This is a genomic window from Streptomyces sp. NPDC093568 (assembly GCF_044764945.1).
Taxonomy (GTDB): Bacteria; Actinomycetota; Actinomycetes; order Streptomycetales; family Streptomycetaceae; genus Streptomyces.
In genome coordinates, this window is sequence record NZ_JBIWJD010000009.1 from 56,045 (window position 1) to 112,190 (window position 56,146).

Below are 56,146 nucleotides of genomic sequence, written 5' to 3' on the forward strand. Positions count from 1 at the left end.
GGCGGTGGGGCCGCGCTGGCCGAGCACCACGTAGTAGTCGACGAAGGCGTGGATCTCCGACCACTGCTGGTACGGCCGGAAGAACATGACCTGCCAGTCCAGCCGGACCAGCCAGGAGGTGATCACGACGGCCCACACGATCGCCACGTAGAAGGCCAGGGTCGCGCCGAGGAGCACGATCCGGTGCCGGCTCATCTCCGGCACGCTGATGTGGGCCGGTCGTTCCGGCTCACGATCCAGCCTGGCGAACACCCGGTCCAGACGGGTGGGTTTCCGTTCGGTACGCACCCAATCGACGTTACAGCGAGTGAGCTCAGATCCCAGTCGATTCACCGGGTTTGTGATGACGATGTGATGTGGGATTCCTCTCAACGGGCGGTTTATTTCCCACGAATCCCTAATCTTCGACGGCTGTCGCCTTCAATTCTTTTGATCATTCCGGAGGGGCGGTTTATTGTGCTTTTGAGTTTGTTCACCGGGGCATAATCCGGAATTCTCCCGGAGCACACCGGCGCTCACCCGGGGTCAGGGCGGACCGCTCCCGTTCAGCCAGAACGCTCCGTACAGCGCCGACGCCACCGCCACGGACGCCACCACCAGCGCCGATCTGCGCGTGCGCGGCCGGGCGAGGGACCGGGCGAGCGGCAGGAGCAGCGGGAAGGCGGGCAGCAGCAGGCGCGGCTTCGAGCCGAAGTAGCTCGACGCGCACAGGGCCAATGCGGTGACGACACCGGCGTACACCAGCAGTGGCAGTGGCTGGCGTTGCCGCACACAGACGACATACAGCCAGATCACCAGGCCGACACCGACGATCAGCCCGGCGCCCGCCAGGGCCGACGGAAACGACGTGAACTTTTCGGCGACGAAGCGGGCGAAGGCGTATCCGCCGTCGAACCCGTTGCGCCAGCCCGCCTGGACGTCGAGGTAGCCCAGCGGACCCTTGCCCGTGCGATGGCCGACCCACAGGACGTACCCGGCGGCCCCGAGCGGGGCGAGGAGCATGGCGAGGACCTGGCGGGCCGGTACGCCCGAGGCGTGTTTCGCGTCCTCCGCGCCCAGCGGCGCGCCCGCACGCCGGTTCCGCACGAACGACACGAACGAGGCGATGCCCGCCGCCCACACCGCCGCGACCACGGCCAGCCCCACCGGGCGGGTCAGCCCGGCCAGCAGCGCCAGGGTCCCCGCCGTGATCCAGCGGCCGGTCAGCACCGCGTACAGCGACCACGCGGCGAGCGCCGTGAACAGCGACTCGCTGTACGCCATCGACTGCACGATCCCGACCGGCAGGACCGCCCACAGCAGCACGGCACAGACCCCGACGCGGCGGCCGTACACATGCTCCGCCACCGCGAAGATCCCCCAGGCCGCGGCGAACGAGGCGAGCAGGCCGACGACGAAGCCGCCGTCGGCGTACGACAGCGGGGACACCTCCGCGACCAGTCGCTCCAGCCAGGGCAGCAGCGGGAAGAACGCGAGGTTCGAGTGCACGTCCCCGTTCGGCAGCCGCACCTCGTAGCCGTAGCCCAGCTCGGCGACCCGGGTGTACCAGAGCGCGTCCCAGCGGGCGGTCAGCAGGGTGTACGCGTCCTTGTCGCGAGCCGCACTCCACAGGGCCAGGGTGAGCAGGCCCAGGGCGCGCACGGCCGCGTACCCGAGGAGCGCGGGGGCGGCCCGGCGCAGCGCCTCGGAACGGGCCGGAGCCTCGTGCGTCGCAAGATCGGTCACGCGCCCGATTATCGGCCCGGCGTGAATCGGGACGTGGGCCGGAACCCGAGCTCAGGGGGCCGGAGTGGTGTACGCCACACTTGTTCCGCTGGACGGGTGAGAGGTCCGCCACTCGGCACGGACGCGGACTCGCGTACGCTGACGAGTCACTCGCCCTTCGTTGCGCGGGCCGGAGACCACCGCTCCTCTCCGGCCGAGTCGCGGGGAGTCCCCGCCCCGTGTACCCGCCGAAGGCGAGGGAACATCTGGGAGGTACGTACATGTCCGGGACGACCACGGCTGCCGCTGGGCTGCGCCGTCGGGCGGCCGGGGCCGGTGCCAACCGCTGGGTCGTCCTCGTCGTCCTCTGTGTCAGCCTGCTGCTCGTCGCAGTGGACGCGACCGTGCTCCATGTGGCGGTACCCGCCGTCACCGAGGACCTGCGGCCCGGCGCGATAGAACTGCTCTGGATCGTCGACATCTACCCGCTGGTCTGCGCCTCGCTGCTGATCCTCTTCGGCACGCTGGGCGACCGGGTGGGCCGCAGACGCGTCCTGCTCCTCGGATACGGCCTCTTCGGCGTCGCCTCCGGCCTCGCCGCCCTCGCGCACGACCCACAGGTGCTGATCCTGGCCCGCGCCCTGCTCGGGGTCGGCGGCGCGATGATCATGCCCGCGACCCTGTCGATCCTGCGCCAGGTCTTCCCCGACCGGCGCGAGCGGGCCCTCGCGATCGGCATCTGGAGCGCGGTGGCCGCGGTCGGCGCCGCCGTGGGACCGCTGCTCGGCGGCTTCCTCCTCGAGCACTTCTGGTGGGGCTCGGTCTTCCTCGTCAACATCCCGCTGATGCTGATCAGCCTTCCGGTGGGCCGGCTGCTGCTGCCCGAGTCGAAGGGCGACGGCAGGGGGCCCTGGGACGTGGTCGGCGCGCTGCTCGCGGCGGGCGGGCTGTTCGGCGTCGTCCTCGGAGTGAAGCGGCTCGGCGGCGGGGAGCCGGTGGCCAGCCTGTTCACCCTGGTGCCGCTGGTGCTCGGCGCGGTGATGCTGGTCCTGTTCGTACGGCGGCAGAAGCGGCGGACCTATCCGCTGGTGGACCTCAAGATGTTCGCGCGCCCCGCGTTCAGTACGTCCGTCGGCTGCATCGTGCTGGCGATGCTCGCGCTCGTCGGGCTCGAACTGATCGCCGCGCAGTACCTCCAGCTGGTGCTCGGCCTGTCGCCGCTGGAGACGGGGCTGCGGCTGCTGCCGCTGACGTTCGCTGCGATGGCGTCCGGGCTCGCCGGCGCGCGGATGCTGCGGCGGTTCGGGCCGAGGCGGATGGTGTGCGGCGGCTTCTGTCTGACGGCGCTCGCGGTGATCGTGCTGACCGCCATGGGCGGCCACGACAATCCGGGGCTGCTGCTGTTCGGCTTCGTGCTGCTCGGCTTCGGGCTCGAGACGACGCTCTTCGGGGCGTACGAGTCGATGCTGAGCGAGGCTCCGCAGGAGCAGGCCGGCGGGGCGGCGGCGATCGGGGAGACGTCGTACCAGCTGGGCGCGGGGATCGGCATCGCGCTGCTGGGCAGCGTGATGAACGCGGCGTACGCCCCCGGCCTGACCTCCGTGTCGGGTGTGCCGGCGTCGGCGTCCACGGCTGCCTCGCACTCGCTGGGCGAGGCGTACGAGGTGGCCGCGCAGCTCGGCGGGTCGGCGGGGCTGGCCCTGCACCATGCGGCGCGGGAGGCGTTCGTGCACGGGCTGCACGTGACCTTGCTCGTCAGTGCCGGGTTGCTGCTGCTCGGGGCGGTGATGGCGTTGCGGCTGCCGCGGACGATGCAGTGCGAGGAGCCCGCGGTGGAGCTGCCCAAGCCGAGAGAGGTCGCGGAGTCCCGCGTCTCCGCCTGACCGGGGCTGCGGCCCGCGCCGATCGGCTGCGTACTGGACGTGCGGGACGCCGGGTCGTAGCGTCGGCCGCACAGTCCTGACTAGCAGCGCTAGTTTTAGTCCTTGCCGGAGGATCTCCCATGTCCGCGTCCTCGAAGTTGCCCCCCTTCGACCCCGCCGACCCCCTCGGCATCGACGATCTCCTGGAGCCCGAGGACCTGGCCGTCCGCAGCACCGTGCGGCAGTGGGCGACGGACCGGGTCGTGCCGTACGTCGCCGAGTGGTACGAGAAGGGCGAGCTGCCGGAGATCCGTGAGCTCGCCCGGGAACTCGGAGAGATCGGCGCCCTCGGGATGTCGCTGGAGGGGTACGGGTGCGCCGGCGCCTCCGCCGTGCAGTACGGGCTCGCCTGCCTGGAGCTGGAGGCCGCCGACTCCGGCATCCGGTCCCTCGTCTCCGTGCAGGGGTCCCTCGCCATGTACGCGATTCATCGCTTCGGCAGCGAGGAGCAGAAGCAGGCGTGGCTGCCCCGGATGGCGTCCGGCGAGGTCATCGGCTGCTTCGGGCTGACCGAGCCCGACCACGGGTCCGACCCGGCGTCCATGCGGACGTACGCGAAGCGGGACGGCTCGGACTGGGTGCTCACCGGGCGCAAGATGTGGATCACCAACGGCTCCGTCTCCGGCGTCGCCGTCGTGTGGGCGCAGACCGACGAGGGGATCCGCGGGTTCGTCGTGCCGGCCGACAGCGCCGGGTTCTCCGCCCCGGAGATCAAGCACAAGCTGTCGCTGCGGGCCTCCGTCACCAGTGAGCTCGTGATGGACGACGTACGGCTGCCGGCCGATGCCGTGCTGCCGGAGGTCGTCGGGCTCAAGGGGCCGCTCAGCTGTCTCTCGCACGCCCGGTACGGGATCGTGTGGGGCGCCATGGGCGCGGCGCGGTCCTGTTTCGAGGCCGCCGTCGACTACGCGAAGACGCGGGAGCAGTTCGGCAGGCCGATCGGGGGCTTCCAGCTCACCCAGGCCAAGCTCGCCGACATGGCGCTCGAACTGCACAAGGGGATTCTGCTCGCCCACCATCTGGGGCGGCGCATGGACGCCGACCGCCTGCGTCCCGAGCAGGTCAGCTTCGGCAAGCTCAACAACGTCCGCGAGGCGATCGACATCTGCCGTACGGCGCGGACGATTCTCGGTGCCAACGGGATCTCGCTCGAATACCCGATCATGCGGCACGCGACCAACCTCGAGTCGGTGCTCACCTACGAGGGCACCGTCGAGATGCACCAGCTGGTGCTGGGCAAGGCACTCACCGGGCTCGACGCCTTCCGCTGAACCCCACCAGGGGGCAGGGCCGGGTGAGCGGCCCTGCCTCAGCTCTGGTTGTAGAAGCCGTCCTCGCGGTGAGCGGCCCGCTCGCTGCTGACGATCTCCGTGTCGGCCGGGGTCAGCAGGAACACCCGGTTGGACACGCGGTCGATCGAGCCGCGCAGACCGAAGATGAGCCCCGCCGCGAAGTCGACGACGCGCTTGGCGTCGGACGGCTCCATGGCCGTGAGGTTCATGATGACCGGGACGCCGTCCCGGAACAGCTCGCCGATGGCGCGGGCGTCCCGGAAGCTGTCCGGGGTGACCGTGCCGATCCGGCGGCCCTTCTCCTCGGCGACATCCGTGGCCACCTTGACCCGCGGGTCGGTGACCCAGGCCTCCCCGGGCTCGGTCCCTTCGGAGTAGTCGTCGTCGTAGTAACGCTCGTCATCGTTGTCGTCGACGAGGCCAAGCCAGGCACTCGCCTTGCGCACCGATCCCATGGACGCCTCCTCTCACAGCGGTCTGTTCTGCTTTCCGCATCCCTATGGTCATCCATGATGCGGACGTCACGCCAAGTGGATAGACGCCGCGCGGGGGGTTTGTGACGGTACTGGTGCACAGCGCATACGTCGAGAGCCCGTGTCCCGCAAGGGGCATGCCACGTACGGCTGCTGACTGGGAGTGAAATATGATCGTTCACGGCGTATGGGTGATGTGGGGTGCGTACGGGTGAACGAGCCGGCCATGGAGATCGGCCCGGTCATCGGTACGATGCGGCAGTTCAGCGTCGTTGAAACGTCGTAAGAACCACGGGGGAGCGTCGTGTTCGGAATCGTCAGGCCTTGTCGTCATCGCCTCGGGGAGAGCCTCGCGGGGCAGTGGATGGCGCATTTGTGCGGGCTTTGCCTCTCGCTGCGCGGGGACCACGGTCAGTTCGCGCGGATCGTCACCAACTACGACGGTCTGTTGATATCCGTCCTGACGGAGGCTCAGGCAGAGAAGGGCAGCGGACTGCGGCGTACGGCGGGACCGTGCCCGTTGCGCGGCATGCGCACCGCGTCCGTCGCGCAGGGGGAGGGCGCGCGGCTCGCCGCCGCCGTCTCGCTGGTGCTCGCCTCGGCGAAGGTGCGTGACCATGTGGCCGACGGGGACGGGCTGCTGGCCCGCAAACCGGTGGCGCTCGCCGCGCGCCGGGTGGCCGCGGGGTGGGGTGCGGCGGGTGCCCGCGGCGGCTCGGCCGTCGGGTTCGACACCGCCGTACTCGTCGACGCCGTGGACCGGCAGGTCGGCATCGAGGCGCTCGCCGGGATCGGGACTCCGATCCTCTCCGTGACCGAGCCGACCGAGACGGCGACCGCCGCGGCCTTCGCGCACACCGCGATCCTGGCCGGACGGCCGCACAACGCCGGGCCACTCGCCGAGGCCGGGCGGCTGTTCGGACGCCTGGCGCACCTCCTGGACGCCGTGGAGGACCGGGCCGCCGACGCAGAGGCGGGGGCGTGGAACCCGCTCACCGCGACCGGGACTTCGCTCGCCGAGGCGCGCCGGCTCGCCGACGACGCCGTGCACGGGGTGCGGTTGGCGCTGCGCGAGGTGGAGTTCACGGACCCGGGGCTCGCCCATCTGCTGCTGGTGCACGAGCTGCGGCGGTCGGTGGACCGGGCGTTCGGCACGGTGCCGACCTGTTCGTCCCATCAGTTCGGGGCGGGTGGGCAGGGAGGGCAGCCGGGGCAGCCCGGGCCCTATGGACAGCCCGGGCCTTATGGACAGCCGCCGCAGCAGGGGCCGTACGGGGCGCAGCCGAATCCGTATGCCGGGGGCGGGAATCCGTACGCGGGTGGGAACCCCTACGGCGGTGGTGGGGGAGTGCCCGGCGGTGGTGGTGGCGGTGGGGGTGGCTTCGGCGGGTTCGGTGGTGGGGCCGCGCCTCAGCCGCCCAAGGGGCGGCGTGGGTTCTGGGCCGGCTGCGGGATGTTCTGGCTGCTGTGCTGCACCTGCAAGCTGTGCTGTGCGAAGGAGTACGAGGGTCCTTGGTCGCGCAAGAAGCGCGAGGGCTGCTGCCGGGACTGCGACTGCGACGGCTGTGACTGCTGCTGCCCCTGCGACGGTTGCTGAGGCCGGTTTCAGAGGCGACTTCCGGACACGTCGGGGGAGCGTGCGGTCGGCGGAAACGGTGCCTGCCGCACGGCCGTCGCGACCGGTTGGCCGGAGTCGGGCGTCGTAAGGAAGCCATGGCCGGTCGTGGGGGTGGGCCGAGGGAGCGTGCAAGCTGCGCCGACCGGCTCTGACCGGGGCAGGAGCGGCCAACTCGCACAGACTGTTCAAATGTTGACGGCCGAAAGGCGCCCTTGCGCCGACCGGTCGTTCGGCCGAATACTCCCCCTCAGCGCTTGTCAGGGGCACGGCGTGTTCGGGATCCGGACATCCTCCCGTCTGACTGCGCCTCACGGGCCCCGACCCCACGCGGGCCCCCGACTTCCCTTGGAGGGAACGAAAAGTGAGGATCAAGCGCACCACTCCCCGCAGCGGCATTACGAGACGGACCCGGCTGATCGCCGTTTCCTCCGGACTCGTGGCCGCGGCCGCGATCGCGATCCCCAACGCGACCGCCGCGGAAACGCCCGACACCTTCACCGCCGCCCAGCTCAAGAGCGCCAGCGGCTCCGTACTGAAGGCCGACATCCCGGGCACCGCCTGGGCCGTCGACAGCAAGACCAACCGCGTCACGGTGACCGTCGACTCCACGGTCTCCCAGGCGGAGATAGCGAAGATCAAGGAACAGGCCGGGGCAAACGCCGACGCGCTCACCATCAAGAGCGTCCCGGGCAAGTTCAGCAAGTTCATCCAGGGCGGCGACGCCATCTATGCGAGTAGCTGGCGCTGCTCGCTGGGCTTCAACGTCCAGGACAGCAGCGGCAACCAGTACTTCCTGACGGCCGGCCACTGCACCGACGGTGCGGGCACCTGGTACTCCAACTCCGGCCGCACCCAGGTCATCGGCTCGACCGCCGGCTCCAGCTTCCCGGGCAACGACTACGGCATCGTCCGGTACTCCGGTTCCGTCAGCCGGCCCGGCACCGCGAACGGCGTGGACATCACCCGCGCGGCCACGCCGAGCGTGGGCACCACCGTCATCCGTGACGGCTCCACCACCGGCACGCACAGCGGCCGGGTCACCGCCCTCAACGCGACCGTCAACTACGGCGGCGGCGACATCGTCGGCGGCCTGATCCAGACCACCGTCTGCGCCGAGCCCGGTGACTCCGGCGGTTCGCTCTACGGCAGCAACGGCACCGCGTACGGTCTGACCTCCGGCGGCAGCGGCAACTGCAGCTCCGGCGGCACGACCTTCTTCCAGCCGGTCACCGAGGCCCTGAGCGCGTACGGCGTCAGCGTCTACTGACACCTCGGTTCGGCCTGAACGGCAGCCAGTAGTAGGTGAGCCCCCGCGCGCAACTGTGGTGCGGGGGCTCGCTATCGTCGGGTCCTTCAGTGACCACACGGGGGAGGGGCCGGCGCGGTGTCCTTCGACGACCGGCAACGGCGGGTGCGGCGCAGCCCGTTGCTGTTTCTGGCGCCACTGGTGCTGCTGATCCTGCTGACGCTGGTGCTGCTGTGGGAGATCGTGCGGTCGAACGTGACCGGCGAGGCGAGCCGGGAGTGGCCCTGGCGGCTGCGGCTGATGGACATGAACCCGCTGGGCAGCCTGCTGGCGGTCGCTCTTGCCGCGGTGTTCGGCCGTGCCCAGTACGGCCGTACGGTGCGACCCGCACTGGGCTGGAGCTCCTCCTGGACGGTCGGCGACCTGGGTCCGGACGAAACGGCCTGGACCGTGGAGATAGTGAACGGCGGCTCGCAGCAGGCCGTGGTGGAGCGGGTGGACTACTGCGTCGTGCCGCGTGGCGGGGAGCCCGGCGAATGGGTCGGACACGCCGGGCTGCTGGAGGCGCTCGCCGAGCGGGGGTTCGTGCAGGGCAAGGACTACTATCAACGGCTGACCGGTGCGGGGTTCCCCCTGGGCGGCGGTGCGATGCGGGCGGGGACGTACGGTCAGCGGTTCGTCGACGAGATCGACCAGCTGCGCCTGCGACTGCGGGTCGTCGATGCCGTGGGCGACAGCCATGAGCGGATCATGGACCTGATGCGGGGCGCCCGTCTGGCCCGGCCCGGCTTCCCTGCGCAGCGGTCCTCGTCGCGACGCGGCCGAGGCCGGTGGCCCTCCAGGCCGCGGTCATGACGCGGTGGACGCCGATGCCGGGTGGAGCCAGTCCAGTACGGCGGGCAGGGCCTGAAGCGCTCCGAAGTGGCCGACGTCCGGCTCCAGGACCGGGCGGGCGCGGGGGATGCGGCCCGCGAGCCAGGTGAAGTGGCCCACCGGCGAGAACCTGTCCAGGGCGCCGTGCCACAGCAGGACCGGCCGGATGATGTCGGCCGGGTCGAAGCCCCAGCGGCTGACCAGGGCGAGGTTGTCGTCGAGCCAGCCGTACGCCGAAGTGCGCAGCGCCTCACGGTAGTTGCGCAGCAGCATGTCGCCGATGGCCGGGGCGGAGACGATCCGCCGGTCGGAGTCGGTGAGCCCGTCGCGGATGGACACGAGGAGCTGGGCGGGATCCCGGCGAATGCCGGCGGCGCGGGCGGCGAGGCGGTCGGCGAAGCCCAGCGGGTCGGTGAGCGCCCGGGTGTACTCCTCGACGTTGGAGTCGGCCATGCCTTCGAACCAGCTCAGCCCCTGGGCGTCCGGCGGCGCGGGACACACCAGCGCCGCCGCCCGCCGTACCCGGTCGGGCAGCAGTGCGGCGCAGGCCAGTGCGTGGGGGGCGCCGCCCGAGCGGCCGAGGACGGTGAACCGGTCGAGCCCGAGGGCGTCGGCCAGTTCCGCCACGTCCTGCGCGGCGTCGGCCACCTGGCGTCCCGGCCGCCGGTCCGAACCTCCGTATCCCGGACGGTCGTAGGCGATGAACCGTACCCCTGGACGGGCGGCCATGACGTCCTCGGGCACGACTCCGAACCGGCAGCCCGGGGTGCCGTGCAGCAGCACCACCGGCGTGCCGTCCGGGTCGCCGCGCTCCTCGACCGTCAGCCATCGGCCGTCCCGCATCCGTACGCCGTCGACCACCTGTGTCCTCCGTCTCCCCAACGCGAACATCCTGGAGTTACCGTCGAAGTACACACCTTGAGTGCCTGATTCGGACCCTGGGGGGCCGGGATGGTCGAGGAGCTGGTGGCGGCGGGAGTGACGCTCGCGTCCGCCGCGGTGGTGTATGTGGCGGCGGCCGCGCGGGTCGTCAAGCAGTACGAGCGGGGGGTGGTCTTCCGTCTCGGAAAGCTCCGATCCCAGGTGCGCGGGCCCGGGTTCACGATGATCGTGCCGGGCGTCGACAAAATGCGCAAAGTGAACATGCAGATCGTGACGATGCCCATTCCCGCGCAGGAGGGCATCACGCGGGACAACGTCACCGTGCGGGTCGACGCCGTCGTCTACTTCAAGGTGACCGCGCCGGCCGAGGCGGTCGTCCGCGTGGAGGACTACCGGTTCGCGGTCTCACAGATGGCGCAGACCTCGCTGCGGTCCATCATCGGCAAGAGCGAGCTGGACGATCTGCTCTCCAGTCGCGAAAAGCTCAACCAGGGGCTGGAGTTGATGATCGACAGCCCGGCGGTCGAGTGGGGCGTGACGATCGACCGCGTGGAGATCAAGGACGTGTCCCTGCCCGAGACCATGAAGCGGTCGATGGCCCGGCAGGCGGAGGCCGACCGGGAGCGGCGGGCGCGGGTCATCAACGCCGACGCGGAGCTCCAGGCGTCGAAGAAGCTGGCCGAGGCGGCGCATCAGATGTCCGATGCGCCGGCTGCCCTTCAGTTGCGGTTGCTGCAAACGGTGATGGCGGTGGCGGCCGAGAAGAATTCCACGCTGGTTCTGCCGATTCCGGTGGAATTGCTGCGATTTCTGGAGAAAGGGGCGCAGGGTGCGCCCGCTGTGCGGGAGTCGGTGGTCGGTCCGCAGGGGGTTGAGTCGGGTGAATCCGGGGCAATGCGGGATGAACTTCTTTCGGGTGAGCCTCACTTGAATGCGGATCCTCAAGGGGCGATTTCGAGACAGGAGTAGACCTCACGCGCTGCTTATGGTTCGCTCGCTTGCGGTGTTTGCTGAGCGAAGAGGGCTAGTGTGACTGTGCACGGTCAAGGTGACGGGGGCGTGCAACCGTGTTCTACGCGCGTCTCGAAGTCGACCTTGTGTGCTCCCTTCGAATCTAGGAATAGTGAACCTTGTTCAACCGGCGTGGGCGTGGCTTTTGTTGTGTGCCGCCCCTACAGCCGTACGCCTTCCGGTTCGCCGAGGTCCCCACAACCTCTCGGGCCGACCCCCCACAGGAGGACGTAAGTTGAAGCACCGACGCATACCCAAGCGGCGTGCAGCCGTGGCAGGTGCGGGCATCGCCGCACTGGTCGCCGCGGGAGTGACCTTGCAGAGTGCGAACGCCAGTGAGACGCCCGAGGCGTCCGCGCCCAAGACCCTGTCGGTCCTGGCGGCCGGAAAGCTCGCCTCGTCGCTGGCGAAGGACCTCGGCGGTGACGCTGCGGGTACCTACTACGACACGCAGACCAAGAACCTTGTGGTGAACGTGCTCGACGAGGCCGCGGCCGACGCGGTCGAGGCCGCCGGCGCCAAGGCGCGGGTCGTCGAGAACTCGCTCGCCGAGCTGAAGAGCGCGCGGACGACGCTCAAGCAGGACGCGACCATTCCCGGCACCTCCTGGGTGACGGACCCGGCGACGAACAAGGTCGTCGTCACGGCTGACCGCACGGTGTCCGAGGCCGAGTGGACCAAGCTCGGCAAGGTCGTCGACGGGCTGGGCGCCACGGCCGAACTGAAGCGGACGAAGGGCGAGTACAAGCCCTTCGTCGCGGGTGGTGACGCCATCACCGGTGGCACCGGGCGCTGCTCGCTCGGCTTCAACGTCGTCAAGGGCGGCGAGCCGTTCTTCCTGACCGCCGGGCACTGCACCGAGGGCATCACGGACTGGTCGGACTCCAGCGGCAACCAGATCGGCACCAACGAGGTCTCCAGCTTCCCGGACAACGACTACGGGCTGGTCAAGTACACCGCCGAGGTCGACCACCCGAGCGAGGTCAACCTCTACAACGGTTCCGCGCAGGCCATCAGCGGGGCCGCCGACGCGACCGTCGGCATGGCGGTCACCCGCAGCGGTTCGACCACGCAGGTGCACGACGGCAAGGTCACCGGGCTCGACGCCACCGTGAACTACGGCAACGGTGACATCGTCAACGGCCTGATCCAGACCGACGTCTGCGCCGAGCCCGGTGACAGCGGTGGTTCGCTCTTCTCCGGCGACAAGGCGATCGGGCTCACCTCCGGGGGCAGCGGTGACTGCACCTCCGGCGGGGAGACGTTCTTCCAGCCGGTGACCGAGGCGCTGTCGGCCACGGGTACCGAGATCGGCTGACGCGTTCGTTCCTGGGATCCAGGAGGTCCCGCCCCTTCAGTGAGGGGCGGGGCCTTTCGCGTTCGGGTGCGGCTGTGTGAGGGGCGCGTTGATGCCTGCGGCGGCCTGTGGTGGTGTGTGGGGGTTCGCGTAGCGCCTATGGCCTGGTGTGAGTCGGGGCCGTGCCGGGGGGTGTCCGTCCTCGGTCGGGTGGTTGCCGTGGCTCGAAGGGTGGCCCCGCGTTGACACCCGACGCTGCGGGCGGACACCCCCCGGCACGTCCCCTTCCCGCCGTTCGCGGGTGCGGGAACGCGGTTGCCCATGGCCGGAGGGCAGGCGCTCTTCATGTCTCGGCGGGTGTGCCGGGCTTCGCTGGGTCCCTGCCGCGCAGGGCCCCCGCCAGCAGGGTGACGGCGATGCCTGCTGCTGCCCAGGCCGAGAGGACCAGGAGGGAGCCGGTCATGTCGTTGCCCCTGAAGTAGGCGATCGAGCGGGCCGCCCAGGTGCCCGCGCCCGGGGGCAGGGCCGGGCCGATGTCCCGCCAGAACGGGGGGAGGAGGGGTGGGGGGAGCGCGCCGCCGGCGCTCGGGTTGCCCAGGATCACCACGATCAGGATGACCAGGCCGATGCCGGCCAGGCCGAAGAGGGCCTGGAAGGCGAGCGTGGCCGCGCCCACCGCGAAGGTGATCAGGGCGCCGAGGCCCCACAGCGCGGCGATGCTGCCCGGCAGGGCGTTCAGGATCGGGCCTACGATCAGGGCGCCGCCGAGGCCGCCGATGACGGCGACCAGGGCCAGGGTGAGGAGACGGATCACCGAGCGTCTCACGGTGGGGCGGCGCGCGCCCGAGCTGATCGCCATGATCGACGCGGTGAGGTAGCCGCCCACGCACCAGCCCACGATCAGGTAGAAGGACGTGAGTCCGTTGGCGTCCCGCGGGTCGGCCGGGGCCACGTCGATGGTGCGGAGTGCGCGGGCCTCGGATCTCTCCAGGGTGGCGACGAGGGTCTCCAGGGTGGCGGCCAGCACCCTGCCGCCTCCGGTGGCGACCAGCAGGGTGTCGGTGGTGCGGGACGGGTCGATCACCAGGGCGCCGTCGATCTCACGGTTCAGGATCTGGCTGCGGGCTGTCGCCGCGTCGGGCAGGGCGCGTGGGTCCAGAGGGTCGCCGGGCAGGTTCTCCAGTCGGGTCACCGACTGCTCGGCGGCGACCTGGGGGGCCACGACTCCGAAGGGCACGTCCTTGGGCTTCGGGTCGTGGAGCGCGCCCACGTAGGACGCGATGAAGAGCAGGGCGAGGATCCCCGTACCGGTCACGAGCAGGATGGCTCGTGGGGTGACCGCGTCCTTCACCTCGGCCAGGAAGGAACCGCGGGGGGTGCCGGCGCCGCTGCTCTGCGTCATGCCCCCACCGTCCGGGGCGCGGGGCGTTTGTGCAGGTGGGAGGCGGCCGAACGGATGGCGTACGAGTGTTCGAGGGTGGGTGCCCCGAGCGGTGGCCGGGAAGCCAGGTGGGCCGCCTGGCGTAGCGGGCCTGCCGGATCTCGGTGCGGATGATCAACCTTGCATGCTGAGAGCCTGCATCGCGTCGCGTTCGATGCGGGAGAGGTCGTGGAGGAGGGCGCCTGCCTGCGTGAGGTGCTGGGTGTTGCCGGACTCGCCCGATGTCGCGACGAGTTCGGCCACCTGCGTCCAGAGGGTGGCGGCCTCGGCGTACAGGCGGTGGCCGGTGCGCAGGTGGCTGCTGTCGATCAGCTGGGCACACTCGGCGAGGAAGTCCCGGTAGAGATTGCGGAACAGGGCGCCGCCGGTGCCCGCCTTCTCCATGAGGACGGCGGCCCGTGGCAGGTCCTCGCGCGGATTGTCGCTGCGCCGCAGCCACTTCGGCACCTGCCCGGCGGCCTTCTCGATGCCCCGGTGGCCCAGGTTCGCGATGGGCGGGTTCAGGAAGGCGTCGGCGCAGGTCCTGATCGCGGGGATGATCCGGTCCCGCGGTGACGTCGGGGTGCTGGGCGCCGTGAGGGTGAAGGAGCGGTGCCTGGCGGTCATGGGGCCGCGCTCGGCTCTGGCCCTGGCCAGGCCGGCGAGGCTGGTGGAGACCGCTCCGCCCTGTGGGGCGGTGTCCACGAGGTAGGCGTCCTGTTCGTCGTAGCCGTACATGGCGACGACGTGCCCGCCGAAATGCACCTTGGTGCTGAAGTAGTCCAGGTGGTAGCTGTCGAGTTGCAGGCCCACCGGCCGGCCGGCGTCGATGGGTGCCGCCACGTTGTGCCATGCCTTGCGCGGGGAGGTGGTCTCCTCGACCACGAGCTCGAGCCCGAGTACGGCGGCCAGGTTCCTGGTGAGTTCGAAGGGCTTGACCCGGCCGCCCAGGAAGGGAAAGCCCATGCTCTTGCTGTCCCAGTAGATGAAGGACAGCCCGGAGCCGAGTCCGAACAGCATGGGCTCGGACAGGTCGAGTCCCTCACGCCGCAGCAGCACGCCCAGTGCCGTCGTCTCGCAGTGCTGCATGCCTCGGGCGTCGATGTCCTGCACCTGCACCATGGTCATGCCGCGGATTCTCCTCCCTCACCGGACGACGCGGCAGGGGCCCGTGAGGTGCGGACCGTCCGTGGAAGGGTCAGGCGGCGGGGGAGAGTGCCACCGGGCCGGCGGGTGCCGAGGTCGCGTACACGGGGTGGGTGGCGCCGACTGTGGTCGCGGTCCGTGAGCGGCTCCGTGTGAAGACGACGAGGCGCAGCACCGCGAATCGCCCGACACCGGAGAGTGCGGAGGCGGACAGGTGGACGGTCTGCTGGAGCATCACACCGGGGGACGACGCCCGACAGCCGGTCGAAGTGCCGCTCGTTGACGATCCGTCCGTAGGCGTCCGAGGCCTGCGGGTTCTCGCCGAACAGCTCCTTGATCGCGACGGCCAGGGCCGCCTGCAGTTCGGCTGCGGTGTCCGGGTCTGTCAGGACGTAGTCGGGGGCGACGCAGGTCTGGCCGGCGTTGGCGGACTTCGTCTGCGCCAGGCGCTGCGCGACCGTGGTGATGTCGGCGTCCCGGTCCACGAACACCGGTGACTTGCCGCCGAGTTCGAGGGCGACGGGGGTGAGGTTCTTCGCTGCGGCGGTCATCACGATGCGGTCACCCCCGGAGTCTCGACGACTCCGGGGAATGACAAAGGCACCTGGACGGGCGTAACGCTCTGTCCAGATGCCTGGTGCACCGTCGGCCTCACCCCGTCGGCGCGCTGATCTCCCTCTTCAGGATCTTGCCGCTGGGGCCGGTCGGCAGGGTGTCCACGAGCCACACCTCGCGCGGGTACTTGTACGCCGCCACCCGCTCCTTCACGAACAGTTGGAGCTCGTCGGGCGTGGCCGCGGCGCCGGGGCGCAGCACCACCGCGGCCGCGATCTCCTCGCCCAGATGCGCGTCGGCCACGCCCACCACCGCGGCCAGCGCGACGGCCGGGTGCTCGTGGAGCACCTCCTCGATCTCGCGCGGGTAGACGTTGTAGCCGCCGCGGATGATCATGTCCTTCTTGCGGTCGACGATGTACAGGTAGCCGTCCTCGTCCTGGCGCGCGAGGTCGCCGCTGCGCAGCCAGCCGTCGGGGATGGTGGCCGCCGTCTCCTCCGGGCGCTTCCAGTAACCCTTCATCACGTTCGGCCCGCGCACGGCCAGTTCGCCGATCTCGCCGGGGGCCACGTCCTGGCCCTTGTCGTCGAGGAGCCGCACCTCCACGTCCTTGATCGGGGTGCCGATGGACCCGGCCTTGCGCGGCCGGTCGGGGTGGTTGAAGGTGACCACCGGACTCGTCTCGGACATGCCGAAGCCCTCCAGCACCACGCAGCCGAAGCGGCGCTCGAAGCCGTGCAGGACCTCCACCGGCAGCGAGGCTCCGCCGGACACGCACATCCGCAGCGTCGACACGTCGGCCTCCGACGGGTGCTGGAGCAGCGCCGCGTACATGGTCGGCACGCCCTCGAAGATCGTCGCCCGGTCGCGGGCGATGGCGTCCAGCACGGTCTGCGGGTCGAAGCGGGGGACCAGGACGAGCGTGGCGCCGGCGCGGACGGTCACGCTCATCGTGCAGATCTGGCCGAAGATGTGGAACAGCGGCAGACAGCCCACGACCACGTCGTCCGCCGTCATCTGCTGCACATGCACCGCGTTGACCTCGGTGTTGTGCCGGAGCCCGGTGTGGGTGAGCGTGGCGCCCTTGGGCCGGCCGGTGGTGCCTGAGGTGTACAGCAGCACGGCCACGTCCTCGGCGTCCGGCTCGCTCACCTCCGGCAGCGGCTCGTGACCCGCCAGCAGGCCCGCGAAGGCGGCGGGCTCGACGGCCATGTGCCGCACTCCGGCGGCGGCCGCGCCCTGCGCGCCCTCACCCGGCGCCTGGTGCCACTCGAAGAGCATCTGTGCGCCCGAGTCGCGCAGGTGGTACTCGGTCTCGCGGGTCTTCAGCAGCGGGTTCATCGGCACGACGACCGCTCCCGCGCGCAGCACGCCGTAGTACAGGACGACGAACTCGGGAACGTTGGGCAGCATCAGCGCGACCCGGTCTCCCGGTCGTACGCCCTCGGCCCGCAGCAGCGCGGCCGCGCGGGCGCTGCGCTCGTCGAGCTCCGCGTAGCTGGTGACCTGGCCTCCCAGCCGCAGCGCGGGCCGTTCCGGCTGTCGCCGTGCCGTCTCCACCAGGAACTGAGCCAGATTGGCCATGACCGCCTCCACGAATGTCACCGTCGAAATCCGCTGTTCACGCAGACGACATCGTGCAGATGTCCGTGGCGACGGCCTATATGGGGCAGGACAGCGTCCGGCCTCCCGGATTGTTCCCGGGGACAAAACAGGGGCGTTACGCTGCGGGAATGAACCTCTCGGGGGTGGTCTCGGCACTTCAGGCGAGGCTGCCGGAACTGGGCGAGCGGATGGCGCAGCGCATCCGCTCGGACGTCGACGCCTACAAGGACGAGTCGCTGATCCCCTTCGAGTCGCTGCGCCGCTCGTGCACCGCCAACGCGGACCTGCTCCTGGACCAGCTCGGCCGCGCGGGTGCGCAGGACCCGAGCCCGGCCCGGGAGACCGGCCGCATCCGCGCCGAGCAGGGCGTGCCGCTGGCGGACACCCTGCACGCGTACCGGGTCGGCTTCGAGCTCGTGTGGACGGACATCCTCGCCGAGGCACGCAACCGTCCCGAGGTCACCGACGCCCAGCTGGTGTCCCAGTCCGCGGAGATCTGGGCCCTGTTCGGCCGCTACGCGGAGGCGGTGGCGGCGGCCTACCGGGAGACGGCCGCCGAGTTGACCTCACGGCGGCAGGCACGCCGCTCGGCACTGGTGGAGGCGCTGTTCACCGGCGTCATCGCCGACCGCACGCTGTGGGAGGCCGCCCGCGAGCTGGGTCTGCCCGACCGCGGACCCTACGTGGTCGCCGCGGCGGCGGCCGACGCCCCCGGCGAGGAGCCGCTGGCGGGGACGGAGGCGGCGCTGCGGCAGGCCCAGATCCCCTTCGCCTGGCGGCTGCTGCCCGACCAGCAGATCGGTCTGGCCGCCCTGCCCACGGCGTCGGCGGAGAGCACCTGTCTGAGCATCCTGCGCCGGGCGGGCGCCCGCGTGGGCGTCAGCCCGTGCTTCGACTCCCTGCGGGACACCCCCCGGGCGCTGCGCTTCGCCCGTCTGGCGCTGGCCGGCCTGACGGGCACCGGCCCCGGCGTCGCGCGGTTCGACGACAACCCGCTGGCCATGGTCGTCGCCGCCGCCCCGGCCGAGGCGGCGCACCTCGTGGAGGTGGTCCTCCAGCCCCTGCTCGATCTCCCCGCCGCGGAGCGGTCCCGTCTCCTGGAGACCCTGGAGCACTGGTACGCCGCCGCCGGCTCCGCCGCGGACGCTGCGCGGAGCCTCTTCGTCCACCCCAACACCGTCCGCTACCGGCTGCGCCGCGTCGAGGAGCTGGCGGGCCGCTCCCTGTCCGATCCACGAGCGGCGGCGGACATCGGCGCGGCCCTCCTGGCGGTCCGCCGGGCCGGCGCGTCCGGTTCTCCGAACTAGGGCCTGCCGTTCGGATCATCCGGATCATCCCGGCGTCGCGGGGCCTGGCACGCACATCTGTCCCCGCTCGGCCCGGCCGGGAAGAACCGATCCTCACAGCCGCGCTGATCCAAACGACAGGTCCTGGTTCGCCAGCGTGGCCGGGCGTACGGCCTCGGGGCCGAAGCGTCGGCGGGCGCGGTCCGCGGCGGCCTCGGCCGCGCGGGCGCGGGCGTCGCCGGGATCCAGGGAGAGCTGCCAGTAGGCGTTCTCGGCCGGCAGCAGACCGTCGGCGCGGATCGCGTAGGCGCGGACTCTGGCCCGTTGCAGGCCGAGACCGGTCAGCAGGCCCAGGGCGGTGGCGGCGAGGGCGGGGGAGTGGTCGGTGGGTTCCGGCAGCGCACGCGTGCGTGTGCTGGAGCTGCGGTCGGCGTACCGCACCGTGAGGGTCAGCCGGCTCGCGATCCGCCCTTCCCCGCGCAGGCGCCCGCCGAGCTGCTCGGCGAGTCCCAGAACCGCTCGGTGATGCCGGGCGGGGTCGAGGCAGTCCCGCTCCAGCACGAGGTCGGCGGTCAGGTGCTCGGCCGGTTCCGCGGGGGTGACCGGGCGGGGGTCGTGGCCGCGGGCACGCTCGGTCAGCAGCCGCGCCTGGCCGGCGCCGAGGAGCCGTTGCAGGGTCGCCGAGGGCAGGTCGGTGAGCTGGCCGATGGTGTGCAGGCCGTATCTGCCGAGCGTCGACGCCGTGGCGCGGCCGATGCCGGGCAGCGCGGTGACCGGGCGTGGGTACAGCCATTCGGTCACCTGATGGGCGGGGACCCAGGTGGTCTCGCCCGGCGCGGACGCGTCGGCCGCCATGGCCGCCAGCATGCGGTTGCCCGCGAGCCCGGCGCTGCAGTCGATGTCGTAGAGGAGCTTCAGCCGCATCATCGTCGTCTGGACCATGTCGTAGGGAGAGAGGTCGAAGTACCGGAGCGCCGAGGTCAGGTCGAGCTGGACGGCGCTCGGCGGGACGGCCTGGACATGGGGCGTGACACCGGACATCAGTTCGATCACATCGTCGAACTGGGCCTCGCTCAGCGCCGCGTGCAGATGGAGGTGGGCGATGTGCCGCTGACGCGCGCTCATCCCGCGCTCCCCGGGCTTCGGTGGCCGAACTTCTTCAGGTCGGCGGAACGGGTGCCGGCGGGCTGGAGGTCGGCGTACGGGTGCAGGCGGGCGCCCGCGGTTCCGTCGGTCAGAGTGCGGTGCGGCTGGGCGGGGGTCGGGTGCGGGCGGGTCTCGCCGAGGAGGGCGAGGGCGGCCTCGGGGCCGTTGTCGCGGCGGGCGGCGGCGATCTCGTCCAGGTCCCAGGCCATGGAGCCGACGACGGTACGGCGGGTGCCGCGCACCTGGACCGTGCCGCGCACCAGCAGCAGCCCGCTGTGGAAGACGGTGTGCGCGCAGGCCGGATGGGAGTCCTCGAAGAACGCCAGGTCGACCAGGCCGGAGCCGTCCTCCAGGGTGACGAAGATGATCCGCCTGCCGCTCGCGATCGGCGGCGTCTGCGTCGAGGCCCGCACACCCGCCACAAGCACCTGCTGACCGGCCCGCATCCCGGCCAGATGCGCCGCGTCGGTCGCGCCGATCTCGCGCAGCAGCCGGTGATGGTGCTCCATCAGATGCTTGGAGACATCGATGCCAAGGGTGCTCAGCTCCGCGCTCAGCGCCTCGCGCCCGGTCATCTCCGGCAGCCCGCTCGGCTCCGCCCCGCCGATCGCGCCCGCGACGATGGGCAGTTGGCCCTCGTGCGCGGACCGGCTCCGGGACTGGCGATGCAGCTCGGCGATCTGGAGCAGCAGGTCACGCCGGGTGAGCCGGCCGTCGTGCAGGCGGTTCAGGGCGCCGATCTCGGCGAGCCGCTCGGCGACCGGCCTGCTGGGGCGGGCCCGCTGCCAGAAGTCCGACAGGGATCCGTACGGCTGGCTCTCCTCGATCCGGGCGCACTCGTCCTCGCTGATGCCGTGCACCGCGGACAACGCCAGCCGCACACTCCACTGCTCCCCGTCGGCCTTCTCCACGGTGTGCCGCACCCGGGAGCGGTTGATGTCGACCGGCAGGACCTGTACGCCGCCCCGGCGGGCGTCGGCGACCAGGACGCGCTTGGGCCACATCCCGGGATCGTGTTCGAGCAGACCCGCCAGCAGGAACGCCGGATAGTGCGCCTTGAGCCAGGCGCTCTGCAGGGCAGGTACGGCGAAGGCGACCGCGTGGGCGCGGCAGAAGCCGTACGCCCCGAAGGCCTCGATGGTCTTCCAGACCTCCTCCCGCACGGCCGCGCTGTAACCACGCGCGCGTGCCCGCTCGTGGAACCAGTCCTTGATCTCGGGCAGTCGCTCCTTGTCACCGAGGGCCCGCCGGGTGATCTCTCCGAAGGCCCGGTCGCAGCCGGTCATCACCCGCAGTGTCTCGATGATCTGCTCGTGCCAGATGGTCACGCCGTAGGTGTCGGCGAGCACCGGCTCCAGATCCGGGTGGGCGTACGCCGGTGTGCCGCCGTGGCGGGCGGCGATGTACCGCTCGGGCATGCCGCCGGCGACCGGGCCGGGCCGGAAGAGGCTGATGTCGGCGATGACGTCCTGCGGATCGCGTGGCTGGAGGCGGGACAGCAGGTCCTGCTGACCGGGCGACTCCAGCTGGAACAGGCCCAGAGTCCGGCTCTCCTGGATCAGCTTGAAGGCGAAGACGTCGTCGAGCGGCACCTGCTCGGGGTCGTCGAGGTCGATGCGGTTGCCGGTGGTGCGTTCGATCTCGTCGACGGCGTGGGCCATCGCGGACTGCATCCGCACCCCCAGGACGTCGAGTTTGATGTTGCCCAGCGCCTCGATCTCCTCCTTCGCGGCCATGGCCATGGGGTAGTCGCCCTGCGGGGTGGGCTGCACCGGCAGCCGGTCCAGGAGGGTGGCGTCGCTGATGACCACGCCGCAGGGGTGCATGGCCATGCCGTGGACGAGGGAGTCGAGGCCCTCGGCGAGCTCCCACAGCGGCCCGTACCGGCCCGCCTCGCCCGCCAGCTGCCGCAGCTCGGGCAGTTCGGCGAGGGCGCCGGTGATGTCGCCGGCCCTCAGGTGCGGGAAGCTCTTGGCGATCCGGTCGACCTCCGCGGGCGCGATCCCCAGCGCGAGGCCGGTGTCCCGCAGGGCCCGGCGCGCCCGGTACGTCTCGGGCATCGCGGTGACCGCCACGCGCTCCTTGCCGAACCGTTCGAAGATCGTGTCGTAGCACTCCAGCCGTCGGGCGGACTCCACGTCGATGTCGATGTCGGGCAGCGAGGCCCGGCGCACGCTGAGGAAGCGTTCGAACAGAAGACGGTGGTCGAGCGGGTTGGCGGTGGCGATGCCCAGCGCGTGGCAGACCATCGATCCGGCGCCGGAGCCGCGGGCGGCGACCCGGATGCCCTTGGCCCGGATGTCGGCGACGACCTGGCCGACGGCGAGGAAGTACGAGTCGTAGTTCAGCTCGGAGATCACCTTGAGTTCTTCGTCCAGCCGGTCGAGCGCCGCCCTGTCACGGTCCAGGCCGCGCCGGGCCAGCCCCTCCTCGCACTGCCGGCGCAGCAGCTCCGCGGCCCCGCCCGCGCTCGGGTCGGCGCCGAAAAGCGACGGCTCCGGGAAGTGCGGCACGCCCAGCCCGAGGTCCGCTCGGGGGTCGACGGTGCACTCGGCCGCCGTGGCGACGGTGTCCGCCATCAGGCGCCGTGCCCGCCGGACATCCGCCCCGGCGCACTCGGCGACCATCCGCGCGACGACCGCCATCCCCCGCTCGCCCTTGAGCCAGCGCTGCCCGCTGTCCAGGTGGCGCCGGTCGATGGGGCGCAGCAGCCGTGCGGCGTCCAGGACATCGGCGATCCGGTGCTGGTTCGGGTCGGCGTAGCGGACGGCGTTGGAGAGCACGGCGGTGGTGCGGGTGCGATCGGCCAGGGCCAGCGTCCGGGCGGCCAGCCGTAGCGATCCCGCTCCCATGCCGAAACGTTTCTGCGCCACAGCCTCCAGCCGGACCCCCCGCCCGAAGATCTCCTTCCAGGGCGCCAGCAGCTTCACCGCGACGTCCTCCCGCCCCACGGACAGGGCCCGCACCGGCTCCGAGAGCGGCCCGAGCAGCACGGTCAGCCCGGGGCCGCCGTACTCGCGCAGCGCCTCCCACGGCACCACCGGCGGCGTACCGGACAGAGCTCCCTCGTGAGCCGCCGAGGTGATGCGGCACAGCCGCGCCCAACCCGCCCTGTTCTGGGCGAGCAGCACGAACCGCAGCGGCGGCTCGACGACATGCGCGCCACCGCGCGCCGGAGTGCGGCGCCGCTGGGTGGGCGGTGGGGGTGCGAGGGCTTCCACCGCCAGGTCGACACCGAACAGCGGCCGGACCCCTTCCTTCGCGCAGGCCTGAGCGAATCGAACAGCCCCGGTGACGGTGTCCCGGTCGGTGAGCGCGAGCGCGGACATGCCCCGCTCGGCCGCCCGCCGGGCGAGCTGCTCGGGGTGGGATGCGCCGTAGCGGGCGGAGTAACCGGACGCGACGTGCACGTGGGCGAAGCCCTCCATGCCGCACCTCCATCACTCCACCCCTTTTCGGCCATACACCCGATATGTTCATCGTACGCTCGTTCGATTACTCTAACCCCATCGGCCCCGGTCAGCGACCCACATTCGAACACATCATCGATTCATGGGTGGGTTGGGCGGCGGCCGGATCAGATGCCGGTGGCGAGCGGCGATGTGCCGCGGGAGGGGTGACCGAATGGCGTTCGAGTCGGGACTTGCGGCGGTGTCGGACCGGTCCCGGCCGGGGGCGGCGGAGATCCGGCTCGCGGCCGGCGAATCCAGATGCCCACCCGGATACGAACCGAATCCGTGGGCCGCTCCGCGACCGGCGGGTCAAGCGCCTTCACAGGTACGGAAGTTGTGGCACCGGAGTCCGGGGAGTGCGGGATGACCATCCTCTGCGTACGTTTCCAGCTGCCGCCGACGGGCGAGGCGGCCCTGCCGGGGCTGCTCGGACTGCTGGAGGACTTCACGCCGGTCGTTCAGGCGCTGCCGCCGGACGGGGCGCTCGCCGATCTGCGCGGCGGCGAGCGGCACTTCGGGCGCGACGCGGTGGAGCTGGCGTCGGCGATCCGGGTGCGCGCCCTCGCCCGTCACGGGGTCGACTGCGCGATCGGCGCCGGGCCGGGGCCGATGCTGGCCCGCGTGGCGCTGCGGGACGCGCGACCCGGGGTGACCTGCGTGGTTCCCGAGGGGACCGGCGCGGAGTTCCTCGCCGGCAAGCCCGTCGCCGCGCTGCCCGGCGTCGGCGCCGCGACCGCCCGCACGCTGTGCGAGTACGGCCTCGACACCCTCGGCCTGGTCGCCGCCGCACCCCTGTCCACGCTCCAGCGCCTGATCGGTGCGAAGGCCGGCCGGGAACTGCGCGAGAGGGCGGGCGGCGTCGACCGCGGCCGGGTGGTGCCGAACGCCTTGTCGCGCTCACTGGTCACCGAACGCCCCTTCACCCGCGACGAGCCGGACCCCGACCGGCACCGCCGCGCCCTGCTCTCGGCCGCCGAGGAACTGGGCGCCCGGCTGCGCGCCCTCGACAAGGTCTGCGGCGCCCTGACTCTCACCGCCCGCTACGCCGACCGCCCCTCGACGACCCGCAGCCGCACCTTGAAGGAGCCGACAGCCCGCTCGGCGGCGCTGACCGGGGCGGCGTACGGCATGTACGAGGCGCTCGGCCTCGAGCGCGCCCGCGTACGCGCCCTCGCCCTGCGCGCCGAGGGACTCGATCCCGCCGAGCAGGCCTCCGGCCGGCTCACCACCGCGTGTGGCGGTTCAGGGGAGCGCCGACGGCCCAATTCCCTTTTTTTACAGTTCAGTTGGCCCACGGCGGTGTGATGAGGGTGCCGTCGGCCAGCTTCGCCGTCAGGCCGATGGAGGTGGTGACCCAGGTGATCGCCGTCCGGTCGGTCGGGTTCTCGACGGTCAGGGTCGCGCCGGGGTTGATGATCAGGGTGTCGCCGGCCGCGATCCGGTCGGTGCGGCCGTCGAGCGTGATCAGCAGTTCGCCGTCGAGCAGATGCAGGATCTCCTCCCGGTTGACGGTGTGCGCGGGCGCCTTGGTCCCCGCCGGGATCTCGCCGCGCCAGGCGCACAGCTCCTTGCTGCCGGAGAGGGGGGTGGCGTACGAGACGAAGCGGGCGCCGTGGATTTCATGGGTCACGGCTTCGGATGCGCGGACTACGGGCATGGAGGACTCCCTTTGGCGACAGATGGTCAAGCTGCTTGACTATGGGAACAGGGAATATGGTCAAGCAGCTTGACCAATCAGTCAAGGGTGTTTCAATGCCTGCGTGCAGAACTCCGAAGCCATGGCCCTGTCCGCCGCCCTGCTCGCCGTAGCCGGTGAGCTCACGCAACGCATCCATGACGGCGTGGTCGCGCGGGGCTTCGAGGGGGTGCGGCCCGCACACGGATTCGCGTTCGCCCGGCTCGCCCCGGACGGTGCCACCGCCACCGACCTCGCCGTCCATCTCGGCGTGACCAAGCAGGCCGCGAGTCAGCTCGTCGACGAGATCGTGCGCAGGGGGTACGCCGAGCGCCGGCCGCATCCCGAGGACGCCCGGGCGCGGCTGGTCGTGCTCACCGAGCGCGGGTGGGCCTGCACTCGTGCGGCCGAGGAGGCGGCCGCCGATGCCGTCCGGACCTGGGTCGATGTGCTGGGCGAGGGTGAAGTGCGCGCGTTGCTCGGGCAGTTGGGGCGGATCGCTCCCTATGGCCCCATCAGGCCCGCCTGGTGACGGTTCATCAGGGAACGTAAAACGTCCCTTACTACCACTGGAAGTTTTTACTGACGCGTAACTTCACACGTCAGCTACTCACCCGTAACTTGACGAGTGAACAGCATCCTCGTGATCCGGATCACAGGGCGTAAGGCCGTCGCACCTCCCTTGAGCCGCAAGGAGATCACACGATGCTGCCCTGGAAACGAGTGCTCAGACCCCTGGCCGCGCTACTGCTGACCGCCGCGGTCGCAGTCGTCCCCGCCGCCACCACCGCCCAGGCGGCCGAAACGGGGACCGCCTCCAGCACCGGCTGGAACGACTACTCCTGCAAGCCGTCCGCCGCCCACCCCCGCCCCGTCGTCCTCGTGCACGGCACCTTGGCGAACTCCGTCGACAACTGGCTGGGCCTCGCGCCCTACCTGACGGGCCGCGGCTACTGCGTCTTCTCCCTCGACTACGGTCAGCTGCCTGGCGTGCCGTTCTTCCACGCCCTCGGCCCCATCGACAAGTCGGCGGAGCAACTCTCCGCCTATGTCGACAAGGTGCTCGCCGCGACCGGCGCCGCCGAGGCCGACCTCGTCGGCCACTCGCAGGGCGGCATGATGCCCCGCTACTACCTCAAGTTCCTCGGCGGGGCCGGCAAGGTGAACGCCCTCGTCGGCATCGCGCCCAACAACCACGGCACGACGCTCGGCGGGCTCACCAACCTGCTGCCGTACTTCCCCGGCGCCGGGGACCTGCTCAACACCACCACCCCCGCGCTCGCCCAGCAGGTCGTCGGCTCCGAGTTCATGAACAAGCTCAACGCGGGCGGCGACACCGTCCCCGGCGTCCGCTACACGGTCATCGCCACGAAGTACGACGAGGTGGTCACGCCCTACCGGAGCCAGTTCCTCAGCGGCCCCGACGTGAGGAACGTCCTGATCCAGGACCTGTGCGCGGTCGACATATCCGAGCACGCCTTCCTCGGTCTGACCGACCGCATCGCCTTCCACGAGGTGGCCAACGCGCTCGACCCGGCGCGCGCCACCCCGACCACCTGCGCGTCCGTTTTCAGTTGAGCGCGTGAGCGCTGAGCCACCGGAACACACCGCCGGGGCCTGACCGGCCTGAGCCGCCGTTCAGGCCCCGGAACCCATGGGGTCAGCGGCCGTGGCGACCGCCGGCCGCCCGCCTGCGCACCGACGTGAACAGGACCGCCGAACCCAGCGCCAGGGTCGCCGCCCCACCCATCGCGAGATACGCGGTGCTGCTGTCCCCGCCCGTCTCGGCGAGGTTCTCGCCGGCCCCGGCCGCTTTCGGCTCGTTGGCCGGCGCGGACTGCGCCTCGTCGGCCTTCGTCACCGGCTCCGCCGACGTACTGGCGTCCTGGTCACCATGGCCGTGGTGCTCGATCGTCGACTGCTCGGCACCGGCCTCGATCTGCTCCTCGGAGGGCGCGGAGGCGCTCGGGGCCGGAGCCGCCTCGCCACCGGAGCCGTCGCTCCCGGCACCGTCCGTGCCGCCACCGTCCGTGCTGCCGCCGCCAGTCCCGCCACTACCGCCGCCGAACGTCACGTCCGAGCAGGAGTAGAACGCCTCCGGGCTGTCGGAGCGCTGCCACACCGCGTACAGCAACTGCTTGCCGGAGCGCTGCGGCAGGCTCCCGGAGAACGTGTAGAAGCCACCCGAGGCCGCCGGGTCGGTGACCGTCGCCACCGGCTTGGTCAGGTCCAGGTCGTCCCAGGCGAGCGGCTTCGTGGGGTCGTAGCCCTCCTTGGTGATGTAGACCTTGAACGTGCCCTTGTGCGGGGCGGTCACGCGGTACTTGAAGGTGTACGACCCACTGCTCACGCTCGTCGCCGGCCAGTCGGCGCGAGCCAGGTCCAGGCCCTTGAACTCCTGGTTGTTCGCGCTGCACAGCTTGCCGTCCGGGATCAGCTCCTGGTGCCGGCCGGCGGCGTCGCCGATGCGGATGCCGTTCCAGTCGTAGAGGGCCTGCGTGCCGCCCGCCGCGACCGCCGCCTCGCACGCGTCGGACTTCGGGCTCTCCGGACCCTCCGCGTAGCACTGCGAGACCCGGCTGACCGGGTCGCCCATCGAACCGTGCGCCGAGGCGGGCGCGGCGGCGAGGGCGGTCAGGGCAAGCGGGGCCAGGCCGACGGCGGCGACAGCGGCGGCCTTGCGGCGGCGTGCGGGCATGGGGGATCTCCTCGGAACCGGAACTGATGCGTGCCGGACCAAAGAAACCGTGAAATCGCCTGTTGCAGGGGGTTCGAGGCGATCTTTAGGGTCGCCTTAAGGGAGTGCTCAGACTGAGATCAGGAAGGCGGCGCGTACGCCATGACGAGCGAGGTGATCCGGCCCGCCACGGCCGCCGACGTACCGGCCGTGAAGGCGGTGACGGACGCGGCCTACACGCCCTACGTCGCACGCATCGGGCGGATGCCCGAGCCCATGACGGCGGACCACGAGGTGAACGTGGCCGCGGGGAAGGTGTTCGTGGTGGGCGATCCCGTGCTCGGGCTCGTCGTGCTCGAGGCGCGCGAGGACCATCTGTTCCTCGACAGCATCGCCGTCCACCCCGACGCCCATGGCAGGGGCGTGGGGCGACGGCTGCTGCACTTCGTGGACGCACGCGCGCGTGCGCTCGGCCTGCCCGAGGTCAGGCTCTACACGCACGCGCTGATGCGGGAGAACCAGAAGATCTACCCGAAGTACGGCTACGAAGTCGTCGAGCGGCGCGCCGAGGGGCGGTTCGACCGCGTCCACTACCGCAAGCGGCTCGACTGACGCGTCTCGCGTGACCGGCTGGGCGTCTCAGCCGTCCGGCCACCACGTGCGTGCGATGTCCTTGCGGACCTCCGGTCGTCCCGAGGGGCGTTCGTCAGCCTCCTCACGGACCCTGCGGGCGTCCGACTTCCTCAGGGGCTTCTGCACGGTTGTACGGCGCATGGCTGCCTCCTTCAGGGTCCACCGAGTTCCTCGTTCTCATGGAGGTAGACCTTTGCGGGGACAGTTCCTCATCGCCGCAGGTCCTGTCAGTGGCGGCTGTCACGATTCGACTGTCAGTGGCGGGTGTCACTCTTGGCCGCATGACCGACATGACGAACGGTGAACACGCCGTCACAGGGCAGGGCGTGGACTGGGACGCGGCCGCCGCCTCCTTCGACGACGAGCCCGACCACGGCCTGCGCGACCCCCGGGTGCGCCACGCATGGGCCGCGCGGCTGCGCTCCTGGCTGCCCGAGCGCCGCTGCGACCTCCTCGACGTCGGCTGCGGCACCGGCAGCATGTCGCTGCTCGCGGCCGAACAGGGACACCGGGTCACCGGGGTGGACCGCTCCCCGGCGATGGTGGACCTCGCCCGCGCCAAGCTCGCCGGGCGCGACGCGGTGTTCCTCGTCGGTGACGCGGCGGCGCCGCCGGTGGGGGAGGAGCGGTTCGACGTCGTGCTCGTACGCCATGTGCTGTGGGCGCTGCCCGACCCGGGCCGGGTCCTGCGGCACTGGCGCGGGCTGCTGCGCCCGGGAGGACTGTTCGTGCTGGTCGAGGGCGTGTGGAGGACAGCCGCCCCGGCCGTCCCGGTCGGCATTGCGGCGGACCGGCTCACCGGGTTGCTCGCACCGCTCGCCGGGCAGGTGCGGGTTGAGCGGCTGTCGGACGACGAGCGGCTCTGGGGGAAGGCCGTGGACGACGAACGGTACGCCGTGCTGGCCACGGCCCAGGGCCTGCTCGAAGAGCTCGGGGAGAGCATGCCGGACCCCGCGACGCCGGCTTAGGCCAGCAGCGACTCCAGGCCGCCCTCCGCGTCGGCGAGCGACTCCAGCTCGTCGAGGGCCGCCACGGCCGCGGCGGCGGCCTCGGGATCCCGCTGCGCCAGCCCGCTCTCGGCGAACTCGTCCTCGTCCAGCCGGAGCACCTCCGTGCCGTCGGCGGAGCGCCACAGGTCCAGGTCGAGGTCCTCGACGACCAGCTCGCCGCCGGACAGCGTGGCGGGCCGCGTGACGTCGCAGTACCAGCCCTTGAGGGCGCCCGTCGCGGTGCGGACCTCCTTCACCGCGTACCAGCGGTCGCGCCAGTAGTACTCCGTGAAGACGTCGCCCGGCTCGAACCGGACGAACCCGAAGTCACGCACGCCGTCGCCGGACCAGGGGGCGCGTACGGTGACGCGGGTACCGTCGTCGGCGAGCAGCTCGGCCGCGTAACGGATCTTCGTGCGGCCGCCCTTGACCAGGACCACGTCCAGCAGGCGTCCGCCTTCTTGGTCGGCTTTCCCGTCAGCCCAGTTCGCGGACATGGCGGACCTCCGTCGCGCAGATCTCGTACCCGAACCACCTGTTGATCGCCAACATGGGTTCATTGTCGGTGTCGTTGCCGGTGAACGCCTCCCGGTAGCCGGCCGCACGGGCGCGGTGCAGGGAGGCGTTCTTGGCGAGCTTGGCCAGGCCGCGGCCGCGGTGGGCGCGGGCGGTGCCGGTCATCGCCGTGGAGTAGCGGGTGGCGCGGTCCGTGAAGGCGATGCTGAAGGCCGCGGGACGGCCGTCGACGACCGCGGCCATCGACAGCTCCGGGTCGAGCAGCGGGTGCTTCCAGGTCTCCGCGACCCAGGTCTCGTACTCGGTCAACTCGGCGCCGACGTCGCTCGGTTCGTCCGACGTCGTCTCCGCGTCCAGTTCGAACAGCGGGCGCGGGTCGTCGGCGAAGTCGGCGAAGGCGCGCAACTCGACGTCCGGCGGGAGGTCCCCGATCGGCGGCAGCGCGGTGTTCACCAGGTCCAGCCGCAGGAAGAGGGCGGAGCGGCTGGCGCGATAGCCGTGCCGCTCGGCGAACGCGCGGTTGTCCGGCTCGTCCAGGACCCAGGAGAACAGCTTGGTCGCACCCAGTGCCCTCAGGTGCTCCTCGGCGGCGCGCACCAGCAGACCGCCGGCGCCGCGCCGGGTCCGGTCCGGCCGCACATAGATGTTGAGGTATCCCTGTCCGGGCTCCGGGCTGTCGTACGCGATGCCGACCTGGGCGGTGCCGATCGTCTCGCCGTCCTCCTCCGCCACCAGCGAGCGGTAGTGGGCGTCGGGATGGGTGTGGGCCTGACGGTGTCTGATGCCGTCCGGGGTCCACAGGACGTAGGGGAGAGCGAGGTGGCGGCTGTGGGCGAAGCGCTCGACGTCGGCGGGCAGTTCGGTGCGCAGATCGCGCACGATCACGGTCATGGAGGCGCACGCTACGGGGGGATGCGCGGGGATGCCTCTCATTTTCCGGCGGGTACGGGACAATCGCCCTGTGACCTTGAAGATCCACATCGATGACAGTGCCGCGCCCTACGAGCAGGTGCGGGCACAGATCTCGGAGCAGGCGCGATCGGGGGCGCTGCCGGTCGGGTACCGCCTGCCGACCGTGCGGGGGCTGGCCGAGTCGCTGGGGCTGGCGGCGAACACCGTCGCCAAGGCGTACCGGGCGCTGGAGAGCGACGGGGTGATCGAGACGCGGGGGCGCAACGGCACGTTCGTGGCCGCCGCCGGCTCGGCCGCCGAACGTGAACTGGCGTCGGCCGCTCAGGCCTACGCGGAGCGGGCCCGGCGGCTGGGGACGGACGAGAAGGCGGCGCTGGCCGCGGTGCGCGACGCCCTGCGGGCGGTCTACGGCGAGTAGTCAGCGGTGTGCGGCGAACTCCGGGGTACGGGTCACCGTGCGGCCCGCTCGCGTCGCCGCCCTGCCGAAGACGACCGCGTCCCGGACCGCCGCGCCGCCGGGGTCGTTGTTGAAGTACGCGTACATGTCCTCGTCGTCGGCCCAGGTGGTGGCGATGCGGTCGACCCAGGTCTCCAGGGAGCGTCGGCCGTAACCGGGCCAGGGGCGGGCGCGGCCCTCGTGGAAGCGGACGTACCCCCAGTCGGTGGTGCGCCACAACGGGGTCACCGGACGGGCCCGGACGTCGGCCCAGCACAGCGCGGCACCCCGGGATTCGAGCACCTCGCGGGTCCCGGGCGTCCACCAGGACTCGTGCCGGGGTTCGACCGCGATCCGTGTCCCCGCCGGGAAGCAGGCCAGGCAGGCGTCGAGGAGGCCCGGGTCGGCGCGCAGGGTCGGCGGAAGCTGGAGCAGGACCGGGCCCAGTCGGTCGCCGAGGCCCGCCGCGTGGGACATCAGACGGTGGACCGGCTCCTCGGGATCCTTCAGGCGCTTGATGTGGGTGAGATAGCGACTCGCCTTCACCGCGACCACGAAGTCCGGCGGCACCCGCTCACGCCAGGCCGCGAAGTTCTCCCGCGTGGGCAACCGGTAGAACGCGTTGTTGATCTCCACCGTGGCGAAGTGCCCCGTGTACTCCTCCAGCCACAGCCGCATGGGCACGTCGGCGGGGTAGAGGCCACCCCGCCAGTCCCGGTACTGCCACCCGGACGTCCCGACGAACAGGGTCATACGTCCATCAAAGCACCCCGCTACAGGTACAGCCCCGCGTCCGCACCGTCCCGGGGATCCGGCAGCGACGTCGGGGACGTGCCCCGCTTCAGTGCGTACAGCTCCGCCAGCGTGGCACCCTCCCGGCCGATGCCCTCGTCCGTGCCCAGCCAGCTCACCGCCTCCCGGCGGGTGAGCGGGCCCACCTCGATGCGGGCCAGACAGCGGCCGGGGCGGACGACGGCCGGGTGCAGGCGCTCCAGGTCCTCGTTGGTCGTGACCCCCACCAGGACGTTGCGGCCCTGGCCGAGCAGGCCGTCGGTCAGGTTCAGCAGCCGGGACAGCGCCTGGCCCGCGGTGTGCTTCGCCTCGCCCCGGATCAGCTCGTCGCAGTCCTCCAGGAGCAGCAGCCGCCAGCGGCCCTTGCCCGTCGAGTCCTCCTCGCCGATCGCGATGTCCATCAGATAGCCGACGTCGGAGAAGAGCCGCTCCGGGTCCAGGACGCAGTCCACCTGGCACCAGTCCCGCCAGGAGCGGGCGAGGGTGCGCAGCGCCGAGGTCTTGCCGGTGCCCGGCGGCCCGTGCAGCAACAGCAGCCGGCCCGCGATGTCCTCGGGCGTCGTCTTCATCAGGCGGCCCATCGCGTCCGCCACCGGCGCGGTGTAGTTGGCCCGCACCTCGTCCCAGGTGCCGGCCGAGATCTGCCGGGTCGTGCGGTGCGGGCCGCGCCTGGGGGAGACGTACCAGAAGCCCATCGTCACGTTCTCCGGCTGCGGCTCGGGCTCGTCCGCCGCGCCGTCGGTCGCCTCGCCCAGCACCCGCGCGGCCAGTTCCTCCGTGGTCGCGGTCACCGTGACGTCGGCGCCGCGGTTCCAGCGGGAGACCAGCAGGGTCCAGCCGTCGCCCTCCGCCAGCGTCGCGCTGCGGTCGTCGTCGCGGGCCGTACGCAGCACCCGGGCGCCCGGCGGCAGAAGCGTCGCGCCGGACCGTACCCGGTCGATGTTGACCGCGTGCGAGTACGGCTGCTCGCCCGTCGCGAAGCGGCCGAGGAACAGCGCGTCGACGACGTCGGACGGCGAGTCGCTGTCGTCGACGTTGAGCCGGATCGGCAGAGCGTCGTGTGGGTTCGCAGACATGCGGCCATGATCCGGCACGAAAGCGCTGCGTGCACCCGGTTTCCGTGCGACAACGCCCGGTGGTGGGCATGCCGGCCGCTTCCGCCGCCGCCCGCCGTCCTGTTACAGGACCGTGTAGGTGCGAAACCTGCCCCAGCGCCTGCCGCCCCCGTTACCGTTGTCCTTGATGGGACGTCATGGGTGGAATTCGGGGGCGGGGCGGTGGCGGCTCACCGCGCTGCTCGGCGTGGGCGCGGCGGCTCTGGCCCTGGTGGTGACCTTGCTCAACACACTGCCGGGCAACGGCGTGGACACCGACGGCACCTCACGGGACGGGGACAAGCCGCACGGCACCCCGGCCGCCACGCCGGACGCGAGAAACCCGGAGGTGGGCTGGGGCTTCACCCACACCGAGCACAGCGCGGACGAGGGCGCCTCCGCCGCCGTCAAGCGGGTCGAGGGACGGCTCGCGGACGCCGGCGGGCTGCCGCAGATCCAGCACGTCATGGGGTGGGGCGCCGACAACCCCGAGCCGGTCAGGGGACGTTACGACTTCGAGGCGATGGACCGCCGGATCGACTTCGTCCGCGCCTCCGGCAGCACCCCGGTCGTCACCCTGTGCTGCGCCCCCGACTGGATGAAGGGCGGCGAGGCCGGTGTCGGCAACACCGACTGGAGCCAGGCCGCCCTGGAGACGGCACCCGACCCCGAGCACTTCGACGACTACGCCGCGCTCGCCGTGACCGTGGCCAAGCGCTACCCGGACGTTCGCCACTTCATCGTCTGGAACGAGTTCAAGGGCTTCTGGAACGACGCCGAGGCCCGCTGGGACTACGAGGGCTACACGAAGCTGTACAACCTCGTCCACCGGGCGCTGAAGAAGGTCAACCCGCAGATCATGGTCGGCGGGCCGTACCTCGTGATGGACAGCGTCGACCCGCGCGCGGAGGAGGCGTCGACGGCCCTGAAGGGGTCCTGGGGCGCCATGGACCAGCGCATCGTCGACGCCTTCGAGTACTGGAACGAGCACAAGGCGGGCGCCGACTTCGTCGTCGTGGACGGCTCCAGCTACACCCGGGACGACGAGCTGCTGCCCGACGAGTTCACGGCCACCGACAAGTTCACGGCCGTGAGCCGGTGGGTCCGCGGGCGGACCGGCGACCTTCCGCTGTGGTGGGCCGAGTACTACGTCGAACCCGCCGACGGCCACGACGAGCGCAGGGGCTGGTCCGAGGCCCGCCGGGTCGCGGTCCAGGCCGCCGGGATGATGGCGCTGGCCAAGGGCGGTGCCACGTCCGCCTTCTACTGGAACCCGCAGAAGGAGAACGGCACCGACTGCCCCGGCTGTCTGTGGACGCCGACCGACACCGCGAAGGGCGGCGCGAAGCTGCCCATGTACGACCTGCTCTCCCGGTTCGGCGAGGAGTTCGGGCCGGGGGCCGCGTACAAGACGGTGTCCGTGGACAAGCCCGACGTCCGGGTCCTCGCCACGGACCGGGTGATCCTCGCCGTGAACACCCTCGACCGGCAGACCGTCGCGAAGATCGACGGCAGGAAGGTCGAGTTGCAGGCCTACGAGGTCAGGTGGCTCGAACGCTGAGCCACCCGACCTCCGCTACTTGATCGTCAGGAACCGCTGCACCAGCGAGGCCAGCAGCACCGCCAGCAGCGGCAGCGAGAACCAGAAGCTGCTCTGCAGCCAGCGCAGCTGCCGCACGCTCGGTGCCATCGCCACCCGCACGATCTCGCGGGCCATCAGCAGCACGATCAGCGCGAGCGCCGCGAGTCCGCCGACCACCGACCACGGCGTCCAGGTCACCTGCGGCCCGATCGGCCCGGGATCGGCCTTCGGCACCGCGCCCGCCGGCTGCTTGCGCAGCGCGTACATCGTCACGTCGGCGTTGACGAAGACCTTCCTCAGCTCCTGGCGCCGGTCCAGGTTCTGGATCAGCCGCGTCTCCCAGGTCGCCGAGTAGCCCACGTCCAGCCGGAGGTAGGTGACCTGCCCCCGGTTGATCATCAGATACGAGTTCGGGCCGGCGTCCTTCAGCGCCTTCACCAGCCCCGACACCAGCACGGGGTCGGTCGGCGCCTGTGTCGGCAGGTACGAGACCTTCTCCATGTCCCGCGAGCCCCAGGGCATCGCCGGTGTCACGTCGTTGACCGGGTCGCTGCTCAGCCACAGCAGCCTGAGGCTCGGATCGTCATGGGCGTACACGTACTCCATGGCGGCGACCTCGCCGGGCCGCACCCGCTCGAACGGCTCGTTGCCCCAACGGGCCACCAGGAAGCCGCCCATGAGCACCAGACCGGCCATGAGCGCGGCCAGCGGAGCCAGGCTCACCCTGTCCTTGTCGCGCTCCTTGGCGGTGATCCCGGTGCGCGGGAAGAAGGCCAGGCCGGTGAGCAGGGCCGCGCCGGGCAGGGCGAACATGAAGACCCGCAGGGCCATCTCGCCGCCGTACGACTGCATGCCGAAGCCGAGGAACGGCACGAAGGTGAGGACGAGCAGCGAACGCTCCCGGTAGTGGTGGAAGCGCCGGCGCCACCAGCCCCAGCAGGCGAACGCCATCACACCGCCGGCCAGCAGCACCCGGGTGTAGAGCACGAGCTTGTGCGTCGAGCTGCCGCCCTCGATACGGCCGGAGACGGAGGACGACACATTGCCGCCGACGCCGCCGACCCCGCCGAAGAGCTCGTCGAAGTGGCCCGACCAGTACGGCTCGGCCATGAAGCCGATCCACACCGTCACCATCACGCCGAACAGGATGGGCAGGCCGCGCAGTTCGGACCGCCCGATCAGCACGAGCGCCGTCAGCACGCCCAGCATCACGAACGGCGTGAGCTGGTGGGCCGGGACGCTCGCCGCGAACAGACCGGTCACCACCATCAGGAGCACGGCCCGCTGCCGCCGGTCCGTCGGCTCGACCTCGACCTCGCCGGGCCGCCACTTCGTCCAGATCACGCGGGGGGCCCGGAACCAGACCAGCAGGATCGCCGCGAAGACGAGGTACAGCAGGTATGTGAAGCCCTGCGGGGAGAAGTAGTCCTGGCCCACCCAGCCGCTGAGCACGAAGACCCAGATGCCGGTCCACTTGGCCCGCCAGCTCGCCCGCATCGAGCGCACCAGCAGGAACATCGGGACCAGGTAGAGCAGTTGAATGGCCAGCGGCCACCAGCGAATGAGCTCGCCCAGGTCGGTGACCCCGCAGGCCTTCGCGACGAACGCGGCCACCGCGAAGAAGCCCGGCCAGCTCCAGCGCGCGTCCAGGTCGGGCACGGCCGACCCGGTGCGGTCGATGTAGTCGAGGAACCCGAGGTGCTGCCAGGCCGTCGCGAACCGTGGCTCGGTCTCGATCAGGGCCGGCAGAGCGTGCAGTGAGACGACCGTCGCGAGCAGCGTGACCAGCAGCAACGTCCGGTGCTCCCGGCCCAGCCACAGCAGCGAGGCGAACGTCACCGCCAGCAGCGCCGCCCCGAGCAGCGTCGACGGCGGCAGCACCGAGATCAGCCCGAGCCCGCCCATGCCGTCCAGGTCGCTCTCGCCGAGCCGCAGCGCGGGCACCCAGTACAGCAGCAGCGCGGCGATCAGCAGACAGCCGAGGACGACCCCGGTGCGGGTCGGCAGCAGCCGCTCGCGCCAGGAGAGCGCGGGCGCCTCGGGCTGTCGTACGGGCTCTTCGTGCATGGGCGGCTCTTCCCGTACGGCGGACTCCTGCCGTACGGCAGCCTCTTCGCGCTCTTCCGGCGCGGCGCCGGCCTCGCCCTTGCCCGCGTCGAACTCGGCCTCGAACGGCGCGTCCACCTCGGCGGGCCCCGTCGACGCCTCCGAGCCCGGCTCCCGCTCTTGCACCGGCAGCCCGACCTCGGGCCGCCGCGCCCAGGTGGGCCGGTGTTCCGGACGCACCCGCGGGGTGCCGGTGGGCGGTGTTCCGGGGCCCGGACGGACGTCGGGCCGCCGCTCCAGGTGGTCGAAGTCGACGTGGACGCCGAGGGCGAGGGTGTCGTGGTCGAGCGCCCAGGCGGGCCCCCGCTTGCGCGCCCCCTCGGACACCTCGCGCGCCCCCAGGTCGGCGAGGTCACCGTCGGGCGCCGCGTCCTCGGGCACCTCGGCGGACGTCGCCCGCACGGTCCGGTACAGCTTCGGCGCGGCGATCGCGACGATGACCGAGAGGGACGCGATCTCGGCGACGCCGGCGCCGGTCAGGCCCATCCGGGGGAGCAGCACCAGCGTCAGACCGAGCACCAGGGCGCACAACAGGCCCTGCAGCCAGGCCAGCCCGGCGGTGCGGCTCTGCGCCCTGAGGACCGCGAAGTACGTCTCCATCACGACCCGCAGCAGCGCGCCGAGCGCGAACCAGCGCAGCAACGGAGTCGCCGCATCCGCGTAGCCGGCGCCGAACACGCCGAGGATCCAGGGCGCCCCGAAGAACAGGATCGCGGAGACCGGCAGCATGATCCGCGCCATGCGCTTGAGCGCGGCCCGGGTGTTGGCGGCCAGCCGCCTCGGGTCGTGCGAGCCCTCGACCGTGAGGGAGGCGCCCATGTTGATGGCGAGGAGGTTGACCGTGCCGCCGATCGTGGCCGTGATGTAGAAGTACGCGTTGTCCTCGGCGGACACCTGCGCGGCCACGATCACCGGGATGAGGTAGACCACGGCCAGCGAGAACAGCGAGCCGGTGTAGTCGCCCGCGAGGAACCTGCCGATCTCCTTCAGGGACGGCGGCGCGGCGTGGTCCTCGGTCGCCTTCACATGGCGCGGCACCAGCCGCCGGAACACCAGCCAGCCCAGCGGCAGCACCGACACCGCGATCGCCGCGACCCAGGAGACGAAGACCCCGGCGGTGGGGATCGCCACGGCGAACGCCACCAGCAGCCCCAGCTTCACCGCCGAGAACACGGTGTTGCCGACGGGCACCCACACCGCGCTGCGCAGCCCGGTCAGCACCCCGTCCTGAAGGGTGAGCAGGTTCCAGGCGATGACGGCCACCACGAAGAAGAGCCCGCCCAGCGGCCCGTTCAGGAACCGGTACGACGGCCCCCACAGGTCCAGCGTCAGCAGGAAGACGGCCGCGGCCAGCGCCACGATCACACAACTGCCCGCGTACGTCCGGAAGACGAGACGGCCGCTGTTGCGTCCCGCGACCGGGATGAAGCGGGCCAGCGCGCCCGTCAGCGTCACCGCGGTCAGGCCCGCGAGGAACTTCATCGCGGCGATCGCGGCGGATCCCTGACCGACCGCGGACTCGGAGTAGTAGCGGGCGGCGGCCAGCCAGAAACCCAGCCCCAGCACGGCGGAGACACCGGTGTTGATCATCAGGGCGTAGGCGTTGCGGAACAGCTGGCTGCCCCCGGCGGACCTGCCCAGGCCGGGCAGGCGAAGCCGGCGCCCCGACTGCTCGGGCGCCGGTGCGTCGGTCGATGCGGGCTCGGTCGTGGTCGTCGTGTCAGACACGGGAACGGATGGCCTTCCGGCGGACCTGTCGGGCTCTGCGGACCAGGGCGTACCCCTTGGTGAGGGCGCGGTCCCCGGCGAAGGTGCGGGCGATGGCACGGCCCTCGACCAGCCGCCCGAACTCCTCGATGCCGGTGGTGCGGCGCACGGTGAGCCGGGTGAGGGCGTACGGCCCCTGCCGGCGCCGCGCGAGGCCGTTGTTGACGGCGAGTGCCTGGGCGTACCCGGTCTCCAGCACCGCCTCGCGCACCCGGCGGCTGGAGTAGCCGTACGGATAGGCGAACGAGGCCGGGACGGTGCCGAGCTGGTCCGAGATGATCTCCTTGCACAGGATCAGCTCGGAGCGCAGCCGGGCGTCCGGGAGCTGGTCGAGCTGCGGATGCGTGTGGCTGTGGCCGCCGATCTCGACGTCCGCCCCGGCGAGTTCGCGGACCTGGTCCCAGTCGAGCATGGTGTCCAGGCCGCCGCCCATGTCGTGCGGGCCCTTCAGCCAGCCCGTGGAGACGAACACCGTGGCCGCGAAGCCGTGCTTGGCGAGCACGGGCAGCGCGTGCCGGTGCACGCCCTCGTAGCCGTCGTCGAAGGTGATCAGCACCGGCCGCTCGGGCAGCGGCCGGCCGTCGCGCCAGTGTGCCGCGAGCTCGGCCGTCCGCACGGGCGTCAGACCCAGGTCGCCGATCAGCGCCATCTGCTCCGCGAACGCCTCCGGTGCCACCGACAGTTCACGGGTGGCGTCGTTCGGCGACGTGGAGACGGCGTGGTACATCAGGATCGGCACCCGCGCGTCGGTCATCTCGGTCCCCCCTCGCTGCCCGCCTGTGCGTCGAGCCCCGCCACCGAGTACGTAACGTCACCCCGGCGCGCTCGGACACTCCCCACGACGTACCCACCGGCCGCCGTCAGCACCCCCGCGACGATCGCGCCGGCCCGTCCCGCGCCGCCGCGCCGGGCCAGTACGGCATCCCGCAGCCCGCGCGCCACCCCGGCCGGCAGGACCCGGGTGGTGTACCGGCGCTCCGACTCAAGTCCCTTGTCGGCACCCACACTTCGGGCCACGAGCGCCTTCGACAGGCCCTCGGCGTACGTCCGCGTGCGGAAGTACCGGAAGTGCTCGCGCGGCTCGGGCACCCGGTGGTGGATCACCGCCCGGTCGTCGATCAGCAGCACCGCGTCGGGCCTGGCCCGGGTGAGCCGGATGCACAGCTCCGTCTCCTCGCAGCCCAGCGGCAGCCGGTCGCCGTCGCGCCCGATGCCGGTGGCGAAGCCGCCCGCGAAGTCGAACGCCGTACGCCGGAAGGAGGCGTTGCCGCCGAGGACGTTGCGCACCTTGACCCGGCCGCGCGGCAGGCCCCGGTAGGTGCAGCCGACCACCCAGTCGAACTCCTCCGGGAACCAGTCCGGTCGGCGGCCCGACGCCCAGATCGGCTCCGTGCGCCCGCCGACCGCCATGACCCGCGGGTCGGCGTACCCGGCCGCGAAGTGCTTCAGCCAGTCCCGCTCGGCCACCGCGTCGTCGTCGAGGAACGCGATGACCTCGCCGTACGAGGACGCGATACCGGTGTTGCGGCCGGCGGACAGCCCGCGGGGACCCGCGTTGGCGAGCACCCGCACATCGGTCGCTTCCTTGTACTCCTTGGTCAGCCGGTCCAGGAGCGCCGCGTTGTGGTCGACGACCAGCAGCGTCTCCAAAGCCGGACACGACTGCGCCCGCACCGAGGAGACCGCCGCGAGGATGTCCTCCCAGCGGTCCTCGGTGTACACGCAGATCACGACGGAGATGTCGGGACCGCTCAAGACGCCTCTCCCCGGACCGAGTGACCCGAACGAACCGAGTCGAGCATCGGGGAGTGCGCCGCCGCGGTGCGGCGACGCAGGGCACGCCGGTTGGAGCGCTCCTTCAGGATCACCTTGAGCACCCTCAGCCCGTCCCGTACGGCCCGCAGATTGCTCGTGCCGTGGATGCGGAGGTACTCGTGGCTGGGTATCTCCTGCACCTTCAGCCCCGCCTTGACGACCCGGATGTTCATCAGGGTCTCCACCTCGAAGCCGGTGCAGTCGAGGTCGATCTTGTCCAGGCAGTGCCGCCAGAACGCGTTGTAGCCGTAGCACAGGTCGGTGTAGCGGGCGCCGAACTTGCGGTTGACGGCCGTGCACAGCGCCCAGTTGCCGAGCTTGCGGATCGGCGTCATGTCGTCCGTGCCGCCGCCGTTGGCGAAGCGGGAGCCCTTGGCGAAGTCGGCGCCCGAGACCAGGGCGGAGACGTACGACAGGATCTCGTTGCCGTCGGCCGAGCCGTCCGCGTCGACCATCACGATGATGTCGCCCGTGGCCGCCTCGAACCCGGTGATCAGGGCATCCCCCTTGCCCTTGCCCCGCTGTCGCACGACCTTCACGTCGGGCCACAGCTCGCGCGCCACCTCGACGGTGTTGTCGGTGGAGTTGCCGTCCACCAGCACCACTTCGTGTATCCAGTCCGGCAGTGTCTTGAAGACGTACGGCAGATTCTCCGCCTCGTTCATGGCCGGGATCACCACGCTCACCGGCGGCGCGATGGCCAGGTGCATGGAGACGGGCCGGTACTTGCCGGCCGGTGACGGATCTTGGTCCGCGACCGCCGGGCGCAGCACAGAACTCATGAGTCAGGTCCCTCTCGTCCGGTGGACCGCCCGCCCCTGGGCGGCCCGGCTGTATGTCCGGTTCGAAAGGGGGGTTCTCTCAACTCACGGCACGGAAGAGTGGCTCTCCGTGCGCGTGCGGTGAGCTGGCATGTGTGGCCGACCGCCCGAAGATCGGCAGCCGGTCGCGCGGCACGACTCGACGACAAGTGCTGACACCTTCACCGAGCACCCCCCTACCGCGCCCCGCGCCGGGACTGTCGCGGTCCTTGAGCCCTCCCCTAGAGCCGCTGCCGACAGTCCGATGCGGGTGAGATGTACGACGGTATTGACGATTGAGCCCGTATGGCAAGAGCTGGAACGAGCCCTCACATTTTTGTTGGTTTGACCGGTAGTCACCCTTGTCCCGAGCGGATCTTCCCCATGCGTTTGAGGAGCCGGTCCGCCGGTCCGAACAGCTCCGGCCGGGTCTGAACGGTGTTGCGCAGCGCCCGGACGGGGGCACGGCGTGCCCGGTGTCCGAACGCGACCGGGTGACGCCTGGTCACCCACCCCTCCGACACCGTCAACTCGCGTGTCTTCAGGGAGTCCTTGTATTCCTTCTGGCCACGGCCGAGATCGAGGTACGCGATGCCGTCGGCCGCGGCCGCCTCGGCCATGCGCAGGTGCAGGACCAGGCCCGGCGAGTACTTCGAGAAGGCCGGGTCGTACGCCGGGAACCAGCAGGCCAGCACCCGCTCGGAGCGCAGTCCGAAGTGCGCGGCGACCGGTTTGCCGTCCGCGTACAGCACCGACAGGATCCCCGCGAACGGCTCGGAGCGGGTGTGGAACAGCTGCTCCACGAGCAGCGTGATCCAGGCGTGCGCGAAGCGGTCGCTGCGCCCGGTCCTGCGGTACTGCGCGGACTTCCATTCCATCAGCGTGCGCAGCGCGGCGGGATCACGCTCGTCGTGCACATACCGCACCCCGTCGTGATCCCGGCCCAGCTTGCGCTCCTTGGCGAGCGTCGTCCGGGTGAACTTCGGTGACTGCTCGCGCAGTTGGGCCAGATACGCCTCGTACCCCTGGTCGACGTCCATGACCGGGGAGGGGTAGGTGCCGGTGGACTCCGCCTCGAAGGCCGACTGGCCCTCCACCAGGTGGTCGAACTCCCACACGGCGAGCCCGCACGCCTTCAGCAGCTCCCGGGCGTCCCAGGCGAACCCGGGCCGGTGCACCACCCCCTGGGCGTCCGAGACGCCGAGCCCGATGGCCCGGCCCACCCCGGCCGCCGTCCGCTGGAACGGGAAGAACGCGGCCGGCTCGCCGCCCTCCCGTACGACCGCGATCCGCACCCCGCGCCGGCAGCGGCCGACGGCGAGCGTGAACTCGGGCGACAGGAAGGGGTTGGCGAGCTCGGGCGAGCCCTGGAGATGAGCCTTGGACTGTATCGATGTCCACGTCGCCCGGTCGGCGGAGCTGAGCTCCCCGGGGCGGTACACGCTGATGTCCACGTCAGTCCGTCCGCCTTCGCGTCGTACGGCCGCGCAGCCGCCGCACCAGAACGAGCAGGAGAATGCCGGCGCTGATCGCGGTCACCACCACGATCCCGCCGCGTACCGACCACCGGTGCACGGCCAGCATGCCCTGGGTCACCAGCATGTTGACGACGACCGCGCCCGCCACCGCGGCGATCGCACGGCCGAAGGGTTCCAGCCCGCGCAGCGCGGCGGCGATGGCCCCGGCCGGCGCCGCGAGCAGGAAGAACAGTGTGAAGGGGCCGCGCAGCGGCGAGCCCGAGTCGACGAGCGCGAGGACCGCGCCGATTCCCCCCACAGCCGTCGCGGCCCCGGCGAGCAGCGGCGTCAGGTCCCTCCCCGGACCTGGTCGCACGCGCTCGTCGTCCTGAGACGAGTCTGTGTTCATACGTGCCTTGATACGTAAGGTCTGCATTGGCGACTTTGCCCCCCGAAGCGCCGGATGCCGGGCTTCAATGTGGCTCAGCGCCGCATCGGCCGTCAAGATGCGAACGGCCTCTTGACATCTGTTCGTATCCCGCATGAGCACGCGCGGTCCCCGCAGGAGTGGGGCCTGCGGGGACCGGTGGTTCAGATGGTGCGGGGAGGGGTCACGGCACCAGCTTCAGCAGCCGGTTCGGGGAGCCGCTGCCGGGGCTGGTGACCACGTTCGTGGTGGCGCCGGAGGTCAGCGCCGAGGCGACCGCGGCCGGGGTGGCCGAGGTGTGGCTCGCCAGGTAGACCGCGGCCGCGCCCGCGACGTGCGGCGTGGCCATCGACGTACCGGAGATGGTGTTCGTCGCGGTGTCGCTGGTGTACCAGCCCGCCGTGATCGAGGAACCGGGGGCGAAGATGTCCAGCACCGAACCGTAGTTCGAGTAGCTGGCCCGCGCGTCCGAGCTGGTGGTGGCGCCGACGGTGATCGCCTCGGTGACCCGGGCCGGGGAGTACGAGGAGGCGTTGGCGTTGCTGTTGCCGGCCGCGACGGCGTAGGTCACGCCGCTGGCGATGGAGTTGCGCACGGCCGTGTCCAGCGTGCTGGAGGCGCCGCCGCCGAGCGAGAGGTTGGCGACCGAGGGACCGGAGTGGTTGTTGGTCACCCAGTCGATGCCCGCGATCACGCCCGCGGTGGTGCCGGAGCCCGAGTTGTCGAGCACGCGCACCGCCACGATCTTCGCCTTCTTGGCGACGCCGTAGGTGCTGCCCGCGATCGTGGTGGCCACATGGGTGCCGTGGCCGTTGCCGTCGGCGGCGGTGGTGTCGCCGTCGACCGCGTCGTAGCCGTAGCTGGCCCGACCGCTGATCTGCTGGTGGGTGATGCGTACGCCGGTGTCGATGACGTACGCCGTCACGCCGCTGCCGGCGCTGTCCGGGTAGGTGTAGGTACCGGAGAGCGGAAGCGAGGTCTGGTCGATGCGGTCCAGGCCCCAAGGGGCGCTGGTCTGCGTGGTGTCGGCCAGTTGGACGCGCTGGTTCTGCTCGACGGAGGCCACGGCCGGGTCGGCGGCGAGCCGTCTGGCCTCGGCCGCCGAGAGGGCGGCGGTGTAGCCGTTCAGCGCCTTGGTGAAGGTCTTCCTCACCGTGCCGCCGTACTCCTCGACCAGGTCCTTGCCGGCGGCCGAGGAGGCCTTGAGGCCCGCGCTCTTCTTGAGCGTGACGATGTAGCTGTCCTTGACCGCGGTGGGGGAGCCGGCGGCCAGGACCTTGCCCTCGGCCGGGGCGGCCTGGGCGGGGAGGGCGGTGAGTCCGCCGACGAGGGCGGCGGTCGCCAGGCCGGTTATCGCGGCGAACCGGAAGTTCTTGCTACGCAGTTGTGCCATTACGAGGGAGTCCTCCTCCAGGCGGCGCACGCCCGGGTGGGGCGCACGTCTGTGGGGGGTGCACGCGTGATCGCGGGCACGGCACCGGAACGTCGCGTTCCCGTTCCCGGGCCGATGTAAAGGATCTGTGGTCCGGCGGTGACGGACAAGGGAGTTGACGGTCTGTCAACAACCCTGTCATGAACACGAAATCAATCTCATGGGGAACCCATGGGCAGGGTGCCGGGATGCCCGGAAAAGTCTTGGCATGGACACTTCCCGTCAACACGCGTAGTTGGTACGACGGTTAAAGCAGAGATCCTGCTATAGGGAGGTTCCATGAGACGTTCCCGACTTTCCGTATACGTCGCCTCACTCCTCCTCGCCGTCGGCACCGCCCTCACCGGGGCGGCCACCGCACAGGCGGCCGACACCGCAGCAACCGGCGGGTATGTCGCGCTCGGCGACTCCTACTCCTCGGGCCTCGGCGCGGGCAGCTACATCAGCGGCAGCGGCGACTGCAAGCGCAGCACGAAGGCGTACCCGTACCTGTGGGCCGCCGCGAACTCACCCTCGTCCTTCGACTTCACGGCCTGCTCGGGCGCTCAAACGGGTGATGTCATGGCCAGTCAGCTGGGCCCGCTCAGCTCCGCGACCACCCTCGTGTCCATCTCGATCGGCGGCAACGACGCGGGCTTCGCCGACATCATGACGACCTGTGTGCTCCAGTCCGACAGCGCCTGCGTCTCACGCATCAACACCGCCAAGGCGTTCGTCGACTCGACGCTCCCCGGCCGGCTCGACACCGTCTACTCCGCCATCCGCAGCAGGGCCCCGTCCGCCCATGTGGTCGTACTCGGCTACCCCCGCTTCTACAAGCTGGGCGCCACCGGCTGCCTCGGCCTGTCCGAGACCAAGCGCAGGGCCCTCAACGACGCCGCCGACCACATCGACGCCGCGACCGAGAAGCGCGCCCTGGACCACGGCTTCACCTTCGGCGACGTGCGACCCACCTTCACCGGGCACGAGATCTGCTCCGGCAGCTCCTGGATGCACGCCGTCAACTGGCTCAACATCCCCGAGTCCTACCACCCGACGGCCGCGGGCCAGTCAGGTGGTTATCTGCCGGTGCTGAACAGCGCGGCCTGAGCCTGAGGCGACGTCAGGCGCCGGGCGACTCGGTAGGCGTCTGCGAGACCCCGCCCGTCGGGGTCTCCGTCTCACAGGTCACCGAGAACGGCACCGACTCGGACTTCGTCCTCACCGGGTCGCGCACCTCGACACTGATCGCGTTCTCGAAGGTCCCGCTGTCGTCGTACGTCGTCACGAACGCCCGGTCCTGCTTGGTCCGCTCCCCGCCCTCCGGGAACGACAGCGTCTTCCAGCCCTGGTCCATGACGTCGCCGTTCTCGGACACCCAGCGATAGGTGACCTCCGCCGGCAGTTTCCCCACCGTGAACGTCGCCGTGAACGCGGGCGCCTCACCGCTGGGCGGCGGGCAGGACCCGGCGTACTCCAGGTTCGAGCCCGTCAGCGTCACCCGCACGGACTGCGGCGCCGGAGCGCTCGTGTCGCTCTTCGTCGGTTCGGGGCTCTCGGTGGCACCCGAGGTCTTCTCGTCCTCGGTCTCGGTCGGTTTGGCCCCGCCGCCCTCCTGGCTGGTGGTGGTGTCGCCCCCCGCTTTGCCGCCGTCACCGCCGTCGCCGCGGTTCAGGAGGGCGTACGTCAGCCCCGCCACTGCCAGCGCGAGGATCGCGATGCCCGCGATCAGGGTGAGGGCGGCGCGGCGGTTGCGCTCGGGGCGGACGGGGTCCGCGCCCGACGCGGGCGTCACGGGACGGGTCGGCCCGGGAGGCGGGACCGGGCCGGTCGGCGCGGTCTGCGAAGGCGCCGGGAAGGCCGCGACGGTCGGGCTGTACGGGGTCGACCGCGCGGTGTCGGCACGCGGTGTGCCTCCCGCGCCGACGATCCGCAGGTCCTGCTCCGCCCGGTCGGCCGGCAGCCGCTCGGCCGGGTCCTTGCGCAGCAGCCCCTCGATGACCGGCGCGAGCGGACCGGCCCGGTGCGCCGGGGGCAGCTCGTCGTCGACGATCGCGCGCAGCGTGCTCAGCGGCGTGTTCTGGCGGAAGGGGGAGTTGCCCTCCACGGCCGCGTACAGCAGTACGCCGAGGGACCACAGGTCGGACTCCGGGCCCGGTGTGCGGCCCAGGGCACGCTCCGGGGCGAGGAACTCGGGGGAGCCGATGACCTCGCCGGTCATCGTCAGCGCGGAGCTGCCCTCGACCATCGCGATACCGAAGTCGGTCAGCACGACCCGGCCGTCGTTCGACAGCAGCACGTTGGCCGGCTTCACGTCCCGGTGCAGCACCCCGGCCTCGTGCGCGGCCCGCAGCGCGGACAGCACCTCGGCGCCGATGTGCGCGGCGCGCTGCGGGCTCAGCGGCCCCTCGGCGTCCAGCAGCTCGGCCAGCGAGATACCGCGGACCAGTTCCATCACGATCCACGGCCGGCCGTCCTGGGTGGCCACGTCGTACACCGTGACGACGTTGCGGTTGGCGACCCGCGCCGCCGCCCACGCCTCGCGCTCCAGGCGGGCGTACATCCGCTCGACCTCCGAGGCAGGCAGCCCGTGCGGCGCACGCACCTCCTTGACGGCAACCTCGCGGTGCAGCACCTCGTCCCGGGCCCGCCACACGGTGCCCATGCCGCCCTCGCCGAGCGGGGACAGGAGGCGGTAGCGGCCCGCGATCACCCGTTCACTGCCGTGTTCTTCGGACACGGGCGTCCCCCATTCGCATCCGTGCGAAAACTCCACTCCGTGCGATTTCTTCCCAAAAGTAGCTCAGCCGAGTACTGATGCCGCCCCCTGGAACACCAATCCGGCCCCGAGCAGCACGACCAGGAGCGCGGATGCCAGCGGGGCCGTCCTGCGCAGGAAGGTCGTGACCGGGTGCGCGGTCCAGCGGGGGCGCCTGTCCAGTACCCGCGTGACCCCGGTACCCAGCTTGACGACCGCGAACCCGGCCGCGGTCAGGGTCAGGGCGAGCCCGACGCCGTACGCGACGACGAGCAGCAGCCCGAACCACGCCTTTCCGAGCGCCGCCGCGCCGACGAGGACGACGACCGCGGACGGGCTGGGCACGAGCCCGCCGGCGAAGCCGAGGAGGATCGTGCCGCGGAGGGTGGGCGCGGTCGGGTGACTGTGGGTGAAGCCGCCATGAGTGTGCGTGAGCAGGCCGCGCTTGTGCGTGTGGGGGTGGGGGTGAGGGTGGTCGTGGGAGTGGTCGTGGTGGTCCGCGGGTGGTGTGTGTGCGTGGACGTGGGTGGGCGCCGGTGCGGGGGCTTCCGTCGCGGTGTGGGTGTGCGCGGCGACCAGGACCGGTTGGCGTTCGCGGGCGTGGTCGGTCTCGTGCGGGTGCTCGTGGGGGTGGGGGTCTGCGTGGTCGTCGTGATCGTGTGAGTGGCCGTGTGGATGGTCGTGGTCGTGGCCGTGGCCGTGTGGATGGTCGTGGTCGTGGTCGTGCGCGGGACCGTGGCCGTGTCCGTGGCCGCGGATGTGCCAGGCCCGGCGTACGAGCGTCACGCCCGCCGCGATCACCAGGGCGCCGCTCGCGATGCCCAGCCAGGTGATCACCGACGGGGCCGCCGCGGAGCCGGCCGTGACCAGGAGGCCGAGGGCGACCACGCCCAGGGTGTGGGTGACCGTCACCGAGGCGGCCAGCGGCATGACGTCCTTCATCCGTGCCCGGCCGCCGCGTGCCGTCGCGACCGCGGCCATGATGGTCTTGCCGTGGCCCGGGGCGAGCGCGTGCATCGCGCCCAGGAAGATCGCGATGACCAGGGCGAGCGCGGCGAAGCCGAGGGTGAGGTCGTGACGGGAGACCAGGTCGTCCAGCGCGCGGGTCCATCGGTCGGCCCCGCGGGGGAGGACCGAGGAGGCCGGGGCGTCCCGCTCGGACTCGGCCAGGGCCGGCCCGCCGGGGCGCACCCGGAGGGACGCCGACCTGGTGTCGGCGGGGGAGGAGAGCAACTCGCCGGGGTATTCGGTCAGTTCACCGGAGATCGACTCCTTCGGCACGTCCGAGGCGGCGAGCGTCATACGGTCGCCCCGTGCCGTGATCTCCCGCCAGCCGGGCCCGGACTCCGCGCCCGCGCCACGGAAGCCCAGGTCCACGGTGGAGCCCTCGGGCAGCGGCGCCGTCATCCGGCACTCCACCCGGAGCGTGTCGAGCCCCGCCTGACCGGGCCGCACGCGCGCGTGGCTGCTCTTCAGCGACAGTTCGACCGTACGGCCGTCCACGGTGACCTCGCTGCCTCGCGCGGCGTCCGCGCAGCGCTGCCGGGCCCACTCGGTCATGCCGGCCTTCTCGATGTCCGGCTCGGCCTGGGTCGCCGGGATCTCGGCGAGGTCCTCGACATGGTGGACGCGCAGTTCACCGGGGGCGGCGACCAGGCCGTCGTAGCGGTTGACGGTGAAATTTCCGAGGGGGTGCGCGCTCGCGGGAGGGGAGGGGAACAGCGCGAGCGCGCAGGCCGCAGTCAGGACGGCGGCGCCGGAGGCGAACAGCCGACGAGGGGTCACTTGGCCGCCTCCAGGTCCTTCAGTGCCGTACGGGCTTTACCGGCGCCCAGCGGTGAGAAGCCGGGGTTCAGCTTCAGCGCGGCCCGCAGGTGCTCGCGGGCGTCCTCGGCGTGGCCGGTGGCGCGCTCGATGACGCCGCGGTGGTAGAGGAACGCGGCGCTGCGGTAGCCGGTGGCCGTGGCCTTGCGGGCGTAGGGCAGGGCTTCCTCGTCCTTGCCGTTGACGTGCAGGGCCCAGGCGAGGGCGTCCGCGGTGTGCACGGTGCGGCGGCGCTCCCACTCGGCGCGGGCCGCGCGCAGGGCGGACGCCGTGTCGCCGTGGTCGGCGGCCGCGAGGGCGGTGTCGAGGTCGGCGTTGACGCCGTTGGCGCGGGCGAGGGCCGTCCAGGCGTCGACGAGGGCGTACTGGTCGTCGGCCTTGACCTTGTCGCCGGCCGCCTCGTACAGCTCGCCCAGTTCGACGAGCGGGCCGGGCAGGGGATAGCGGGAGACGACGTCCTCCAGGCCCTTGAGCGCGCCGTCCCGGTCGCCGCTCGCGGCCTGCGCGCGGGCGCGGCCTTCGAGGGCGGGGACGTAGCTGTCGTCGGCGGCGAGGGCACGGGCGTAGTGGGTGAGAGCGGCGTCGTAGTCGCCCTGGTTCCAGGCGAGCTGGCCGAGCTGGGTGGCGACGTAGGCGATGTCGCCGGGGGCCACGGCGGAGGAGAGCGCCTGTTCCAGGACGCGCTCGGCCGTGCGGACGTCGCCGCGCAGTTCGCGCACGTACGCGTACCGGGTGAAGACCGGGATGCCTGGTCGGCGGTCGTCGGCGGTGTCGGCGGCCTTGGCGGCGTCGGCGTAGCGGCCGAGTTCGACGAGGGCGTCGACGCGGGTGCACAGGGCGCGTTCGCTGTAGGGGTTGATGCGCAGGGCCTGGTCGGCGTACTTCAGGGCGTCCTCGAAGTCGTGCCGGGCGGCGGCGAGGGCGGCCCGGCCGGCGAGGGCCTGGTCGTTGTCGGAGCGCAGGGCGAGGGAGCGCCGGAAGGCCTGTTCGGCCTGGGGATAGCGGGAGGGGTCGCCCTTGGTGCGGGCCTGTTCGACGTAGGCGAGGCCGAGGGTCGCCCAGCCGCCGAAGTCCCTCGGCTGGTCGTGGAGATGGGCCTGGAGGGAGGCGATGCCGGTCTCCAGGTCGCCGGTGGCCAGCAGGCCCGGGGCCACCGCGGCCGAGGCGGGGACGACACTCTGGCCCGTGGTGTCGCGGGCGGCGCCGAGCGCTATGGAGCCCGCGGTGAGGGCGATGGCCAGCAGGGCGGCGCAGCCGGCGAGGTGGAGGGCCCGGCCGCGGCGGCCTGCGGCGGCTACGCGGCGCAGGGTGGCGAGGCGTTGCGCCGCGTCGGTCTCGGGGGTGGGGGGGGGGGGGGGGGGGGGGGGGGGGGGGGGGGGGGGGGGGGGGGGGGGGGGGGGGGGGGGGGGGGGGGGGGGGGGGCGGGGGGGGGGCGGGGGGGGGGGGGGGGGGGGGCGGGGGGGGGGGGGGCGGGCGCGCGGGGGCGCGGGGCGGGGGGCGCCGCCCCCCGCGGCCCCCCCCCCCCCCCCCCCCCCCCCCCCCCCCACCCCCGCTTCGGCCCTGAAGGAGCCTCGTGCTCAGTCGCCGGACGGGCTGGGACTGCCTGAACCGGCGCTGTGAGATCGGGTTCCCGTCGCTTCACGGCCCGCACCCGCCGCACCGCGGCAGCGCGGTCCCCGGCCCCCGCGGCAGCGGCATCCGCACCGGTGGCCGTCCTGCGCTCCTCGTTCTCCGGTGCGCTGTCGTTCGTACGCGGGGCCATGCCCTCTCCTCGATCGGGTTTCCGGCAACGGTCGTTGTCACGTGCTGCGGCGCGGCCCGCGCCGTGGGGGATGAGTACTTCGCGGGCCGCGCCAGCTGGGGCGGGCCGGGTGGAACCCCCGGCCCGTGGGACGGGCTAGTACGCCCGGTCCCGCATGCGGCGCCACCACATCAGCGCCCCGCCGATCAGCAGGATGCCCAGCGCGCCGGCACCGGCCGACCCGGCGATCAGGGCCATGTTGTCGGTGCTGCCGGAGGCGCCGGCCGGCTGGAGGGCGTCGCCGATCTGGCTGCGGACGTCGGCGTCGCCGCTGGTGCCCTTGGCGAGCGGGCCGCGCGAACCCTCGGTCGGCAGGGCGACGTACGGGAAGGCCTTCTCGAACTCCTTGTCGTTCTTGTCGACCGCGTCACCGAGGTCGTTCTTGGCGCCGAGCAGCTCGCCCTCGACCACCTGGAGGGAGGCGTCGATCACGTCGTCGGTGAGGCGACGGCCGTTCGGGAAGCCCGCGTTGTCGCCGTCGAGGACGCCGAGCCGCTTGGGCTCCGCCGTCGGCTTGATCGAGGTGTTCAGGCGCAGCATCTCCGACGGGGTGACGTGCGGCGGCTGGTTGAGGCCCTTGACGCCCTTGAGGAAGACGTCGACGAGGTCGTTGCGCGGCTCGGCCGGCGCCGGGATCTTGTAGATCGCCTCGATGAGCTTGGGCAGCTCGGGGTTGGTGACGTTCTTCAGGAACTTCGCGTCGTCCCACGGCGAGGACGCGTTGAACTTGTCCTTGTCCTTGATCGGGTTGACGACCTCGTTGACCAGCGGGCTACCGAGCCGCGAGACCTGCTCGTACTCTCCCTTGGCGTTCTGCCGCTGGGTCGTCGACCAGATGCCGACGATCGGCTGGTCCGCCGACTCGGCGATCATGTGCGTGGGGACCTGGAGGGCGACCGAGTTGACGTTGTAGCCCTTGAGCGTGTCGTTGCCGACCTCGGAGAGGTTCCCGCCGTAGAGCAGGTCGAAGACCCGCAGGTCGAGGAAGAAGGGGTCGTCGGCCTGGCCGGCGAACGTGGTCGTGCCGCCGTGGACCTCGTGGATGGCCTGGTCGCGCAGCTTGGCGTAGTCCGGCATGGACGCCTTGCCGACGTTCGACGGCGCCACCGGCACATCGTTGGCGATCTTCGTCTTCGACACCAGGTGCTGGTCCTTCAGCTTCAGCAGCTCGATGTCGTAGGTCTGCGTGATGTTGAGGTCCGGGTCGTCCAGGCTCTCGACCGGGCCGGTGTTGTACAGGAACGTCTTCTTGTTCTTGACGTGCGTGTCGAAGGTGAAGCGGTAGAGCAACTCGCCCTGTGCGTCACCGTTGTTGTCGATGTGGATGTCGTACTGGGCGTCCTCGGCGAACGTGAAGAAGTTCGGCCCGCCGGCCGGCTCCTCGAACGGGATCCAGTTGGCGACGATCGTCGTCGTGTCCGGCTTGTCCGGGCTGACGAACGCGTACACGTCCGTGTTGTCGTACTGCGGGGTGCCCGAGATGAGCGGGGCCTCCCGGTGGCTGGAGGCGGAGGCCGCCCCCGGTTCCAGCGCGGCGACGCCGGCGGCTGCGAGCCCCCCGGCGGCCAGCGCACCACATACGAGGGTCGCGAGGCCCTTGCGTCCCGCACCGCTCCTGGAAATAGGTGTCATGCCGTCCGTCCTCAGTGTCAACTTGCCTGACGCACCGGGATTCGGAGCCGGGGGCGGGCCGGATTGGTCGATCTCGAAAACAATTTTCTCCGCTGCTCGACCCGCGTTTTCGACTCGCTGATCCGTAACCCCATCCGGAGGTGTGTTCGTTGCGAATACCTCGTGGGACAGGGCGGCCGAGATGCGGTCTGGCGGGAGGGGGAGGCGAGTTGGAGGCGGACGAGCTGCTGGTGCTCGTGGCTGGCGGTGATCAGAAGGCGTTCGAGGAGCTGTACGGGCTGGTCTCCGGCCCGGTGTTCGGGCTGGTGCGGCGCGTGGTGCGCGACGCCGCGCAGTCGGAGGAGGTGGCGCAGGAGGTGCTGCTCGAACTGTGGCGGTCCGCGGCGAAGTTCGACCCGGGCCGGGGCAGCGCCCTGTCGTGGGTCCTCACCCTCGCCCACCGCCGCGCCGTGGACCGGGTGCGCAGCGCCCGCGCGGCGGGCGAGCGCGAGCAGCGCGAGGCGCTCCGGGCGAACCACCCGGCCTTCGACCACGTCGCCGAGGAGGTCGAGGCCGGACTCGAACGCGAGTGGGTGCGCCGCTGCCTCGAACGCCTCACCGCCCTCCAGCGCCAGTCCGTCACCCTCGCCTATTACGAGGGCTACACGTACCGTGAAGTGGCCGAGCGGCTCTCGCTGCCGCTGGGCACGGTCAAGACCCGGATGCGCGACGGACTCACCCAGCTGCGCAAGTGCCTGGGAGGTGTCGCGTGAGCTTCGTCGACCGCCTGCTGCGCCGCGAGGACCTGCACTCCCTCGCCGCGCCCTACGCCCTCGACGCGCTGGAGCCCGGCGAGCGGCGCCGTTTCGAGAAGCATCTGCGCACCTGCGACCTCTGCACGGCCGAGGTGCGCGCGCTGGCCGAGGACGCCGCCCGCCTCGCCTGGTCCACGGCCGCCGCGCCGCCCGCCGCCCTGCGCGAGCGGGTGCTGGCCGCCGTACGGACGACTCCGCAGGAGCCCGCCGGGCGGGAGCAGGCACGCGCGCGGGCGACCCAGTTGCCGCCCCATGTGTGGGGCAACCAGCCGCCGCCGCGCACCCGTGCGCCCCGGCCGCGCCCCTTGCTGGTGCCGTTCGCCACGGCCACGGCCGCGGCGGCGCTCGTCGTCGCCTCGCTCTTCGCCGTCCAGGCGAACAAGACACAGGATCAGCTGAACGCCCAGCGGGCGCAGGCGAGTGAGATCGCTAACGTTCTGGCCGCCCCCGACGCCCGCGCGAGCACCGGAGAGGACGCCGAGGGCCGGACGATCGGAGTCGTCGCGTCCGCATCCGAGGGGCGTGCGGTCGTCACTCTGAGCGGATACGGTGAGCTGCCCGGCGGCCGGGTGCACCAGCTCTGGCTCATGCGCCCTGATGTGCAACCGCGCTCCCTCGGGCTTTTCGACGGCGACACGCCCTTGGTCGCGGCCGGACTCGACAAGTCGGCGACGTCACTGGCTGTGACCGTCGAGCCCGACGGAGGATCACCACAGCCCACCAGCCAGCCCGTTGTCCAACTCGCCCTGAAATCGGTTGGATTCGGAGAGTAACCGGCGACGAGTCGTCAACACCCTTACGGGGAAGGTGAATCCTGTGACCGCGATACACGAGTGCCTCGCCGGGGCGATAGGGTTAACCTGCCCGGGCCGGGTGGACTCGTACGGGTGGGGAGTGACATGGATCAGATAACAGTGCGCAGCAGGGCCAGGGTCCCTGCGATCACCTGCGGGAGCAGCGCGACCAGTTCGCGTCTCGACCGCCATCTCTCGGTGCTGGCCGGCCCTGCCGTGCCGCAGCGGGAGGCGGCCGAGGCGACCTCGCTGATGCGTGAGCTGACCACTCGTGACAAGACGCACGAGCGCAGCGACCGGGGTGCGCGAGTCCGCCGCGTCTCGCTCTTCGCCCCGCTGCGTCGGCTCCGCCGGTCCCTGTTCGGCGGGCGCTGACTCGCACCGGCGTTCCTCGAGCTACTTCCTGGCCCGCGCCCGGCACACCACACGTCCGGCGCCGTACAGCGCTGTCGCCGCCGCCATCCCCACGGCACGCAGCGGCGCCCCGGAGTGTCACCCGGGCGCGGGCACATCCCCGCCGTCATCCACCCGTCAGTCCCTCAGCGCTCCCCGCGCGCGTACCGGCGTACCGCGAGCGGCATGAACACCGCGATCAGCACCGCGCACCACACCAGTGACCCGGCGACGGGATGCGCGACCGGCCAGGCGGAACCGTCCGGCACGGACCCGTTGCCGAACAGATCCCGCAGGGCCATGGTGACCGCGCTGATCGGATTCCACTCGGCGATCGTGCGCAGCCATCCCGGCAGGCCGTCGGTCGGAATGTACGCGTTGGACAGCAGCGGCAGGATGAAGGTCGCCCCGCCCAGCTGACCGGCGGCCTCCTCGTTCCGGGTGAGCAGCCCGAGGAAGATCCCGACCCACGTCGTCGCGAACCGGAACAACAGCAACAGCCCCACGGCGCCCAGCGCTTCGAGCGCGGACCCCTCGATCCGCCAGCCCACCGCGAGTCCCACCAGCAGGAACGGCACGGTCCCCGCGGCCGTCACGACCAGGTCCGCGCCCGCCTGCCCGAGCGGCACGGCGGCCCGGCTCATCGGCAGCGTCCGGAAGCGGTCCATCACGCCGCGGTGCGTGTCCTGCGCGGCCTGGAACATGCCGGTCATGATCCCGTTCGCCGCGGTCGCCACCAGCAGCCCCGGCACCAGGAAGGACCGGTACTGCGCGCCCGGCATCGCCAGCGCGCTGCCGAAGACGTAGCCGAAGAACAGCAGCATGGTGATCGGCATGGTCTGGGTCAGGATCAGCAGCCCCGGGTTGTTGCGGACCCGTCGCATCTGGCGGCCCAGCATCGCGCCGCTTTCGAAGGTGAGAGTGCTCATGCCGCACGCTCCTCGGTGAGTCGCAGGAACACGTCGTCGAGCGTCGGGGGTTTCAGGCTCGCGTCGAGCAACGGCACGCCCGCCGCGTCGAGTTCGCGCACCAGGCGGGGGAGGGTGAGCGTGGCGTCCCGGGCGACCGCGCCGACGGCGCGCCGGTCGTGGTCGAACGACGGTTCGGCACCCGTCAGTTGGTCCAGCACCGCCGCCGCCTTCACCATGACGTCCGGATCGGCGACGACGACCTCGACATGTGCGCCGATCGACGCCTTGAACTGGGCCGGCGACCCCGTGTGCGCGACCCGGCCCCGCTCCACCAGGGCGATGTCGTCGGCGAGTCGGTCGGCCTCCTCCAGATACTGCGTGGTCAGCAGCACGGTCGTGCCGTCATCGGTCAGCTCCCGTACCGCCTCCCAGATGCGGTTGCGGCTCGCGGGGTCGAGGCCCGTCGTGGGCTCGTCCAGGAACAGCACGTCGGGGCGGCGCACCAGGCTCGCCGCGAGGTCCAGGCGGCGGCGCATCCCGCCCGAGTACGTGGCCGCCGGCCGGTCGGCCGCCTCGGTCAGCCCGAAGCGGTCCAGCAGCTCGCCGGCCCGCTCGTCCGGCCTGCCCACCCGGTGCAGCCGCGCGAACAGCCGGAGGTTCTGGCGGCCGGTGAGTTCGCCGTCGACCGAGGCGTACTGGCCGGTGACGCCGATGCTGCGCCGGACGGCCGCGGGGTCCCGCAGCAGGTCGTGACCCGCGACGCGGGCCGATCCGGCGTCCGGGCGCAGCAGCGTGGTGAGCAGCCTGATCGCCGTCGTCTTGCCCGCCCCGTTGGGTCCCAGAAGTCCGCAGACGGTCCCCTGTGCCACGGCCAGATCCAGGCCGCGCACGGCACGCACCTCACCGAACCGCTTCTCCAGACCTTCACTAAGTACAGCGTACGTAGAAGTCATGTCACGACCATAGCGCACTACGTACGGTGTACGTAACTAGGATGGTGGCCGAGGTGATGATCCATGGCGGGCCGAGCTGCCGTACCCGAAGTGATCTGGGCGCGTCCCGAAAGGACCGGGCGCGGTCCCAGGCCCGCGTTCACCCGTGCGGACATCGCGGCCGCGGCGGTGCGCATCGCCGACGCCGGCGGGCTGGACGCCGTGTCCATGCGGCATGTGGCGGCCGAGCTGGGCTGCGGGACGATGTCGCTGTACAACTACGTCCCCCG

General features: G+C 71.6%; 49 protein-coding genes and 1 pseudogene (2 of these 50 cut by a window edge). 20 read left to right on the forward strand and 30 right to left on the reverse strand.

Annotation, left to right across the window (positions count from 1 at the left end):
• Nucleotides 1-288, reverse strand: the beginning of a protein-coding gene (locus ACIRD7_RS31585) for a phosphatase PAP2 family protein (RefSeq protein WP_403458965.1). Its footprint begins 762 nt before the window's first position; the window shows 288 of its 1,050 coding nt (coding positions 1-288); it begins with the start codon at nt 286-288; its stop codon lies off the left edge, out of view.
• Between the two features lie 237 nt (nt 289-525).
• The gene (locus ACIRD7_RS31590) at nt 526-1,725 is read right to left on the reverse strand and encodes a hypothetical protein (RefSeq protein WP_403458967.1); all 1,200 of its coding nucleotides are present in this window, start codon (nt 1,723-1,725) and stop codon (nt 526-528) included.
• 260 nt (nt 1,726-1,985) lie between these two features.
• On the opposite strand from ACIRD7_RS31590, the gene ACIRD7_RS31595 reads away from it, so the two are divergent.
• Both ACIRD7_RS31595 and ACIRD7_RS31600 read left to right on the forward strand, forming a co-directional pair.
• Nucleotides 1,986-3,587 carry an MFS transporter gene (locus tag ACIRD7_RS31595; RefSeq protein ID WP_403458968.1) on the forward strand — a complete coding sequence of 534 codons (1,602 nt, stop codon included), beginning with the start codon at nt 1,986-1,988 and terminating at the stop codon, nt 3,585-3,587.
• Nucleotides 3,588-3,706: 119 nt separating this feature from the next.
• Complete coding sequence (locus ACIRD7_RS31600) at nt 3,707-4,897, forward strand: acyl-CoA dehydrogenase family protein (protein ID WP_403458970.1); 1,191 nt, start codon at nt 3,707-3,709, stop codon at nt 4,895-4,897.
• Nucleotides 4,898-4,935: 38 nt separating this feature from the next.
• Here the strand turns inward: ACIRD7_RS31600 and ACIRD7_RS31605 are convergent, their stop codons facing one another.
• Nucleotides 4,936-5,373 carry a cell division protein SepF gene (locus ACIRD7_RS31605; RefSeq protein ID WP_403458971.1) on the reverse strand — a complete coding sequence of 146 codons (438 nt, stop codon included), beginning with the start codon at nt 5,371-5,373 and terminating at the stop codon, nt 4,936-4,938.
• Between the two features lie 322 nt (nt 5,374-5,695).
• Here ACIRD7_RS31605 and ACIRD7_RS31610 point away from each other — a divergent pair, with 322 nt between their 5' ends.
• The 3 genes from ACIRD7_RS31610 (at nt 5,696) to ACIRD7_RS31620 (ending at nt 9,110) form a co-directional block, all read left to right on the forward strand.
• Entirely contained in the window at nt 5,696-6,988 is a 1,293-nt protein-coding gene (locus ACIRD7_RS31610) for a DUF5685 family protein (protein ID WP_403458973.1), read from the forward strand.
• A gap of 382 nt (nt 6,989-7,370) precedes the next feature.
• Nucleotides 7,371-8,276, forward strand: coding sequence for a S1 family peptidase (locus ACIRD7_RS31615; RefSeq protein ID WP_403458975.1), 906 nt, complete (start codon nt 7,371-7,373; stop codon nt 8,274-8,276).
• 117 nt (nt 8,277-8,393) lie between these two features.
• Nucleotides 8,394-9,110, forward strand: a complete 717-nt coding sequence (locus ACIRD7_RS31620; protein WP_403458976.1) for a hypothetical protein — start codon at nt 8,394-8,396, stop codon at nt 9,108-9,110.
• Here the strand turns inward: ACIRD7_RS31620 and ACIRD7_RS31625 are convergent.
• Nucleotides 9,105-9,971: an alpha/beta fold hydrolase gene (locus ACIRD7_RS31625; protein WP_403459376.1), complete on the reverse strand. Its 867-nt coding sequence runs from the start codon at nt 9,969-9,971 to the stop codon at nt 9,105-9,107. The genes ACIRD7_RS31620 and ACIRD7_RS31625 overlap by 6 nt on opposite strands.
• Nucleotides 9,972-10,079: 108 nt before the next feature.
• Here ACIRD7_RS31625 and ACIRD7_RS31630 point away from each other — a divergent pair, with 108 nt between their 5' ends.
• Both ACIRD7_RS31630 and ACIRD7_RS31635 read left to right on the forward strand, forming a co-directional pair.
• The gene (locus ACIRD7_RS31630; RefSeq protein WP_403458977.1) at nt 10,080-10,979 is read left to right on the forward strand and encodes a slipin family protein; all 900 of its coding nucleotides are present in this window, start codon (nt 10,080-10,082) and stop codon (nt 10,977-10,979) included.
• Between the two features lie 277 nt (nt 10,980-11,256).
• Nucleotides 11,257-12,339, forward strand: a complete 1,083-nt coding sequence (locus tag ACIRD7_RS31635; RefSeq protein WP_403458979.1) for a S1 family peptidase — start codon at nt 11,257-11,259, stop codon at nt 12,337-12,339.
• A 322-nt stretch (nt 12,340-12,661) separates the two neighbouring features.
• On the opposite strand, the gene ACIRD7_RS31640 is transcribed toward ACIRD7_RS31635, so the two are convergent.
• The 4 genes and pseudogenes from ACIRD7_RS31640 to ACIRD7_RS31655 all read right to left on the reverse strand — a co-directional run bounded on the left by ACIRD7_RS31640 (nt 12,662) and on the right by ACIRD7_RS31655 (nt 17,023).
• Nucleotides 12,662-13,720, reverse strand: a complete 1,059-nt coding sequence (locus ACIRD7_RS31640; RefSeq protein WP_403458981.1) for a DUF3533 domain-containing protein — start codon at nt 13,718-13,720, stop codon at nt 12,662-12,664.
• 153 nt (nt 13,721-13,873) lie between these two features.
• On the reverse strand, nt 13,874-14,860 hold the full coding sequence (locus ACIRD7_RS31645; RefSeq protein WP_403459377.1) for a BtrH N-terminal domain-containing protein: 987 nt from the start codon (nt 14,858-14,860) through the stop codon (nt 13,874-13,876).
• Between the two features lie 269 nt (nt 14,861-15,129).
• A pseudogene (locus tag ACIRD7_RS31650) lies at nt 15,130-15,444 on the reverse strand (aldehyde dehydrogenase family protein); the annotation flags it as partial.
• A gap of 91 nt (nt 15,445-15,535) precedes the next feature.
• Nucleotides 15,536-17,023: a long-chain fatty acid--CoA ligase gene (locus ACIRD7_RS31655; protein ID WP_403458983.1), complete on the reverse strand. Its 1,488-nt coding sequence runs from the start codon at nt 17,021-17,023 to the stop codon at nt 15,536-15,538.
• A gap of 149 nt (nt 17,024-17,172) precedes the next feature.
• Between ACIRD7_RS31655 and ACIRD7_RS31660 the strand changes: the two genes are divergently transcribed.
• A complete protein-coding gene (locus tag ACIRD7_RS31660) occupies nt 17,173-18,351 on the forward strand; it encodes a PucR family transcriptional regulator (protein ID WP_403458984.1) in 1,179 nt (392 codons plus the stop codon).
• 93 nt (nt 18,352-18,444) lie between these two features.
• Here the strand turns inward: ACIRD7_RS31660 and ACIRD7_RS31665 are convergent, their stop codons facing one another.
• Nucleotides 18,445-19,455: a DNA polymerase thumb domain-containing protein gene (locus ACIRD7_RS31665; RefSeq protein ID WP_403458985.1), complete on the reverse strand. Its 1,011-nt coding sequence runs from the start codon at nt 19,453-19,455 to the stop codon at nt 18,445-18,447.
• Entirely contained in the window at nt 19,452-22,904 is a 3,453-nt protein-coding gene (locus ACIRD7_RS31670) for a DNA polymerase III subunit alpha (RefSeq protein WP_403458986.1), read from the reverse strand. Before ACIRD7_RS31670 ends, ACIRD7_RS31665 begins: the two co-directional genes overlap by 4 nt.
• Nucleotides 22,905-23,291: 387 nt before the next feature.
• On the opposite strand from ACIRD7_RS31670, the gene ACIRD7_RS31675 reads away from it, so the two are divergent.
• On the forward strand, nt 23,292-24,233 hold the full coding sequence (locus tag ACIRD7_RS31675; protein WP_403458987.1) for a DNA polymerase thumb domain-containing protein: 942 nt from the start codon (nt 23,292-23,294) through the stop codon (nt 24,231-24,233).
• On the opposite strand, the gene ACIRD7_RS31680 is transcribed toward ACIRD7_RS31675, so the two are convergent.
• Nucleotides 24,211-24,585 (reverse strand): cupin domain-containing protein, encoded by a 375-nt coding sequence (locus tag ACIRD7_RS31680; protein ID WP_403458988.1) that lies wholly within the window; start codon nt 24,583-24,585, stop codon nt 24,211-24,213. The two genes, ACIRD7_RS31675 and ACIRD7_RS31680, sit on opposite strands and share 23 nt — an antisense overlap.
• A gap of 103 nt (nt 24,586-24,688) precedes the next feature.
• Between ACIRD7_RS31680 and ACIRD7_RS31685 the strand changes: the two genes are divergently transcribed.
• Nucleotides 24,689-25,135, forward strand: a complete 447-nt coding sequence (locus tag ACIRD7_RS31685) for a MarR family winged helix-turn-helix transcriptional regulator (RefSeq protein ID WP_403458989.1) — start codon at nt 24,689-24,691, stop codon at nt 25,133-25,135.
• Between the two features lie 173 nt (nt 25,136-25,308).
• The gene (locus ACIRD7_RS31690) at nt 25,309-26,181 is read left to right on the forward strand and encodes an esterase/lipase family protein (protein WP_403458992.1); all 873 of its coding nucleotides are present in this window, start codon (nt 25,309-25,311) and stop codon (nt 26,179-26,181) included.
• Nucleotides 26,182-26,263: 82 nt separating this feature from the next.
• Here ACIRD7_RS31690 and ACIRD7_RS31695 read toward each other — a convergent pair whose 3' ends face one another.
• Nucleotides 26,264-27,301, reverse strand: a complete 1,038-nt coding sequence (locus ACIRD7_RS31695) for a lytic polysaccharide monooxygenase (RefSeq protein WP_403458993.1) — start codon at nt 27,299-27,301, stop codon at nt 26,264-26,266.
• Between the two features lie 141 nt (nt 27,302-27,442).
• On the opposite strand from ACIRD7_RS31695, the gene ACIRD7_RS31700 reads away from it, so the two are divergent.
• Nucleotides 27,443-27,892, forward strand: coding sequence for a GNAT family N-acetyltransferase (locus ACIRD7_RS31700; protein ID WP_403458994.1), 450 nt, complete (start codon nt 27,443-27,445; stop codon nt 27,890-27,892).
• Nucleotides 27,893-27,919: 27 nt separating this feature from the next.
• On the opposite strand, the gene ACIRD7_RS31705 is transcribed toward ACIRD7_RS31700, so the two are convergent.
• Nucleotides 27,920-28,054 (reverse strand): hypothetical protein, encoded by a 135-nt coding sequence (locus tag ACIRD7_RS31705; protein ID WP_403458995.1) that lies wholly within the window; start codon nt 28,052-28,054, stop codon nt 27,920-27,922.
• A 149-nt stretch (nt 28,055-28,203) separates the two neighbouring features.
• Here ACIRD7_RS31705 and ACIRD7_RS31710 point away from each other — a divergent pair, with 149 nt between their 5' ends.
• Entirely contained in the window at nt 28,204-28,881 is a 678-nt protein-coding gene (locus ACIRD7_RS31710; RefSeq protein WP_403459378.1) for a class I SAM-dependent methyltransferase, read from the forward strand.
• Here the strand turns inward: ACIRD7_RS31710 and ACIRD7_RS31715 are convergent.
• Nucleotides 28,878-29,399, reverse strand: coding sequence for a DUF402 domain-containing protein (locus ACIRD7_RS31715; RefSeq protein WP_403458996.1), 522 nt, complete (start codon nt 29,397-29,399; stop codon nt 28,878-28,880). The genes ACIRD7_RS31710 and ACIRD7_RS31715 overlap by 4 nt on opposite strands.
• Nucleotides 29,380-30,309, reverse strand: coding sequence for a GNAT family N-acetyltransferase (locus tag ACIRD7_RS31720; RefSeq protein ID WP_403458997.1), 930 nt, complete (start codon nt 30,307-30,309; stop codon nt 29,380-29,382). Before ACIRD7_RS31720 ends, ACIRD7_RS31715 begins: the two co-directional genes overlap by 20 nt.
• Before the next feature lie 70 nt (nt 30,310-30,379).
• On the opposite strand from ACIRD7_RS31720, the gene ACIRD7_RS31725 reads away from it, so the two are divergent.
• Nucleotides 30,380-30,748, forward strand: coding sequence for a GntR family transcriptional regulator (locus ACIRD7_RS31725; protein ID WP_403458998.1), 369 nt, complete (start codon nt 30,380-30,382; stop codon nt 30,746-30,748).
• On the opposite strand, the gene ACIRD7_RS31730 is transcribed toward ACIRD7_RS31725, so the two are convergent.
• A complete protein-coding gene (locus tag ACIRD7_RS31730) occupies nt 30,749-31,519 on the reverse strand; it encodes a DUF72 domain-containing protein (protein WP_403459000.1) in 771 nt (256 codons plus the stop codon).
• A gap of 20 nt (nt 31,520-31,539) precedes the next feature.
• Nucleotides 31,540-32,634, reverse strand: coding sequence for a DUF5925 domain-containing protein (locus ACIRD7_RS31735; protein ID WP_403459001.1), 1,095 nt, complete (start codon nt 32,632-32,634; stop codon nt 31,540-31,542).
• A 166-nt stretch (nt 32,635-32,800) separates the two neighbouring features.
• Here ACIRD7_RS31735 and ACIRD7_RS31740 point away from each other — a divergent pair, with 166 nt between their 5' ends.
• Nucleotides 32,801-34,213: a xylan 1,4-beta-xylosidase gene (locus ACIRD7_RS31740; protein ID WP_403459002.1), complete on the forward strand. Its 1,413-nt coding sequence runs from the start codon at nt 32,801-32,803 to the stop codon at nt 34,211-34,213.
• A 15-nt stretch (nt 34,214-34,228) separates the two neighbouring features.
• Here ACIRD7_RS31740 and ACIRD7_RS31745 read toward each other — a convergent pair whose 3' ends face one another.
• The 7 genes from ACIRD7_RS31745 to ACIRD7_RS31775 all read right to left on the reverse strand — a co-directional run bounded on the left by ACIRD7_RS31745 (nt 34,229) and on the right by ACIRD7_RS31775 (nt 43,999).
• On the reverse strand, nt 34,229-38,068 hold the full coding sequence (locus ACIRD7_RS31745; RefSeq protein ID WP_403459004.1) for a lipopolysaccharide biosynthesis protein: 3,840 nt from the start codon (nt 38,066-38,068) through the stop codon (nt 34,229-34,231).
• Nucleotides 38,061-38,861 (reverse strand): polysaccharide deacetylase family protein, encoded by an 801-nt coding sequence (locus ACIRD7_RS31750; RefSeq protein WP_403459005.1) that lies wholly within the window; start codon nt 38,859-38,861, stop codon nt 38,061-38,063. The genes ACIRD7_RS31745 and ACIRD7_RS31750 overlap by 8 nt, the downstream gene beginning before the upstream one ends.
• Nucleotides 38,858-39,862: a glycosyltransferase family 2 protein gene (locus ACIRD7_RS31755; protein ID WP_403459007.1), complete on the reverse strand. Its 1,005-nt coding sequence runs from the start codon at nt 39,860-39,862 to the stop codon at nt 38,858-38,860. Before ACIRD7_RS31755 ends, ACIRD7_RS31750 begins: the two co-directional genes overlap by 4 nt.
• Nucleotides 39,859-40,704, reverse strand: a complete 846-nt coding sequence (locus tag ACIRD7_RS31760) for a glycosyltransferase family 2 protein (protein ID WP_403459008.1) — start codon at nt 40,702-40,704, stop codon at nt 39,859-39,861. The genes ACIRD7_RS31755 and ACIRD7_RS31760 overlap by 4 nt, the downstream gene beginning before the upstream one ends.
• A 374-nt stretch (nt 40,705-41,078) precedes the next feature.
• Nucleotides 41,079-42,176: a GNAT family N-acetyltransferase gene (locus ACIRD7_RS31765; protein ID WP_403459009.1), complete on the reverse strand. Its 1,098-nt coding sequence runs from the start codon at nt 42,174-42,176 to the stop codon at nt 41,079-41,081.
• A 1-nt stretch (nt 42,177) separates the two neighbouring features.
• Entirely contained in the window at nt 42,178-42,588 is a 411-nt protein-coding gene (locus tag ACIRD7_RS31770; RefSeq protein ID WP_403459010.1) for a hypothetical protein, read from the reverse strand.
• Nucleotides 42,589-42,790: 202 nt separating this feature from the next.
• Nucleotides 42,791-43,999, reverse strand: a complete 1,209-nt coding sequence (locus tag ACIRD7_RS31775; protein ID WP_403459011.1) for a S8 family peptidase — start codon at nt 43,997-43,999, stop codon at nt 42,791-42,793.
• Nucleotides 44,000-44,317: 318 nt separating this feature from the next.
• Between ACIRD7_RS31775 and ACIRD7_RS31780 the strand changes: the two genes are divergently transcribed.
• Nucleotides 44,318-45,127, forward strand: a complete 810-nt coding sequence (locus ACIRD7_RS31780; protein WP_403459012.1) for an SGNH/GDSL hydrolase family protein — start codon at nt 44,318-44,320, stop codon at nt 45,125-45,127.
• Nucleotides 45,128-45,140: 13 nt separating this feature from the next.
• Here ACIRD7_RS31780 and ACIRD7_RS31785 read toward each other — a convergent pair whose 3' ends face one another.
• From ACIRD7_RS31785 to ACIRD7_RS31800, 4 genes are all read right to left on the reverse strand, one after another.
• A complete protein-coding gene (locus ACIRD7_RS31785; protein ID WP_403459013.1) occupies nt 45,141-46,757 on the reverse strand; it encodes a serine/threonine-protein kinase in 1,617 nt (538 codons plus the stop codon).
• A 63-nt stretch (nt 46,758-46,820) separates the two neighbouring features.
• The gene (locus ACIRD7_RS31790) at nt 46,821-48,560 is read right to left on the reverse strand and encodes a nickel transporter (RefSeq protein WP_403459014.1); all 1,740 of its coding nucleotides are present in this window, start codon (nt 48,558-48,560) and stop codon (nt 46,821-46,823) included.
• Nucleotides 48,557-50,146, reverse strand: a complete 1,590-nt coding sequence (locus tag ACIRD7_RS31795) for a tetratricopeptide repeat protein (protein ID WP_403459015.1) — start codon at nt 50,144-50,146, stop codon at nt 48,557-48,559. The genes ACIRD7_RS31790 and ACIRD7_RS31795 overlap by 4 nt, the downstream gene beginning before the upstream one ends.
• A 350-nt stretch (nt 50,147-50,496) precedes the next feature.
• Complete coding sequence (locus ACIRD7_RS31800; protein ID WP_403459016.1) at nt 50,497-52,032, reverse strand: DUF4331 domain-containing protein; 1,536 nt, start codon at nt 52,030-52,032, stop codon at nt 50,497-50,499.
• A gap of 209 nt (nt 52,033-52,241) precedes the next feature.
• Here ACIRD7_RS31800 and ACIRD7_RS31805 point away from each other — a divergent pair, with 209 nt between their 5' ends.
• The 3 genes from ACIRD7_RS31805 to ACIRD7_RS31815 all read left to right on the forward strand — a co-directional run bounded on the left by ACIRD7_RS31805 (nt 52,242) and on the right by ACIRD7_RS31815 (nt 53,995).
• Nucleotides 52,242-52,784, forward strand: a complete 543-nt coding sequence (locus tag ACIRD7_RS31805) for a sigma-70 family RNA polymerase sigma factor (RefSeq protein WP_403459017.1) — start codon at nt 52,242-52,244, stop codon at nt 52,782-52,784.
• Nucleotides 52,781-53,599, forward strand: a complete 819-nt coding sequence (locus ACIRD7_RS31810; protein ID WP_403459018.1) for an anti-sigma factor domain-containing protein — start codon at nt 52,781-52,783, stop codon at nt 53,597-53,599. The genes ACIRD7_RS31805 and ACIRD7_RS31810 overlap by 4 nt, the downstream gene beginning before the upstream one ends.
• Nucleotides 53,600-53,725: 126 nt before the next feature.
• Entirely contained in the window at nt 53,726-53,995 is a 270-nt protein-coding gene (locus ACIRD7_RS31815; RefSeq protein ID WP_403459019.1) for a hypothetical protein, read from the forward strand.
• A gap of 164 nt (nt 53,996-54,159) precedes the next feature.
• On the opposite strand, the gene ACIRD7_RS31820 is transcribed toward ACIRD7_RS31815, so the two are convergent.
• Both ACIRD7_RS31820 and ACIRD7_RS31825 read right to left on the reverse strand, forming a co-directional pair.
• Nucleotides 54,160-54,942, reverse strand: a complete 783-nt coding sequence (locus ACIRD7_RS31820; RefSeq protein ID WP_403459020.1) for an ABC transporter permease — start codon at nt 54,940-54,942, stop codon at nt 54,160-54,162.
• The gene (locus ACIRD7_RS31825) at nt 54,939-55,877 is read right to left on the reverse strand and encodes an ATP-binding cassette domain-containing protein (RefSeq protein ID WP_403459021.1); all 939 of its coding nucleotides are present in this window, start codon (nt 55,875-55,877) and stop codon (nt 54,939-54,941) included. The genes ACIRD7_RS31820 and ACIRD7_RS31825 overlap by 4 nt, the downstream gene beginning before the upstream one ends.
• 63 nt (nt 55,878-55,940) lie before the next feature.
• Between ACIRD7_RS31825 and ACIRD7_RS31830 the strand changes: the two genes are divergently transcribed.
• Nucleotides 55,941-56,146 carry the beginning of a TetR/AcrR family transcriptional regulator C-terminal domain-containing protein gene (locus ACIRD7_RS31830; protein ID WP_403459022.1) on the forward strand. It continues 511 nt past the right edge of the window, so 206 of the gene's 717 nt are visible here — the first part of the coding sequence; it begins with the start codon at nt 55,941-55,943; the stop codon falls past the right edge of the window.

Coding starts and splice junctions, on each gene's coding strand:
- ACIRD7_RS31595 (WP_403458968.1), top strand. CDS start 1,986: ATGTCCGGGACGACCACGGCTGCCGCTGGGCTGCGCCGTCGGGCGGCC.
- ACIRD7_RS31600 (WP_403458970.1), top strand. CDS start 3,707: ATGTCCGCGTCCTCGAAGTTGCCCCCCTTCGACCCCGCCGACCCCCTC.
- ACIRD7_RS31605 (WP_403458971.1), bottom strand. CDS start 5,373: ATGGGATCGGTGCGCAAGGCGAGTGCCTGGCTTGGCCTCGTCGACGAC.
- ACIRD7_RS31625 (WP_403459376.1), bottom strand. CDS start 9,971: ATGCGGGACGGCCGATGGCTGACGGTCGAGGAGCGCGGCGACCCGGAC.
- ACIRD7_RS31630 (WP_403458977.1), top strand. CDS start 10,080: ATGGTCGAGGAGCTGGTGGCGGCGGGAGTGACGCTCGCGTCCGCCGCG.
- ACIRD7_RS31640 (WP_403458981.1), bottom strand. CDS start 13,720: ATGACGCAGAGCAGCGGCGCCGGCACCCCCCGCGGTTCCTTCCTGGCC.
- ACIRD7_RS31645 (WP_403459377.1), bottom strand. CDS start 14,860: ATGGTGCAGGTGCAGGACATCGACGCCCGAGGCATGCAGCACTGCGAG.
- ACIRD7_RS31655 (WP_403458983.1), bottom strand. CDS start 17,023: ATGGCCAATCTGGCTCAGTTCCTGGTGGAGACGGCACGGCGACAGCCG.
- ACIRD7_RS31660 (WP_403458984.1), top strand. CDS start 17,173: ATGAACCTCTCGGGGGTGGTCTCGGCACTTCAGGCGAGGCTGCCGGAA.
- ACIRD7_RS31665 (WP_403458985.1), bottom strand. CDS start 19,455: ATGAGCGCGCGTCAGCGGCACATCGCCCACCTCCATCTGCACGCGGCG.
- ACIRD7_RS31670 (WP_403458986.1), bottom strand. CDS start 22,904: ATGGAGGGCTTCGCCCACGTGCACGTCGCGTCCGGTTACTCCGCCCGC.
- ACIRD7_RS31675 (WP_403458987.1), top strand. CDS start 23,292: ATGACCATCCTCTGCGTACGTTTCCAGCTGCCGCCGACGGGCGAGGCG.
- ACIRD7_RS31680 (WP_403458988.1), bottom strand. CDS start 24,585: ATGCCCGTAGTCCGCGCATCCGAAGCCGTGACCCATGAAATCCACGGC.
- ACIRD7_RS31690 (WP_403458992.1), top strand. CDS start 25,309: ATGCTGCCCTGGAAACGAGTGCTCAGACCCCTGGCCGCGCTACTGCTG.
- ACIRD7_RS31695 (WP_403458993.1), bottom strand. CDS start 27,301: ATGCCCGCACGCCGCCGCAAGGCCGCCGCTGTCGCCGCCGTCGGCCTG.
- ACIRD7_RS31700 (WP_403458994.1), top strand. CDS start 27,443: ATGACGAGCGAGGTGATCCGGCCCGCCACGGCCGCCGACGTACCGGCC.
- ACIRD7_RS31705 (WP_403458995.1), bottom strand. CDS start 28,054: ATGCGCCGTACAACCGTGCAGAAGCCCCTGAGGAAGTCGGACGCCCGC.
- ACIRD7_RS31710 (WP_403459378.1), top strand. CDS start 28,204: ATGACGAACGGTGAACACGCCGTCACAGGGCAGGGCGTGGACTGGGAC.
- ACIRD7_RS31715 (WP_403458996.1), bottom strand. CDS start 29,399: ATGTCCGCGAACTGGGCTGACGGGAAAGCCGACCAAGAAGGCGGACGC.
- ACIRD7_RS31720 (WP_403458997.1), bottom strand. CDS start 30,309: ATGACCGTGATCGTGCGCGATCTGCGCACCGAACTGCCCGCCGACGTC.
- ACIRD7_RS31730 (WP_403459000.1), bottom strand. CDS start 31,519: ATGACCCTGTTCGTCGGGACGTCCGGGTGGCAGTACCGGGACTGGCGG.
- ACIRD7_RS31735 (WP_403459001.1), bottom strand. CDS start 32,634: ATGTCTGCGAACCCACACGACGCTCTGCCGATCCGGCTCAACGTCGAC.
- ACIRD7_RS31740 (WP_403459002.1), top strand. CDS start 32,801: ATGGGACGTCATGGGTGGAATTCGGGGGCGGGGCGGTGGCGGCTCACC.
- ACIRD7_RS31750 (WP_403459005.1), bottom strand. CDS start 38,861: ATGACCGACGCGCGGGTGCCGATCCTGATGTACCACGCCGTCTCCACG.
- ACIRD7_RS31760 (WP_403459008.1), bottom strand. CDS start 40,704: ATGAGTTCTGTGCTGCGCCCGGCGGTCGCGGACCAAGATCCGTCACCG.
- ACIRD7_RS31770 (WP_403459010.1), bottom strand. CDS start 42,588: ATGAACACAGACTCGTCTCAGGACGACGAGCGCGTGCGACCAGGTCCG.
- ACIRD7_RS31775 (WP_403459011.1), bottom strand. CDS start 43,999: ATGGCACAACTGCGTAGCAAGAACTTCCGGTTCGCCGCGATAACCGGC.
- ACIRD7_RS31780 (WP_403459012.1), top strand. CDS start 44,318: ATGAGACGTTCCCGACTTTCCGTATACGTCGCCTCACTCCTCCTCGCC.
- ACIRD7_RS31800 (WP_403459016.1), bottom strand. CDS start 52,032: ATGACACCTATTTCCAGGAGCGGTGCGGGACGCAAGGGCCTCGCGACC.
- ACIRD7_RS31815 (WP_403459019.1), top strand. CDS start 53,726: ATGGATCAGATAACAGTGCGCAGCAGGGCCAGGGTCCCTGCGATCACC.
- ACIRD7_RS31820 (WP_403459020.1), bottom strand. CDS start 54,942: ATGAGCACTCTCACCTTCGAAAGCGGCGCGATGCTGGGCCGCCAGATG.
- ACIRD7_RS31825 (WP_403459021.1), bottom strand. CDS start 55,877: ATGACTTCTACGTACGCTGTACTTAGTGAAGGTCTGGAGAAGCGGTTC.